The organism is Streptomyces sp. NPDC104106, from assembly GCF_055584345.1.
The window spans coordinates 1-48,801 of the sequence record NZ_JBVJMF010000005.1; the positions used below are offsets into that span (position 1 = coordinate 1).

Sequence of the window (48,801 nt, forward strand, 5' to 3'; positions counted from 1 at the left end):
ACCCGCCCGGCGATGATGCACACCCTGGCCCAGATCGGCTTCCAGCAGTCGTACACCTACTTCACCTGGCGCAACACCAAGCAGGAACTCACGGAGTACATGCGTGAGTTGACGGGTGAGGCGGCCGCGTACATGCGGCCCAACTTCTTCGCCAACACCCCGGACATCCTGCACGCCTACCTCCAGCACGGCGGCCGTCCCGCCTTCGAGGTGCGGGCCGTGCTGGCCGCGACCCTCTCCCCCTCCTGGGGCATCTACAGCGGCTACGAGCTGTGCGAGAACACCCCGCTGAAGGAGGGCGGTGAGGAGTACCTCGACTCCGAGAAGTACCAGCTCAGGCGACGGGACTGGGCGGCCGCCGAGCGGGAGGGGCGCAGCATCGCACCGCTCCTCACGACGCTCAACCACATCCGGCGGCGCAGCCCCGCCCTGCGCCAACTGCGTGATCTGCACTTCCACCACGCCGACAAGGACGCGGTGATCGCCTACTCGAAGCGGAGCGGGTCGGACACGGTTCTCGTGGTCGCCAACCTCGACCCCCACCACACCCAGGAGGCAACGGTCTCGTTGGACATGCCGCGACTCGGCCTGGACTGGCACGAGTCCGTGCCGGTCCGCGACGAGCTGACCGGCGAGACCTATCACTGGGGCAGGGCCAACTACGTGCGTCTCGAACCGGGTGTCAGGCCCGCGCACGTCCTCAGCGTCCTGCGACCGTCCAACCCGCAGATCGGAGGGTCACCCACCACATGATCGTCAATGAGCCCGTTCCGGATACCTTCGAGGACACGCCCGCCAAGGACCGGGACCCGGAGTGGTTCAAACGCGCCGTCTTCTACGAGGTCCTGGTCCGCTCCTTCCAGGACAGCAACGGCGACGGCATCGGCGACCTGAAGGGTCTGACCGCCAAGCTCGACTATCTGCAGTGGCTCGGCGTGGACTGCCTGTGGCTGCCACCGTTCTTCAAGTCACCGCTCAGGGACGGCGGTTACGACGTCTCCGACTACACGGCCGTCCTCCCGGAGTTCGGCGACCTCGCCGACTTCGTGGAGTTCGTGGACGCCGCCCACCAGCGCGGCATGCGCGTCATCATCGACTTCGTCATGAACCACACCAGCGACCAGCACCCGTGGTTCCAGGAGTCGAGGCGCGACCCGGACGGCCCGTACGGCGACTACTACGTCTGGGCCGACGACGACAAGCAGTTCCCCGGCGCCCGGATCATCTTCGTCGACACCGAGGCCTCCAACTGGACGTACGACCCCGTACGCAAGCAGTACTACTGGCACCGCTTCTTCTCGCACCAGCCGGATCTGAACTACGAGAACCCGGCGGTGCAGGAGGAGATGATCTCCGCGCTGAAGTTCTGGCTGGATCTCGGCATCGACGGGTTCCGGCTGGACGCCGTGCCGTACCTGTACCAGCAGGAGGGCACCAACTGCGAGAACCTGCCGGCGACCCACGAGTTCCTGAAGCGGGTGCGCAAGGAGATCGACACCCAGTACCCGGACACGGTGCTGCTGGCGGAGGCCAACCAGTGGCCGGAGGACGTGGTCGACTACTTCGGCGACTACTCCACCGGCGGCGACGAGTGCCACATGGCCTTCCACTTCCCCGTGATGCCGCGCATCTTCATGGCCGTACGACGCGAGTCCCGCTACCCGGTCTCCGAGATCCTCGCCAAGACACCCGAGATCCCCTCCGGCTGCCAGTGGGGCATCTTCCTGCGCAACCACGACGAGCTGACCCTGGAGATGGTCACCGACGAGGAGCGCGACTACATGTGGGCCGAGTACGCCAAGGACCCGCGGATGCGCGCCAACATCGGCATCCGCCGCCGCCTCGCGCCCCTGCTCGACAACGACCGCAACCAGATCGAGCTGTTCACCGCGCTCCTGCTGTCCCTGCCCGGCTCGCCGATCCTCTACTACGGCGACGAGATCGGCATGGGCGACAACATCTGGCTCGGCGACCGCGACGCCGTGCGCACCCCGATGCAGTGGACCCCCGACCGCAACGCCGGCTTCTCGTCCAGCGACCCCGGACGGCTCTTCCTGCCGACGATCATGGATCCGGTCTACGGCTACCAGGTCACCAACGTGGAAGCCGCCATGTCCTCGCCGTCGTCGCTGCTGCACTGGACCCGGCGGATGATCGAGATCCGCAAGCAGAACCCCGCCTTCGGACTCGGCTCGTACAACGAACTGCAGTCGTCCAACCCGGCGGTGCTCGCCTTCCTGCGCGAGTACGAGGACGACCTCGTGCTGTGCGTGCACAACTTCTCGCGCTTCGCCCAGCCGACCGAGCTGGACCTGAGCCGGTTCAGCGGGCGGCACCCCGTGGAGCTGTTCGGCGGGGTCCGCTTCCCGGCGATCGGTTCGCTGCCGTACCTGCTCACCCTCGCGGGGCACGGCTTCTACTGGTTCCGGCTGCGCCGGGAGAACGCCTAGCGCGACCGCGCGGTTCCGGCCGGACGGGGCGGTGGCGCGTTTCCGCCGCCCCGCCCGGGGCACGCAACAGGAACACCCCCGACGCCCCCCGGGGAAAGGACGTGACGCCCATGGCGGAAACGGTCACCCCCAGCTCTCTCCTCGCCTGCCTCGACCCCCTGTTGCGCGCATGGCTGCCCAGGCAGCGCTGGTTCGCGGGCAAGGGTCTCCCCGTCACCGGGTTCACCCCGGTGGCCGTCACCGAACTGCTCCCGCCCGACGGCCGCCTCGGCCTCTACCACCTGCTGCTGCGGGTCAACCAGCCGGACCCGCACGGCCCCGGCGACTGCTACCAGTTCCTCATAGGCGTGCGCGAGGCGCTGCCGCCCCGGCTGGCGCCCGCGCTGATCGGACACGTGGACGAGGGCCCGCTCGCCGGACGCACGGTGTACGAGGCCCTGTACGACCCCCGGCCCGCCGAGGTGCTCCTGGAGGCCCTGCGCACCCAGGCCCGCATCGGCGGGCTGCGCTTCGAGCGGGACCAGCGCCAGGAGATCCGCACGGGTCTCGTGGCCCGGCTGATGACGTCAGAGCAGTCCAACTCCTCGGTCGTCTACGGCGATACGTTCATCCTGAAGCTGCTGCGCCGGGTCGTCCCCGGGGTCAACCCCGACCTGGAGATACCGCTCGCGCTGGCCCGCGAGGGCTGCCCCCGGGTGCCGCCGCCGACCGCGTGGGCGCGCGCCGAGATCGGCGCGGAGCCGTACGTGCTCGCCGTGCTCCAGCCCTTCCTGCGCGGCGCGGCCGACGGCTGGGAGCTGGCGCTGCGCGAGCTGGCCAAGGGCGAGGACTTCGCCGCCGAGGCACGGGCGCTGGGCCGGGCCACCGCCGAGGTGCACACCGCGCTCGCCCGCGCCCTGCCGACGGTCACCCTCGGACACGCGCAGGTCAGGGCGCTCGCCGACGGCATGCGGGAGCGGCTGCGGGCGGCCGTACAGGCCGTACCGGCGCTGCGGCCGTACGGGAGCCGGCTGCGGCAGGCGTACGACGACCTGGACCGGCTCGGCGCCGAGGGGCACACCTGGACCGCCCAGCGGGTCCACGGCGATCTGCACCTGGGTCAGTGTCTGCGCGCGGCGGACGGGGACTGGTCGCTGATCGACTTCGAGGGGGAACCGGCCCGGCCGCTCGCCGAACGCCGCCTGCCGCAGCCGCCGGTGCGGGACATCGCCGGGATGCTGCGCTCCTTCGACTACGCGGCCCACTCGGTCCGGCCGCCCGCGCCGGACTGGGCGCGGGTGTGCCGGGCCGCCTACTGCACGGGGTACGCGCAGGTGGCGGGCCGCGACCCGCGCACCGAACCGGTGCTGCTGCGCGCCTGCGAGACCGACAAGGCGGTGTACGAGGCCTGCTACGAGGCCCGGCACCGGCCCGACTGGCTGCCCGTACCGCTCTCGGCGATCCACCGGCTCGCCGCGTGAAGACCAGGAGGCCCGTCCGTGACGCACCTGTCCCCCATGCCCGCCGGTCCCGGCCCCGCCGACCGTGACCGGCTCCTGCACGGCACCCACCACGATCCGCACTCCGTCCTGGGCGCCCGTCCCGTGCCCGGCGGGGTCGTCGTCCGGGCGTTCAGGCCGTACGCCCGGTCCGTCGCGGTCGTCGGCGACGGCCTGCGGGCGGAGCTGCACGACGACGGGGACGGCTTCTTCTCCGGTCTGCTCCCGCTGCCCGAACTCCCCCGCTACCGGCTGCTCGTGGAGTACGAGGGGACGGTCCTGGAGACCGAGGACGCCTACCGGTTCCCGCCCGCCCTGGGCGAGCTGGACCTGCATCTGATCACCGAGGGCCGGCACGAGGAGCTGTGGCGGGCGCTCGGCGCGCACGTCACCGTCCACGAGGGGGTGCCCGGGACCCGGTTCGCGGTGTGGGCGCCGGACGCGCGCGGGGTGCGGCTCGCGGGCGGCTTCAACTTCTGGGACGGCACCGGGCATCCGATGCGCTCGCTGGGCTCGTCCGGGGTGTGGGAGCTGTTCGTGCCGGGCATCGGCGAGGGCGAGCTGTACAAGTTCGAGATCACCCGCCCGGACGGCTCGCACACCCTGCGCGCCGATCCGCTGGCCCGCCGTACCGAGGCCCCGCCCGCGACCTCGTCGATCGTGACCGCCTCGCACCACACGTGGGGCGACGCCACGTGGCTGGCCCACCGGGGGGACACGCCCGCGCACCGGGCGCCGCTGTCGGTGTACGAGGTCCATCTGCCGTCCTGGCGGCCGGGACTGACCTACCGCGAGCTGGCGGAGGAACTGCCCGCGTACGTGCGGGAGATGGGCTTCACGCACGTGGAGCTGATGCCGGTCGCCGAGCACCCCTTCGGCGGCTCCTGGGGCTACCAGGTGACCGGCTTCTACGCGCCCACGGCCCGGCTCGGCACACCGGACGACTTCCGGTACCTGGTGGACCGGCTGCACCAGGCCGGGATCGGGGTGCTGATGGACTGGGTGCCGGCGCACTTCCCGCGCGACGACTGGGCGCTGGCCGCGTTCGACGGGCGGCCGCTGTACGAGCACCAGGATCCGCGGCGGGCCGCGCATCCCGACTGGGGGACGCTGGAGTTCGACTTCGGGCGCCGGGAGGTGCGCAACTTCCTGGTGGCGAACGCCGTGTACTGGTGCGAAGAGTTCCACATCGACGGGCTGCGCGTGGACGCGGTCGCCTCGATGCTGTACCTGGACTACTCGCGCGAGCCGGGCCAGTGGACGCCGAACGAGCACGGCGGGCGGGAGAACCTGGACGCGGTCGCCTTCCTCCAGGAGATGAACGCCACCGTCTACCGGCGCTGTCCGGGGGTCGTCACCATCGCCGAGGAGTCGACGGCCTGGGACGGCGTGACCCGGCCGACGGACAGCGGCGGGCTCGGCTTCGGGCTGAAGTGGAACATGGGCTGGATGCACGACTCGCTGGCGTACATGGCGCACGAACCGGTGCACCGCAGGTACCACCACCACGAGATGACGTTCTCGATGGTGTACGCGTACAGCGAGAACTACGTCCTGCCGATCTCCCACGACGAGGTGGTGCACGGCAAGCGGTCCCTGGTGTCGAAGATGCCGGGCGACTGGTGGCAGCAGCGGGCGAACCACCGGGCCTACCTCGGCTTCATGTGGGCCCATCCGGGCAAGCAACTGCTGTTCATGGGGCAGGAGTTCGCGCAGGGCGCGGAGTGGTCCGAGGCCCACGGCCCGGACTGGTGGCTGCTCGACCCGGCGTACGGCGCCGAGGCCGACCACCGGGGCGTGCGGGACCTGGTCCGGGACCTGAACACGCTCTACCGCGCGACGCCGGCGCTGTGGGAGCGGGACACCGACCCGGCGGGCTTCGAGTGGATCACCGGGGACGCGGCCGACGACAACGTCCTCGCGTTCCTGCGCCGGGCCGCCGACGGCACTGCGCTGCTCGCCGTCTGCCACTTCTCGCCGGTGGTCCGCCCCGACTACCGCCTCGGGGTCCCGGACGACGTACCGGCCTGGGCGCAGGTGCTGAACACCGACGCGGCGGCTTACGGCGGCAGCGGTGCCACGAGCCCGGACACGGTCAAGCCGGAGCCGCGGGGGGCCCATGGCCGCCCCGCGAGCATCCGGCTGACCCTGCCCCCGCTGGCTACGGTGTGGCTGCGGCCGGCGTGAGCGCCGCGGGCAGGTCGTCCGTGTACAGCACGCCCAGCCGCTGGGTGGCCCGGGTCAGGGCCACGTAGAGGTCGCTCGTGCCGTACCGGGCCGGTTCCACCACCAGGACCGAGTCGAACTCCAGGCCCTTGGACTGGCGGGGGTCGAGAAGGACGACACCCTGGGTGAGGTCCGGCTCGGTGCCGGCGGTGACACCGTCCAGGCGGGCGGCCAGCGCGCGGTGCAGCTCGCGCGGGGCGATCACCGCCAGGCGGCCCTCGGCCGGGGTGAGTTCGGCGACGGCCTTGGCGACCTCGCCGGGCAGGTCACCGTCGGCCCGGCGCGCCCAGGGGCGTACGCCCGTGGAGCGGACCGAGCTGGGCGGTTCGAAGTCCGGGTGCTCGGCGCGGACGACGGCCGCGGCCAGCTCCATGATCTCGGCCGGGGTGCGGTAGTTGACCCCGAGCCGGGTGTGCTCCCAGCGGTCCTCGACGTACGGCGCGAGGATGTCCGACCACGAGCCGCAACCGGCCGCCTCCGCCGTCTGGGCCGGGTCGCCGACCAGGGTCATCGAGCGGGTCGGGCTGCGCCGCATCAGCAGCCGCCAGGCCATCGGCGACAGCTCCTGCGCCTCGTCCACGATGATGTGCCCGAACGCCCAGGTGCGGTCGGCGGCGGCCCGCTCGGCGGCGCTGCGGTGGTCGGCCTCCTCCTGCCGCTCGGCGAAGCGCTCGGCGTCGATGATGTCGTGGGCCGAGAGGACTTCGGACGACTCCGGGTCGCTGTCCTCCTTGTCCTCGAACTCGTAGGTCCGGGAGGCGTACGACACGTCCAGCACGCCCTGCGCGTAGGCGATCTGGGTCTCGCGCTCGCGTTCGGCGCGCGCCCGCGCCAACCGGTCGTCCTCGCCGAGGAGTTCGGCCGCCTCGTCCAGCAGCGGCACGTCGGCGACGGTCCAGGCACGGGTCACGGGCCGGCGGATCGCGTCCGCGTCCGCCTCGGGCAGGTACCCCTCCGGCTCGGCGAGGAAGTCGGCGACGAGGCGCTGGGGGGTGATCCGGGGCCACAACCGGTCGACGGCGGACCAGACCTCGGGGTTCTCGGCGAGTTCGTCGCGGATCTGGGTGATGTCGGAGGCGTCGAGCAGGCTGCTGCCGTCGTAGGGGTCGGTGCCGACACGCTCGGCGTACAGCTCGGTGAGGGTGTTGAGGACGTACCCCTCGAAGTGCTCGCGGGCCACGTTGTGCGGCAGCTTCGCGGCGCGGGTGCGCTCGCGGGCGACCGCGACGAGACCGTCGTCGAGCATCAGCACCTCGCGGTCGTGCTCGATGGCGATCACCGGGTCGGGCAGGGCCTGCCGGTCGCGGACGACGGCGGCGAGCACGTCGGCCATGCCGGCGCGGCCCTTCACGGCGGCGGCCTCGGGAGTGTCGGCGGCGGTCGCCCTGACGCCGGGGAACAGCTCGCCGACCGTGGCGAGCAGCACGCCGGTCTCGCCGAGGGAGGGCAGCACCTCGCCGATGTAGCCGAGGAAGGCGGGGTTGGGGCCGACGATCAGCACGGCGCGGCGGGCCAGCAGTTCGCGGTGCTCGTAGAGGAGGTAGGCGGCGCGGTGCAGCGCCACCGCCGTCTTCCCCGTCCCCGGTCCGCCCTCGACCACCAGGACGCCTCGGTGGGGCGCCCGGATGATCTCGTCCTGCTCGGCCTGGATGGTCTGCACGATGTCGCTCATCCGGCCGGTGCGCGCCGAGTTCAGGGCGGCCAGCAGCACGGCGTCGCCGCTCGGGTCCTCGTACCCGGTGCGGGTCGGGTCGCCGAGGTCGAGGATCTCGTCGTGCAGGGACGTCACCCTCCGGCCCTCGGTGGCGATGTGCCGGCGGCGGCGCAGGCCCATCGGGGTGTGCCCGGTGGCCAGGTAGAAGGGGCGGGCGACGTCGGCGCGCCAGTCGATGAGCACCGGGGTGCGCTCGGCGTCGTCCTCGCGCAGGCCGATCCGTCCGATGTGGTGGGCGGCGCCGTCGGTCAGGTCGATCCGGCCGAAGCAGAGGGAGCCGTCCACGGCGTTCAGCGCGGCGAGCAGCCCCGAGCGCTCGGCGACCAGGATGTCCCGCTCCAGCCGGGCCTGCATGGGCTTGTCGCCCTGGGCGAGCGCGTCCGCGACCGAGGACTCGGTCTCGCCGCGCAGCACGTCCACGCGGGCGTACAGTCCGTCGATGAATTCCTGCTCGTGCCGCAATTCATCGTCCGGAAATTCACTGTTCGACACATCCGTGTTTGACAATTCCACTCCCGCCCGGATACACTGTGCTCGTTGAACTTCTTCACGGCTTCCCCGAAAGGAAGTCGTGAATCACCGAATATACGCACGGAAATCCCCCGAGCGCAATTGCTCAGGGGATTTTTTGTGGGCGGATGCGGCTCCGCTCGGGCTTTACAGCACGTCGGCCAGTTCCTCCAGCAGCCGCCGCTTGGGGCGCGCGCCCACCATCGCCTTCACCGGCTCACCGTCCCGGAACAGCATGAACGTCGGCATCGACAGCACCTTGTAGGCGTTCGTGGTCTCCGGATTGTGGTCCACGTCCAGCTGGACGACCTTCAGCCGGTCGCTCTCCTCGGCGGCGATGGCACTGAGCACCGGGGCCATCTGCCGGCACGGCGGGCACCAGTCGGCCGTGAACTCCACCAGGACCGGCAGCTCCGATCCCAGCACCTCCGTCGCGAAATCCGCGTCGCGGACCTCTGCCACGCCCTCCGCCTTCATCGCGGTCACCCTCCCAGTTCGCACACGGGTTCCGGACCCCCCGGAACCAGCGCCTCGGCGGCCAGCGCGTCACGCGCCTCCTCGGCCCGCGCCAGCTGCCCCGCGACCGTCTCCCGCACCGACCGCAGCTGCCCGATCAGCGCGTCCAGCTCCGCCAGCTTGCGCCGGTAGACCTGGAGCGAGGCCGGGCAGGAGTCGCCCTCCGGGTGCCCGGCGCGCAGGCACTCCACGAAGGGCCTCGTCTCCTCCAGGTCGAACCCGAAGTCCTGCAGCGTCCGGATCTGCGCCAGCAGCCGCAGATCGCCCTCGTCGTACGTGCGGTGTCCCTTGTCGTCGCGCCGGGCGGGCAGCAGCCCGCGCGACTCGTAGTAGCGCAGGGTGCGTGTCGTGGTCCCGGCCCGTGCGGCCAGCTCGCCGATTCGCATGCCTGCGACGGTAAGCCCTGACGTCGGCGTCAAGGCAAGACCGGGAGGTACGCAGGCACTGCGCGGATCGCCGCTCGTGCGTCCGCAGGAGCCGTGGGCCTTGCCCGTCGACGCCCTCGTACACATCGGTGGTCGCGCTTCCAGCTGTGGGTACCGAGGATCCGCCGCCTCTCCCACGCCCCGGCCGGCCGGTTCCGGCAGGCGCCCTAGACCATCACCCCGGCCGACTCCTCCACCTCCAGCAGGGAGGCGCTCTGGCGTTCCTCCTCGAAGGCCTTGCGGCCGCCGCGCAGGCCGAACAGGCGCTTGGCGACGGCGATGTACAGGACGGCCAGGATGTTGAGGACGAGGGTGGCGATCTTCAGGTAGCTGACCTTGTCGGTGAGTTCGTAGATCTCCAGGGGGAGGAACGCGGCCGTGGCGACCACCGTGAGGTATTCCGCCCAGCGCTTGGCGTACCACAGGCCCACCGCCTCGATCAGCTCGATCAGGGCGTAGGCCAGCGCCAGGCCGGCGACGACGAGCAGCGTGGAGTGCTTGTAGCCGAACGCCTTCTGGATCGAGCCGACCACGGGTGAGTGGTCGAGGTCGTAGTGGAAGTGCTGGAAGACCGGCCGGAAGACGTCCAGGTATTCGTTGAAGAGGCGGCGCACCGCGTCCTGGCTGTTGCTGAACTTCCACACGGCGATCGCGACCAGCACGATGAACACCCCGCGCACCAGCCGCTCGATCGCGAGGAAGCGCAGGATGAACAGGTCGCGCAGCACCTTGCCCCGCGGCACCAGCGGGGCGTCGGCCGCCGGGCCCGCGCCGTGCGGCTCGCCCAGCACGAAGTCACCGCAGCGCAGGCAGCGCCAGACGTCCCCGAGCGCGGTCTGCGCGTGCAGCCGCAGGCGCAGCCGGGGGTCGTCGGGCGCGTACGTCACGTGCCCCTTGCGCGCGCAGGTCCGCCGGTCCCAGTCGATCGTCATGTCCCCCGTGCCTCCACTTACGCGTTTTCCGACTTCTCGCATGTACGGACGCCACGCACGAACGTGCCGTTCCGGTTGGTCCGGAGCGGCACGTTAGCGGACGGGGGTAAGGAGTGGTCAGCGGGCCGCGCTGTCCGCCAGTTCCTCCTCCTCGGCCTTCGCCTGAGGCGCGGGGGCTTCACGGCGCGGCAGCAGGACGGCCACGACGACCGTGCCGATACCGAGGATGACCGCTCCGACCAGGCTGGTGTGCGCGACGGCGTCGGAGAACGAGGAGCCGACCGCGTGGGCCATCTGCCGGGCGCCGGCGGCGAGTTCGGCGGCCTGCTGCTTGAGCTGGGCGGCCTGCTGCGGGTTGGTGGCCCTGGCCGCCTGCGCGGCCAGCGCGTGCGCCTTGTCGCCGATTCCCTGGGCGACCGCGTATCCGGCGCCGACAGAGTCCTTCGCCGTGTCCAGCGCGCTCGCCGGGAGCTTGCTGCCCGCCGTGGCGTCGCCGAGGTGGTTGCCGTACGACGTGGCGAGCAGCGAGCCGAGGATGGCGATGCCGAGCGAGCCGCCCAGCTCCAGCGAGGTGTCGTTGACCGCGCCGCCGACGCCCAGTTCGGACTCCGGGAAGGCGCCCATGATGGCGTCGGTGCACGGCGAGAGCGCGAGGCCGATGGCGAGGCCCAGGATGATCAGGGGGGCGAGGAAGTCGGTGTACGTCGAGGCCGCGTCGACCCGGGTCAGCAGGGCGAGGGCGGTCGTGCCGCCGACCATGCCCGCGCTGACCGTCCACTTCATGCCGACGCGCGGGGTGAGCCAGCCGGTGAGGGCCGAGCCGACGAAGACCGCGCCGGCCAGCGGCAGCATCCGCACACCGGTCTGCAGGGCGTCGTAGCCGAGGACGAACTGCAAGTGCTGGGTGAGGTAGTAGAAGGCGCCGAAGACGGCGAGGAAGAACAGGGCGACGGCGAGGTTCGAGCCCGCGAAGCGGCGGTGCGCGAAGCGGCGGACGTCCAGGATCGGGCGCGGGTGGCGCAGCTCCCACAGGACGAAGGCCACCAGGCCGGCGCCCGCGACGACCGCGGCCGCGACGGCCTTGGCGTGCCAGCCGAAGTGCGGGCCCTCGATGATCATGTAGACGAGGGAGCCGGTCCAGACGACGGAGAGCAGGCCGCCCACGTAGTCGATGCGGTCGTGGTGGCCGGCCTTGGACGGCGGGACGAGCACGAAGGCGGCGACGATCGCGACGGCCGCGACGGGCACGTTGATCAGGAAGGTGGAGGACCAGCCGTGGTCGCGCAGCAGGGCGCCCGCGACGACGGGTCCGGCGGCGATGGCGAGGCCGGCCGTCGCCGTCCACAGCACGATGGCCTTGGCGCGCTCGGCGCGCGGGAAGGTCGCGGCGAGCAGGGAGAGGGTGGCGGGCATGATCAGCGCCGCGCCGACGCCCATCACGGCGCGGGCCGCGATGACGGTCGTGGAGCTGTCGGCGAGGTAGCCGAAGACCGCGCCGGCGCCGAAGACGACGAGGCCGAGGACGAGCGCGCCGCGCCGGCTGTACTTGTCGCCGATCGCGCCGAGGAGCAGCATCAGCGCGGCGTACGGGACGGTGTAGCCGTCGATCACCCATTGCAGGTCGGCGCTGGAGAGCCCGAGGTCCTTCGTCATGTCGGGCGCGGCGACGGTGAGGGCGGTGTTCGCCATCACGATGATCAGCAGGCTCAGGCAGAGCACGAGCAGTGCCCACCAGCGCCGGGCGTACGGGCGCTCCATCTTCTCGACCGGTTCGGTCATGACGAGTCGCATGGCAGGGGTCGCCTTCCTCGGTGACGCGACGAGACTTGCACAATGGCGTGCAATTGCACAACCATGTGCAATGTACGCCGCTGCACAGCGGTGTGCAAGTCGATGGAGGGCGTGCAGAATGACTGCCATGACCACGGGTAACAGCCGCGCCGACGCCAACCGGCGCCGCATCCTCGACGTCGCCCTCGCGGAACTGCTGCGCGATCCCGACGCCTCCATGGACCAGATCGCGCGCGCCGCGGGCGTCGTACGCCGGACGGTGTACGGCCACTTCCCCAGTCGTGAGGCGCTGATCAGCACACTCGTCGACGAGGCGGTGGGCGCGCTGGCGGAGGCGGACGCGACGGTGCGCGAGGGCGTGAGTGACCCGGCCGAGGCGGTGGCCCGCTCGGTGCTCGCGATCTGGGCGACCGCCGACCGCTACCGGCTGCTGATCGCCCTCGCCCAGCGCACGGTCACCGTCCAGGGCATCCGCGAACGCCTCGCGCCGCTGCGCGAGAACAAGATCCGCGTCCTGCAGCGGGGCCTGGACGAGGGCGTGTTCAGCTCACCGCTGCCCGCGCCGGCGCTCGCGTACGTGCAGGAGCAGATGATGTTCGCCGCGATGGAGGCGGTGAACGACGGCCTCCTCGCGGCACAGGAGGCGGGCCGCTCGGCCGCGGTCACGGTCCTGACCGCGGCGGGCGTGCCCGCCTCGACGGCCACCGCGCTGGTGGCCCGGGTGAGTGCGTAGACCTCCGCGGAGGCCTTCGCAGGAACCGTCGGAGAGAAGGAGGCCGGGCGGCTGAGGTACGGGGGAACCTCAGCCGCCCGGCGGCGGTCCCGGACGCCCGGCCCGGGTTCAGGCCGGGCCGGACATCCGGAGTATGGGTGGTGGGCGTCAGGCCTTGGCCAGCGCGCCTTCCTTCGCCTGCTGCGCGGGCACCTCGGTGACCGTCCCGTGGCCCTCGTCCATCAGCGTGGTCTCGTCGAACGGCAGCTCGCCGGCGAGCACCCGCCGCACCCGCTCCTTGTCGATCTCCTTGGTCCACGTGCCGACGAGCACGGTCGCCACCGCGTTGCCCGCGAAGTTGGTCAGCGCGCGGGCCTCGCTCATGAAGCGGTCGATGCCGACGATCAGGCCGACGCCGTCGACCAGCGCGGGCTTGTGCGACTGCAGGCCGCCGGCCAGGGTGGCGAGGCCGGCGCCGCTGACGCCCGCCGCGCCCTTGGACGCGAGCAGCAGGAACAGCAGCAGCGGGATCTGCTCGCCGATCGACATCGGCGTGCCCAGCGCGTCCGCGATGTACAGCGACGCCATGGTCATGTAGATCATCGTGCCGTCGAGGTTGAACGAGTAGCCGGTCGGCACGGTGATGCCGACGACCGGCTTGCTGACGCCCAGGTGCTCCATCTTCGCGATCAGCCGCGGCAGCGCGGACTCGGAGGAGGAGGTGGACAGGATCAGCAGGAACTCGCGGGCGAGGTACTTGCACAGCGAGAAGACGTTCACCCCCGCGACCATCCGCAGAACCGCGCCGAGCACCACGAAGACGAACAGGACGCACGTGACGTAGAAGCCCAGCATCAGCACGGCGAGGCTCTTGAGCGCATCGATGCCGGCGGAGCCGGTCACGGCCGCGATGGCGCCGAAGGCACCGACCGGAGCGAGCCACATCACCATCGACAGGATGCGGAAGACGAGCCGCTGGATGTGCTCGATGCCGCGCAGCACCGGCTGCCCGGCCGAGCCCATGGCCTGGAGCGCGAAGCCGGCGAGGAGGGCGATCAGCAGCGTCTGGAGGACCTCGCCCTGGGTGAAGGCGGCGACGAACGTGGTCGGGATGATCGACAGCACGAAGTCGACCGGCCCCAGCGCCTTGCTGTCCACCTGGGCGTGCCCGGTCTGCTTGAGCGCCTCGGTCAGGTGCAGCCCGTCACCGGGGTGGAGCACGTTGCCGACGACGAGCCCGATGGCGAGCGCGACCAGTGACATCACGAGGAAGTAGCCGAGGGCGATACCGCCGACGGCGCCGACCTTGGCGGCCTTGCGTACCGATCCGATGCCGAGGACGATCGTGCAGAAGATGATCGGCGAGATCATCATCTTGATCAGGTTCACGAAGCCGGTACCGAGCGGCTTCAGCTGGACGGCCGCATCGGGCCGGATGAGCCCCACGGCGATGCCGAGCACGACGGCCGCGATCACGGCGATGTACAGGTAGTGGGTGCGATCCCGCTTCACGCGGGGCACGGCTGGTGCCGTATCGGGGGTGCTGGCGGCCACGGCTGCCCTCCTTGACGTCTTCGTCGGCATCACCGGCGTGCGGCTCACGTCCGGGGGTTGTGGGGGATGCCGTGACTATCTCCCGGCCCTGTGAGGGCGGTCACCCTTCCGTTCATTTAGTTCACGCTTAACCGAGGGGGCACACTGCTGACATGCGCGTTCCGTCCCTCCCCCGACCTCGCAGCCTGGCGGGCCAGCTGTTCGCCGTGCAGGCCGTGCTGATCGCGCTGGTCGTGGCCGGGTACGCGCTGTTCACCTACGTCAGCGACCGGCAGCAGGCCCAGGACGCGGCGCGGCGCCAGGTCGTCGCGGTGGCCCGGTCGATCGCGGACGCCCCCTCGGTCCGCTCGGCGATCCACACCGCCGACCCCTCCACCGCGCTGGAGCCGTACGCCCTCCAGGTCACGCGGGACGCGGACGTCGACTTCGTGACGATCATGAACACGGACGGCATCCGCTGGACCCACCCCGACCCGACCCAGATCGGCAAGCGCTTCCTCGGCCGTATCGACCCCGCCCTGCGCGGTCACACCTTCACCGAGACCTACACCGGCACGCTCGGCCCCTCCGTGCGCGCGGTGACCCCGGTGGAGGAGGACGGCCGGGTGATCGGCCTGGTCAGCGCCGGGATCAAGGTGGAGGCGATCAGCGCCCGGGTGCAGGGGCAGGTCACGGCGCTGCTCGGAGTGGCCGGCGGCACCCTGCTGCTGGGCGCGGTCGGCACGTACGTCGTCAACGCCCGGCTGCGCCGCCACACCCACGGCATGAACGCCACCGAGCTGAGCCGCATGCACGACTACCACCAGGCGGCGCTGCACGCGGTGCGCGAGGGGCTGCTGATGCTGGACGGGCAGTACAGGGTGGCGCTGATCAACGACGGCGGACGGGAACTGCTGGGCGTCGGGCCCGAGGACGAGGTGATCGGCCGCTCGGTCGCGGACCTGGACCTGCCCGGCCCGCTGACCGGCGCGCTGCTGTCGTCGGAGCCGAGGGTGGACGAGGTCCACCTCACCGCGTCCCGGGTCCTGGTGGTGAACACCTCCCCGGTGTCCGGCGGCGAGCGCCGCGGCACGGTCGTGACGCTCCGCGACGTCACCGAACTCCAGGCGCTGACGGGCGAGCTGGACTCCGAGCGCGGCTTCACCCAGGCCCTGCGCTCCCAGGCGCACGAGGCCGCGGGCCGCCTGCACACCGTGGTCTCCCTGATCGAGCTGGGCCGGGCCGAGGAGGCGGTGGAGTTCGCTACGGCGGAGCTGGAGCTGGCGCAGGCCCTCACCGACCAGGTGGTGGCGGCGGTGAGCGAGCCGGTCCTTGCCGCCCTGCTGCTGGGCAAGACGGCCCAGGCCAACGAGCGGGGCGTGGAGCTGGTGGTCTCCCCGGACAGCCGCCTGGACGACGGTCTGCTCCCGGAGGGCCTGTCGTCCCGGGACCTGGTCACGATCCTCGGCAACCTCATCGACAACGCGGTGGACGCGGCGCAGGGCAGCGCCGGGGCACGGGTGACGGTCACGGCGTACGCCTCGGACAGCGAGGTGGTGCTGAAGGTGAGCGACACCGGCCCCGGTGTCGACCCCGCCCATACGGACCTGGTATTCCAGCGGGGGTTCTCCACCAAGCCGGCCGGGCCCGGCGGGCGGGGGCTCGGGCTGGCCCTGGTCCGGCAGGCGGTGGCCCGCCACGAGGGCACTCTGACCGTGGTGGCAGGCGAAGAGGGCGGAGCGGTGTTCGAGGTGCGGTTGCCGACGCGCCCGGCTTCCCCGGTGCCGGGAGGCGACGCGAGATGACGCAGACACCGGCGATCAGGGTCCTGGTCGTCGAGGACGACCCGGTGGCCGCCGACGCGCATGTGCTCTACGTCGGCCGGGTGCCGGGCTTCGTCGCGGTCGGCAAGGCGCACACGGGCGCGGAGGCACGCCGGATCATGGACCGCACGGCGGTGGACCTGCTCCTGCTCGACCTGCACCTCCCGGACGTGCACGGCCTGCAGTTCGCCCGCTCCCTGCGCGCGGCCGGCCACCACGCGGACGTCATCGCGGTGACGTCGGCGCGGGACCTCGCGGTGGTCCGGGAGGGCGTCTCCCTGGGCGTCGTCCAGTACGTCCTGAAGCCGTTCACGTTCGCCACGCTCCGCGACCGACTCGTCCGCTACGCCGAGTTCCACGCGGCGGCCGGCGAGGCCAGCGGCCAGGACGAGGTCGACCGCGCCCTCGCGACCCTGCGCGCGCCCTCGCCCGCGGCCCTCCCGAAGGGCCTGAGCGCGCCGACCCTGGAGCGCGTGACGGGAGCCCTGCGCGAGGCACCGGAGGGACTCACGGCGGCGGCGCTGGCCGAATCGGTGGGGATCTCCCGGATCACCGCCCGGCGGTACCTGGAACACCTGGTGGATGCGGGCCGCGCCGCCCGCAGCCCGCTGTACGGGCAGGTGGGACGGCCGGAGCTGGTGTACCGGTGGGTGGTGCGGGGGCGGTGAGGGCGCGGGTGCGGCCGGAGCGCCGCGGGCACCGATCCCGCGCACATCCATTGACCTGACTAGACCACCGCTCTTACCTTCACACGGCAACCACCCGAGGCCACCCCCACGTGCGCCCGCAGGAGGTCATGCCCGTGCGCCCCACCGCCGCCCTCTCCGCCCTCCTCACCGCCGCCCTCGCCGCAACGGCCCTCACGGCCTGCGGGAGCGGATCCGGAAGCAGTCCGAACACGGTCAAGGTGTCCTACAAGCAGTCGACCGACAACTCGGTGAAGGTGATGGACACCTACCTCGCCGGCATCAAGAAGGAGTTCGAGAAGAAGTACCCGGGGAAAAAGGTGGAGTTCGTGCCCGTCAAGGCCCCGGACTCGGAGTACTACACCAAGGTCCAGCAGATGATGCGCTCGCCGAGGACCGCGCCGGACCTGGTCTACGAGGACACCTTCCTCATCAACTCCGACATCACCAGCGGGTACCTGAAGCCTCTCGACCCCTATCTCGCGAAGTGGCCGGACTGGAGGCGGTTCGTCGCGACCGCCAAGGCGTCGGCGCGGGGCGAGGACGGCAAGACGTACGGCGTGCCCGACGGGACGGACACGCGCGGGCTGTGGTTCGACAAGCGGGTCTTCGCGAAGGCCGGGCTTCCCCCGAACTGGCAGCCGAAGGACTGGAACGACATCCTCGCCGCCGCCCGGACCATCAAGCGGAAGGCGCCGGGCGTGGTCCCGCTCAACGTCTACACCGGCAAGCCCGCCGGTGAGCGGGCCGCCATGCAGGGCATGGAGATGCTGCTGTACGGCACCGGGGACGGGACGTCCGATCCGCTGTACGACAGCGCCGGCAAGAAGTGGATCGCGGGAAGCCGGGGATTCACCGACTCGCTGAGGTTCCTCGAGACCGTCTACAGGGAGAAGCTCGGGCCCGACGTGTCCGACGCCCTCGATCCCAACTACGCCACCACCGTCGCGGGCGAGCTGCTCCCCCAGGGCAAGCTCGGCATCGACCTCGACGGCTCCTGGCTGCCGCAGACCTGGCTGCCGGGCAGCGGGCGGGAGTGGCCCGACTGGTCCCGGCGACTCGGGCTCGCGTACATGCCCACCCAGGCCGGCCAGGCGCCCGGCAAGGTGAGCATGTCGGGCGGCTGGACGTGGGCGATCCCGGCCAGGGCGGCCCACCCCGACCTCGCCTTCGACTTCATCAGGACGATGCAGACGGAGGCGAACGCCAAGAAGTGGTACATCGCCAACTCGGGGATCTCCGTGCGCAAGGACGTCGCCGCCGACCCCTCGTACGCCACCGCCCAGCCCGGCATCAGGTTCTTCACGGACCTGGTGGCCACGACCCACTACCGGCCCGCCTATCCGGCGTATCCGAAGGTGTCGACCGCCATCCAGGAGGCCATGGAGAGTGTGACCACCGGTGACTCGTCGGCCGAGAAGGCGGCGAGTACGTACGACTCGGCACTCAAGGACGTCACCGGCGGCCAAGTGGTCCAGAGGTGAAGCGGTACCGCCGGGCCGCCCGCGCACTCCCCCTCACCCCCGCCGTCGTCCTGATCCTGCTCTTCCTCGCCGGGCCCATCGCCTACTGCGTCTACATCGCCTTCACGGACCTGCAGTTGACGGGACAGGCGCACGCCTCGTTCGTCGGGTTCGACAATTTCCGGCGGGCCTTGCGGGACAGCGAGTTCGTCAACGCCGTATGGCTGACCCTCGTGTTCACCGTGCTGTCCTCGCTCGTCGGGCAGAACACCCTGGGGCTCGCCCTCGCGGCGCTGATGAAGCGGGCCTCGAAGCCGGTGCGGACGCTCACCGGAGGGGTGGTCGTGACCGCCTGGGTGCTGCCGGAAGTCGTCGCGGGGTTTTTGCTCTACGCCTTCTTCCGGCGGGAGGGGACGCTCAACGCCATCCTCGACTGGCTCCATCTCCCGCGCCAGAACTGGCTTTTCACGCTCCCCATCCTCGCCGTGTCCTTCGCCAACGTCTGGCGCGGCACGGCGTTCTCGATGCTCGTCTACTCCGCCGCGCTGGACGAGATACCCGCCGAGATCGCGGAGGCCGCCGAGGTCGACGGGGCCGGCGGGTGGCGGCGGATGTGGCACATCACGCTGCCGATGATCCGCCGGTCCATCGCCACCAACCTCATGCTCAACACCCTCCAGACGCTGTCGGTCTTCGGGCTGATCTGGGTGATGACCCGGGGCGGGCCGGGCAACAAGAGCCAGACCCTGCCCCTCTTCATGTACGAACAGGCCTTCCAGAACAGCATGATCGGGTACGGCACCGCCGTCGCGCTGCTCCTGCTGCTGGTCGGGTCGCTGTTCTCCGTCGTCTATCTGCGTCTGCTGCGAACGGAGGTGTGACCCGGCCATGCCCCGCAAGCGCACCTCGCGCCGGCTCGCCGCCGACACGGCCCTGCTGCTCGTTGCCGTGGCCTTCGCCCTGCCCCTCGCCTGGGTCGTGCTGTCCGCCGTGGACCCGCACGCCGGCCTGCGCGTCCGCGTCCCGGACGGGCTCACGACGGCCAACTTCCGGGCCGTGCTGACCCCGGACATCACCTACACCCCGCTGCTCAACAGCCTGGTCCTGTGCGGCGGGGCGACCGCGCTGACCGTCGGCTGCGCCGCCCTCGCCGCCTACCCGCTCTCCCGCTTCCGCTCCCGTCTGAACCGACCGTTTCTCCTCACGATCCTGTTCGCGACGAGCCTGCCGATCACCGCGATCATGGTGCCGGTGTACGCGCTGTTCGTGCGGGTGAACCTCATCGACACCATGCAGGGCACGATCTTCTTCTTCACCGCCTCCCAACTCCCCTTCGCCGTCTGGCTGATGAAGAACTTCATGGACGGTGTGCCGAGGGAGCTGGAGGAGGCGGCCTGGACGGACGGGGCGTCCTCGCCGCAGTCGCTGCTGCGGATCGTGCTGCCGTTGATGGGGTCGGGACTCGCCGTCGTCACCGTGTTCTCGTTCGTGATGATGTGGGGGAACTTCTTCGTCCCCTTCATGCTCCTGCTCAGCCCGGACCAGATGCCGGCGTCGGTCAGCATCAACGACTTCTTCGGCAACCGGGGCATGGTGGCGTACGGCCAGCTCGCCGCCTTCTCGGTGATCTACTCGACGCCGGTGATCCTGCTGTACGTGCTGGTGGCCCGCAGACTGGGCGGCGGGTTCGCGCTGGGCGGGGCGGTCAAGGGGTAGCCGGAAGGGGTGTTCCGTCCGTTACATACCGAACGGCCGGAACTGTACGTTCCCACAACCTGTGATCCTGTCCGAACAGACCGTAGCCAGCCGGGAGCGGCGCCTTTAGCTTGTGCGAGGTGCGCCAACCCTCAGCTCCTCCGTTCAACGCCCTCGCCGCCCGCAGGCTGCGTGCCGGGCTCGGCATGGGTCCCGAGCATGTCGCCTACGGCATGCGGGCCTCGTACGGGCTGCCGTACGTCACACCCGATCTCGTGATCGCCTGGGAGCGCGGCACCGCCTCCCCGAGCAGCCCCGAACTCACCGCTCTCGCGGGCGTGCTGTGGTGTTCTCCGGGAGAACTCATCGGCCGGCCCCGCACGCTGCGCGAGCATCGCATCGCGCGCGGGATCGCGCCGGAGGACGTGGCCCGGGCCGTCGGGACGGACCTGTCCGCGTATCTGCGGATGGAGGAGAGCGGGCGGTGGCGGGGCAACGAGCGCCAGTCGGCCGCGCTGGCCGAGGTGCTCGGCCTCGCCCTGCCCGACTTCGTGACCGCCACGGGCCGCGAGGAGCGGCTCGCCGAGCTGCTGCACAGCGCGGTGACCACGCGCTGGCAGGCCTACGTGCGGCCGGTGCTGAAGCTGGCCCCGCTGGACAAGGACGTCCTGGAGGCGGTCCTGCAGACACTGCACCAGGACTATCAGGGCCGCATGGCCGCCACCCTCAGCTGGGGCGGCGGCAGCAGCGGTGCCAGCGAGTCCGGCAGGGAGTTCCTCGACCGGATCGTCGAGAACTTCTGGACGGCCGTGGCCGAAAGGACGGCCTAGAAGACCGACTCCGCCTCGTCCATCCGGTCCTTCGGCACCGTCTTCAGCTCGGTGACCGCCTGGGCGAGCGGCACCATCTGGATGTCGGTGCCGCGCAGCGCGGTCATGTTGCCGAACTCGCCGCGGTGGGCGGCCTCGATCGCGTGCCAGCCGAAGCGGGTGGCGAGGACGCGGTCGTAGGCCGTCGGCACGCCGCCGCGCTGGACGTGGCCGAGGATGACCGGCTTGGCCTCCTTGCCGAGGCGCCGCTCCAGCTCGTAGGCGAGTGCCGTGCCGATGCCCTGGAAGCGCTCGTGGCCGTACTGGTCGATCTCGCCCTTGCCGTAGTCCATGGTGCCCTCGGCCGGGTGGGCACCCTCGGCGACGCAGATGACGGCGAACTTCTTGCCGCGGGCGAAGCGCTCCTCCACCATCTTGACCAGGTCGGCGGGGTCGAAGGGGCGCTCGGGAAGGCAGATGCCGTGGGCACCGGCGGCCATGCCGGACTCCAGGGCGATCCAGCCGGCGTGCCGGCCCATGACCTCGACGACCATCACGCGCTGGTGGGACTCGGCGGTCGTCTTCAGGCGGTCCATGGCCTCCGTGGCCACGCCGACGGCGGTGTCGAAGCCGAAGGTGCGGTCGGTGGAGGAGATGTCGTTGTCGATCGTCTTCGGCACGCCGACGACCGGCAGGCCCGCGTCGGAGAGCATGCGGGCCGCGGTCAGCGTGCCCTCGCCCCCGATCGGGATCAGCGCGTCGATGCCGAACTCCTCGACCATGTCGGTGGCCCGCTCACAGGCCTCGCGCAGCCGGTCGCGCTCCAGCCGGGAGGAGCCGAGGATGGTGCCGCCACGGGCCAGGATGCCGCTGACGGCGTCCAGGTCGAGGGTGCGGTAGTGGCGGTCGAGCAGGCCGCGGTAGCCGTCCTCGAAGCCGATGACCTCGTCGCCGTACGTCGTCACGGCGCGGTGCACGACCGAACGGATCACGGCGTTCAGGCCGGGGCAGTCGCCGCCTGCGGTGAGAACTCCGATGCGCATCGTGCTGTGTCTCCTGCTCGCTGTCGGTGCGGGTGAGCCAGTGCCGATTGTTCCACGTTCGCCGGGGCACTGAGCCGCTTGACGGGCGCTTTATCCGGCGCCAGGGGTATTGTCAAGAGGGTTCCGCTCACCTTGGTGGGCGATTTTTGTGCCGCCGAGGCGACAAACACGACATGAGGAACGGAGTGGACGCGTGACGCGCAGCGTGTACGTGACCGGGATCGACCGCGGTGACGGCCGCCAGGTCGTGGAGCTGGGAGTCATGGAGCTGCTGACCCGGCAGGTCGACCGGGTGGGGGTGTTCCGTCCGCTCGTCCACGACGGACCCGATCGGCTGTTCGAGTTGCTGCGGGCCCGCTACCGGCTGTCCCAGGACCCGGTGACCGTCTACGGCATGGACTACCAGGAGGCGTCCGCGCTCCAGGCCGAGCAGGGCACCGACGAGCTGGTCTCGGCGCTGGTGGACCGCTTCCACCGGGTGGCCCGGGACTACGACGTCGTCCTCGTCCTCGGCACCGACTTCGCCGACACCCAGCTGCCCGACGAGCTGTCCCTGAACGCCCGCCTGGCCAACGAGTTCGGGGCCTCCGTGATCCCCGTGGTGGGCGGCCGCAAGCAGACCGCCGAGTCCGTGCTCGCCGAGACCCGCAACGCCTACCGCGCCTACGACGGCCTCGGCTGCGACGTGCTCGCCATGGTCGCCAACCGGGTGGCCCGCGAGGACCGCGACGAGATCGCCGAGCGGCTGGCGAACCGGCTGGCGGTGCCCTGCTACGTCGTCCCCGACGAGCCCGCGCTGTCCGCGCCGACCGTCTCCCAGATCGCCCACGCCCTCGACGCCAGGGTCCTGCTCGGCGACGACTCGGGCCTCGCCCGCGACGCGCTCGACTTCGTCTTCGGCGGCGCGATGCTGCCGAACCTGCTCGGCGCCCTGACCCCGGGCTGCCTGGTCGTCACCCCGGGCGACCGCGCCGACCTGGTCGTCGGCTCGCTGGCCGCGCACAGCGCCGGCACGCCGCCGATCGCCGGCGTGCTGCTGACCCTGAACGAGGTGCCGCGCGACGAGATCCTCACCCTCGCCGCGCGCCTCGCCCCGGGCACCCCGGTGCTGTCCGTGAGCGGCAACAGCTTCCCCACCGCCGAGCAGCTGTTCTCGCTGGAGGGCAAGCTGAACGCGGCCACCCCGCGCAAGGCCGAGACCGCGCTCGGGCTGTTCGAGCGGTACGCCGACACCGCCGAGCTGGCCGCGCGCGTGAGCGCCCCCAGCACCGACCGGGTCACCCCGATGATGTTCGAACACAAGCTGCTGGAGCAGGCCCGCTCGGACAGGCGCCGGATCGTGCTGCCGGAGGGCACCGAGGAGCGGGTGCTGCACGCGGCCGGGGTGCTGCTGCGCCGGGGCGTGTGCGACCTGACCCTGCTCGGCCCCGAGGACCGGATCCGCAAGAAGGCCGCCGACCTCGGCATCGACCTCGGCGGCACCCGGCTGATCGACCCGGCCACGAGCGAGCTGCGCGACGGCTTCGCCGAGAAGTACGCCCAGCTGCGCGCCCACAAGGGCGTGACGGTCGAGCTGGCCTACGACGTCGTGTCGGACGTGAACTACTTCGGCACCCTGATGGTCCAGGAGGGCCTGGCCGACGGCATGGTCTCCGGCTCGGTGCACTCCACGGCCGCGACCATCCGGCCCGCCTTCGAGATCATCAAGACCAAGCCCGAGTCGTCGATCGTCTCGTCCGTGTTCTTCATGTGCCTGGCCGACAAGGTGCTGGTCTACGGCGACTGCGCGGTCAACCCGGACCCGAACGCGCAGGCGCTCGCGGACATCGCCATCCAGTCGGCGGCCACGGCCGCGCAGTTCGGCGTGGAGCCCCGGATCGCGATGCTGTCGTACTCCACCGGTACGTCCGGCTCGGGCGCCGACGTCGACAAGGTGCGCGAGGCGACCGAGCTGGCCCGCTCGCGCCGGCCCGACCTGAAGATCGAGGGGCCGATCCAGTACGACGCGGCCGTCGAGCCGTCCGTCGCAGCCACCAAGCTGCCGGACTCCGACGTCGCCGGCCAGGCGACGGTCCTGATCTTCCCGGACCTCAACACCGGCAACAACACCTACAAGGCCGTGCAGCGCTCGGCCGGCGCGATCGCCGTCGGCCCGGTCCTGCAGGGTCTGCGCAAGCCGGTCAACGACCTGTCCCGGGGCGCGCTCGTCCAGGACATCGTCAACACCGTCGCCATCACCGCGATCCAGGCCCAGACCCACTGAACACAGAGAGCGTCCGAATCACCGTGGCAGAGAATCTCGCGGCGAGCCGCGTCCTCGTCCTCAACTCCGGCTCCTCGTCGGTGAAGTACCAGCTGCTCGACATGAGCGACTCCAGCCGGCTGGCCGCCGGCCTGGTGGAGCGCATCGGCGAGCAGACCTCCCGGCTCAGGCACACCTGCCTCACCACCGGGGACACCCGCGAGCACAGCGGGCCCATCGCCGACCACGACGCCGCGCTGAAGGCGGTCGCCGCCGAGCTGGGCCAGGACGGCCTCGGCCTGGACTCGCCGGAACTGGCCGCCATCGGGCACCGGGTGGTGCACGGCGGGATGTTCTTCACCGAGCCGACCGTCGTCGACGACGAGGTGATCGCCGAGATCGAACGGCTGATCCCGGTCGCCCCGCTGCACAACCCGGCCAACCTCACCGGCATCCGCACCGCGCGGGCGCTGCGCCCCGACCTGCCCCAGGTCGCCGTCTTCGACACCGCGTTCCACACGACGATGCCGGAGTCCGCCGCACGCTACGCGATCGACCCGAAGATCGCGGACCGCCACCGCATCCGCCGCTACGGCTTCCACGGCACCTCGCACGCGTACGTCTCCCGCGAGACCGCGCGGCTGCTGGGCAAGGACCCCTCCGAGGTGAACGTGATCGTGCTGCACCTCGGCAACGGCGCCTCGGCCTCCGCGGTCGAGAAGGGCCGCTGCGTGGACACCTCCATGGGGCTGACGCCGTTGGAGGGGCTCGTGATGGGCACGCGCTCCGGCGATCTGGATCCGGCCGTCATCTTCCATTTGGCACGCGTTGGCGGAATGTCCATGGACGAGATCGACACTCTTCTCAACAAGAGGAGCGGTCTGTTCGGCCTGTGCGGGGACAACGACATGCGCGAGATCCGCCGCCGGATCGACGAGGGCGAGGAAGATGCCGCACTCGCCTTCGACATTTACATTCACCGGCTCAAGAAGTACATCGGCGCCTATTACGCCGTCCTGGGCACGGTGGACGCGGTCGCGTTCACGGCGGGTGTCGGCGAGAACGCGGCGCCGGTGCGCGAGGCCGCGATCGCGGGCCTGGAGGCACTGGGCCTGGCGGTCGACCCGGCACTGAACGCGGTGCGAGCGGACGAGGCCAGGCTGATCTCTCCGAAGGATGCGCGTGTCGCGGTCGCGGTGGTGCCGACGGATGAGGAACTGGAGATCGCGACCCAGACCTACGCACTGGTCGGAAAGAACAACTGAATAGCACCTGAGCGGTGTGGCACTCATTTGTATCTTCCGCCAGACGGAATATTCCGTAGCGAAACAAACCGATAGGATCGCCCCATGCGCCGTTCGAAAATCGTCTGTACTCTCGGCCCCGCGGTCGACTCCCACGAGATGCTCGTCGCCATGATCGAGGCGGGCATGAATGTGGCCCGGTTCAACTTCAGCCACGGCTCCCACGCCGAGCACCAGGCGCGGTACGACCGCGTCCGGGCGGCGGCCAAGGAGACCGGCCGGGCCATCGGTGTCCTCGCCGACCTGCAGGGCCCGAAGATCCGTCTGGAGACCTTCGCCGAGGGCCCGGTCGAGTTGGAGCGCGGTGACGAGTTCGTCATCACGACCGAGGACGTCCCGGGCGACAAGCACATCTGCGGTACGACGTACAAGGGGCTGCCGGGCGACGTCTCGCGCGGTGACCAGGTCCTGATCAACGACGGCAACGTCGAGCTGAAGGTCCTCGACGTCGAGGGCCCGCGGGTCAAGACGATCGTCATCGAGGGCGGTGTCGTCTCCGACCACAAGGGCATCAACCTGCCCGGCGCGGCCGTCAACGTGCCCGCGCTGAGCGAGAAGGACGTCGAGGACCTCCGCTTCGCCCTCCGCATGGGCTGCGACATGGTCGCGCTGTCCTTCGTCCGCGACGCCAAGGACGTCCAGGACGTGCACCGCGTCATGGACGAGGAGGGCCGCCGGGTCCCGGTCATCGCCAAGGTGGAGAAGCCGCAGGCGGTGCAGAACATGGAGGACGTCGTGATGGCGTTCGACGGTGTGATGGTCGCCCGCGGTGACCTCGCCGTCGAGTACCCGCTCGAAAAGGTCCCCATGGTGCAGAAGCGCCTGATCGAGCTGTGCCGGCGCAACGCCAAGCCGGTGATCGTGGCGACCCAGATGATGGAGTCGATGATCACCAACTCCCGCCCGACCCGCGCCGAGGCCTCCGACGTGGCCAACGCGATCCTGGACGGCGCGGACGCGGTCATGCTCTCCGCCGAGTCCAGCGTGGGCGCCTACCCGGTCGAGACGGTCAAGACGATGTCGAAGATCGTCCGCGCGGCCGAGGAGGAGCTGCTCTCCAAGGGCCTGCAGCCCCTCGTCCCCGGCAAGAAGCCGCGCACGCAGGGCGGTTCGGTGGCCCGCGCGGCCTGCGAGATCGCCGACTTCCTCGGCGGCCGGGGCCTGATCGCCTTCACCCAGTCCGGTGACACCGCGCGCCGGCTGTCCCGCTACCGCGCGGTCCAGCCGATCATCGCCTTCACCACGGACGAGGGCACCCGCAACCAGCTCACCCTCAGCTGGGGCGTGGAGCCGCACGTCGTGCCGTTCGTCAACTCCACCGACGAGATGGTCGACCTGGTGGACCAGGAGGTCGCCAAGCTGGGCCGCTTCGACGCGGGCGACACCGTGATCATCACGGCCGGCTCGCCCCCCGGCGTCCCCGGCACCACCAACATGCTGCGCGTCCACCACCTGGGCACCGACGGCAACTGACCGGCGCCGCGACGCGGTTCCACGCGTGGAGGGCGCCCCCCCTGCGGCAGGGGGGCGCCCTCCGCGCGCCCAGCGGCTGCTCAGCGGGCGGTGCTCCCACTGTCTGCCGCAACCACGCGTTGCCGCCCGGTTCCGGATGGGCGCCGGTGACCAGCCGTACGGCCTCGGCCTTCGCCCCCGTCACCGCGGGCCTGAAGCTCTCGCGCCGCGTGGTCCGGCAGCAGGGCGAGGTCGGCCACGGGCTCTCCCCGCAGCCGCACGCCGAAGTACACGCCGTGGACGACGAGCCGCAGGTCGGCTTTGAAGTACCGCAGGCAGAAGTCCGAGGCCGTCAGATCCGCATCCGGCGGCTGCCGGTGCGGTGACCAGGAGTCGTCGTCGGCGCGCGGCTCGAAGGAGAAGCCCGCGGCCTTCGGACAGTTGGTGGCGTTCTTGTGGGAGGCGCGCGGAACAGGACTGTGCCCCGCCGAGTCGGTGTTCGGCGGGGCACAGTCCCTTCGCGGCTCCCGAACTGGCTTGTGCGACCGGTCAGTCGGTCGTGTAGACGTGCATGCCGGGCACGTGCAGGTTGCCGCCGAACTGGGCCGCCTGGACGACCTTCACGTTGGTGAAGTAGATCAGCGGGATGTTCAGCGGGGGCGGGCTGTCGGGGGTGAAGGTCAGCGGGATCAGGCCGAAGAGGTTGCCCGAGATGCTCTCGGTGTACATCGTCGTCGTGCCACCCCGGATGGTGGACGTCGATCCCTTGGCCGCCTGCACGTGGTAGGTCTTGCCGGACAGCTTGTCCTTCACCGTCTGGTGCAGGTCGCCGATGTCCGTGCCGTCGGAGATGACGTACTTCAGCACCTTCTTGGTGGTGCCGGACGCCGTCCTCACCTCCACGATGCCCTGGTAGTCGGCACCCTTGAGCAGCAGCGAGCTGGCGCTCAGGTACCACGGGTCGTCCGCCACCGGCACGGGGTTGTCGACGCCGCGGGCGTCGGTCGTGGCCGCCGGGCAGTCCCCCGCCGGCGCGCTGGAGCCGGCGGACGGGCTCGGGGTCGCCGACGCGGTCGCGTCCTTGGCGGCCTTGGTCGTGTCGCCGACCGTCTTGGACACCGTGCCGGTGGTGTTCTTCACCGTGTCCCCGACCGTCTTGCCGGCGGCGGAGACGGTGTCGGTGAGCTTGGAACCGGACGAGGCGGACGCGGAGTCCGGCGTGGCCGAGGCCTTCGGGGACGCGCTCGCCGACGGGGTCGCGGACGGCGTCGGGCTCGCGGAGGAGCCACCGGAGTCCTTGGTGCCGCCGAGCAGGCCGCCGAGCGTGTCGCCGATGGAGCCCAGCAGACCGCCGCCGCTCTTCGACGCGGACGGCGACGGCGAGGCCGTGGCACCCGGGCCCGAGGAGCCCGAGTCGGAGGAGCCGGAGCCGGAGGACGCGCTCGGCTTCGGGGTGGCCTGGTCGCCGGAGCCCGAGCCCGAACCCGAACCCGACGAAGAGGACGTGTCCGAACCCTTGCCGTCCTGCGTGCCCTTGGTGCTCTTGGCGTCCGCGCTCGCCGAGGGCGAGGGCGACGGCGTGGCCGAGCCGGACGGGCTCGCCGAGGCGGACGGCGTCGGCGTGGCCGAACCGTCCTTGCCGCCCAGCTGCTTGACGCAGTCCTTGTACTCGTCGGCCGTCAGGCTCTTGGAGGTGGTCGACGGGGACGGGCTGCCGCCGCTGTCGGCGATCGCCAGCGTGGACGTGAAGCCCATGCCCATCAGCACCGCGGTCGGCATCGCCACGGAGGCGATCGCCTTGCCGGCCGGCATGTGGAACCTGGTGAACAACGGCTTTCTGGGGGCCGCGTGGTGGGGTCCGGTTCTCGCGCGGGCCTCGTCCGCATCGGCCTCGCGGGTCACCTCGTCAGCCGGCACTGTGCCTCCCGTTCGCCCCGTTGGCCGGGTTCGTTCCTGACAGGTCGTTCGGCTCCCCCATCGCGTCCCCGTACGGCTCCCGCAGCGCGGCGGCCTGCGGCGCGCCGCCCTCGCCCGGGGCCTCCTGTGCCGGCGGCTGCGGCTGCGGCGGGGCGCCCGGCGCCCAGGCCACGGCCATCGCCCCGCCGATCAGCGAGAACAGGAAGCCGACGATGAAGCCGCCGATGTTCGACATCGGGATGGACACCAGCGCCAGCAGGATCGACGCGACGCCCGCGAAGACCCGGACGTGCTGCTGGAACCAGAGGGTGATGCCGAGCACGATGAGCAGCACACCGATGATCAGGGAGCTGGAGCCGCCGGGGGTCCCCATCGTCATCGTGAGGTGGCCCAGCTGCAGGTGCGCGTACGGGAAGTACAGGATGAGAAAGCCGCCGACGACGACGAACAGTCCGGCCCAGAACGGACGGGTGCCCCGCCAGGCGCGGAACTGCTGCTTCCGGCGGGTGAACTGGCCGGGTGCGGCGGCAGGGGTCTCGGCGCTCATGGAAAACAGCTCCCTGGTGCGGCGTTGCTGTGGTGGTGGTGCGATGGTGCGGTGCACCGCGTGTGAAGAACGTGGGCGGAAGATGGGCGGGCGGGGGTGCCATCGGCCCCCCCGCCCGTCACCGAGTGCTCAGTAGCACTCCTTGGCATCCGTCGAGATCGACATGTGCAGACCGCTGAGCTTGAAGGTTCCGGCGGTGGTGGCCCACGCCGTCTGCTTCACGCCGGTCAGGGAGGCGTGGTCCGCCTCCTGGGCGAACCCGTAGGGGTTCGTCTTGTCGCCCTGCTTGATCCCCGGACCCTTGTGCGAGTCGGCGGCGGCGACACCGATGTTGATGTTGGTGAACGTCGCGTCGGCGCTGAGGTCGTCGAGGTCGATGTACAGCTTGCTGGCCTCGACCGGCTTGCTGCCACCCGCCTTGAGGATCAGGCTGACCTTGCCGAAGACCGGGACGTCCGGGGTGACCACGGACTGGCACAGGTTGGTGATGGTCGCGTCGTTGAACCCCGAGACCGCCACCGGGTGGACCGTCTGCTTACCCGCGAGGGTGTACCCCGAGTCGACGGCGCCGTACTGGACGAAGCCGTTGCCTTCGAGCGAGTCGGCCGTCACCTTGAACTGCTGACCCGACACGCTGAACGACGCGGCCAGAGCGCCCTGCGCGAGGGCGACACCTATCGCGGCCGTCGCGGCGACGCTGGGCACCATGACCACAGCGAACCGCTTCCATCTGGTCCCGCCACGCACCTGGGACTCCATATTTCCTCCTTCTCGGACGTACATCTCCTGGCCCGGAGCGCCGTGGTGGACGGCTCGGCCGGACAGGGATGGGAGAAGTGCTACGTCCTCGGAAGGGGAGCGCCCGCGCTCGGCGGCGCGAACCGCGCCCGAATCACCGGCGATCACCCCCGAGCGACAACCACTGGTCGCGCCTGACACGCATCACGCACAACCTTGCTGGACAGGCTTCACCGGCCGGCGAAGACCCCCCTGCCCAAGAGCCGGCGCCACTGCCGTCGGCTCTGCTCGGTGGGGACCCAGAGTCTCCCGTGACCCGACCGGCTGTCGGGGTACGGGAATGGACCGAGCGTCGCCGATCGTGGTGCATTCTCGGCCTGGGCACAAGGGGCTTCGTTACTGGGTAGTAACGGCGGGATAACCGGAGGACGACCGACCGGTCTCGGAGCGCGACGCACTGTCGCAACTCCGGGCAGAGCAAAGCCGTTGATCTCTGGACCAAACCAGACAGATCAACGGCTTTGATTTACTCCGAGTAACAGCCGGAGCGATTACCAAGATTTGGCAAAGCGCGACCGTCCTGACGTCTCGTCGCCAAATCTTTCACCCCGGCATCACAAGCCGTGGCGTTTAGCGACTGGTCAGAACAGGGCCCGCGCCAGCGCCCGGCGCGCCCCCACCACACGCGGGTCCTCGGGGCCCACGACCTCGAACAGCTCCAGCAGCCGCAGCCGCACCTTGTCGCGCTCGTCGCCCGCCGTGCGGCTCACGGTGTCGATCAGCCGCCCGAAGGCGTCCTCGACATGCCCGCCGACCAGGTCCAGGTCGGCCGCGGCGATCTGCGCGTCGGCGTCGGCCGGCTTGCCGGCGGCCTCCTGGCGCACCTTCTGCGGATCGAAGCCCTGCACCCGCTGGAGCAACTCGGCCTGCGCGAGGCCCAGTTTGGCCTCCGGGTGACCCGGGTCGTCGGCCAGCACGTTCTTGTAGGCCTGGATGGCCCCGCCCAGGTCGCCGGCGTCCAGGGCGTCGGCGGCGGCGTTCAGCGCCGCGTCGTACGGCCCCGCCTGCTCCGGTGCGGGAGCCTGGCCCGGCTCGGCGTCCGGGTCGACGGCCAGGCCGGTGATCCCGAACCGCTGCTCGGCGACCTGCACCAGCTGGTCCAGCGTCTCGCGGATCTGCGGCTCGCCGGCCGCGCCCTGGAACAGCGGCAGCGCCTGGCCCGCGACGACAGCGAACACCGCCGGGATGCCCTGGATCCCGAACTGCTGCATCAGCATCTGGTTGGCGTCGACGTCGATCTTGGCGAGGAGGATGCGCCCGTTGTACTCGACGGCCAGCCGCTCCAGGACCGGGCTCAGCTGCTTGCAGGGCTGACACCACTCGGCCCAGAAGTCGATGACGACCGGCACCTCGGCGGAGCGCTGCAGGACCTCGCTCTCGAAGTTCGCCTCATCGACGTCGATGACGAGATCGGCCGGGGCGACGGCCCCCGGGCCGCCCCGCCGGGCGGCCTCCGCGCGCGCCTGCTCGGCCTTGGCCTTGGCCTCCTGGGCGGCCTTCACCGCGGCGAGGTCGACGACTCCGCTCATGGACATGTTCCGTGGCTGCATGCGTCTATCCTCCCCCGTCACCGCGCCGGAATGAAAAAGTCGTGCGCCGGGGCGCCGGGTCCCCACCCCACGCCTCGGGGAACGCGCCCGCGTACGTCCGTCACGGGCTGCCTCCACGCGCTTTCGCTACGAGTCGTAGCGTAATGCCATGGGGACCCCGCGCGACACCACCCCCCGGTGATCTCCCTCACGGCATCACAGGACCCGCCCGTTATGGTCGGGGGATGCAGAGCCGCACCCCCGCCAGCCGTACCGGGCGCCCGCGCAGCGCCACCGCGGACGCCGCGATCCTGGCCGCGACCAGGGAGGCGCTGGTGGAGCTGGGCTGGTCCAAGCTCACCCTGGGAGACGTGGCGACCCGGGCGGGGGTTGCGAAGACGACCCTCTACCGCCGCTGGGCCGGCAAGAACGAACTCGTGGTCGACGCGGTGGCCGAACTCTTCGACGAACTGGAACTGCCCGACCGCGGCAGCCTGGCCGCCGACATCGAGGGCGTCGTCCTGCAGTTCGCGGCGATCCTCGCCCGCCCGGAGGCCAGGAGCGGCCTGATGGCGGCCGTCGCCGAGGCCACCCGCGACGACGCCCTGCGCGAACGCATCCGCGCCTCCATCGTGGAGCGCCAGATGCGCCTGGTCCTCCAGGGCCGCGCCCGCGCGCAGGAGCGGGGCGAACTCCCCCCGGAACCGGATCCGCGGGAGGCCGCCCGCACCGTGGACCTCATCTTCGACGTGGTGGCGGGCGCGGTGGTCCACCGCACCCTGGTCAGCGGCAAGGCGGCGGACGAGGAGTGGGTGCGCGGTTTCACGCGCCTGCTGCTGCTGGGGCTGACCTCGTCCGCCTGAGGGCGCTCAGAAGCCGGGAGGCTCCGTGTACACCCCCCACTCGTCCCGCAGCACCCCGCAGATCTCGCCCAGCGTCGCCTCGGCCCGTACGGCGTCCAGCATCGGCTCGATCATGTTCGCCCCGGAGCGGGCGGCCGCCAGCATGGCGTCCAGCGCGCAGCGCACCGCGGACTCGTCCCGCGCCGCCTTCCGGGCGGCGAGCACCCGCACCTGCTCCCGCTCCACCTCGTGGCTGACCCGGAGGATCTCCAGGTCCCCGGTGACGGACCCGGTGTGGACGTTGACGCCGACGACCCTCTTGTCGCCCTTCTCCAGCGCCTGCTGGTAGCGGAAGGCGGACTCGGCGATCTCGCCGGTGAACCAGCCGTCCTCGATCCCGCGCAGGATGCCGGAGGTGATCGGCCCGATCGGGTGCCGGCCGTCCGGGTGGGCCCGCAGGCCCCGCTCCCGGATCTGCTCGAAGATCTTCTCGGCGTCGGCCTCGATCCGGTCGGTGAGCTGCTCGACGTACCACGAACCGCCCAGCGGGTCGGCCACGTTGGCGACGCCGGTCTCCTCCATCAGCACCTGCTGGGTGCGCAGCGCGATCTCGGCCGCCTGCTCGCTCGGCAGGGCGAGGGTCTCGTCCAGGGCGTTGGTGTGCAGCGAGTTGGTCCCGCCGAGCACGGCGGCCAGCGCCTCCACGGCCGTGCGGACCACGTTGTTGTACGGCTGCTGCGCGGTCAGCGAGACCCCCGCGGTCTGCGTGTGGAAGCGCAGCCACTGCGCCTTGTCGCTCCGCGCGCCGTAGACGTCCCGCATCCAGCGGGCCCAGATCCTGCGCGCCGCGCGGAACTTGGCGATCTCCTCGAAGAAGTCCACGTGCGCGTCGAAGAAGAAGGACAGGCCGGGCGCGAACACGTCGACGTCCAGGCCGCGGCTGAGGCCCAGCTCCACGTACCCGAAGCCGTCCGCGAGCGTGTACGCCAGCTCCTGGGCGGCCGTCGCGCCCGCCTCGCGGATGTGGTAGCCGGAGACGGACAGCGGCTTGTAGGCGGGGATGCCGGCCGCGCAGTACTCCATCAGGTCGCCGATCAGGCGCAGATGCGGCTCGGGCTGGAAGAGCCACTCCTTCTGCGCGATGTACTCCTTGAAGATGTCGGTCTGGAGCGTGCCGTTGAGGACCGCCGGGTCGACGCCCTGGCGCTCGGCGGCGACCAGGTACATACAGAAGACGGGGACGGCGGGCCCGCTGATGGTCATGGAGGTCGTGACGTCCCCGAGGGGGATGTCCTTGAACAGGACCTCCATGTCGGCGGCCGAGTCGATGGCGACCCCGCAGTGCCCGACCTCGCCGAGCGAGCGCGGGTCGTCGGAGTCGCGGCCCATCAGCGTCGGCATGTCGAAGGCCACCGAGAGCCCGCCGCCGCCGGCGGCCAGGATCATCTTGTAGCGCTCGTTGGTCTGCTCGGCGTTGCCGAACCCGGCGAACTGGCGGATCGTCCAGGTACGCCCCCGGTAGCCGGTGGGGTGCAGGCCGCGGGTGAAGGGGTACTCCCCGGGCCAGCCGATCCGCTCGAATCCGTCGTACGTGTCACCCGGCCGTGGTCCGTACACCGGCTCCACGGGATCGCCGGAGAGCGTAGTGAAGTCTGCCTCGCGCGTGCGCGCGGCGTCGTAGCGGGCCTGCCAGCGCCGGCGGCCTTCCTCGATGGCGTGAGCGTCCATACCCACGAATTTACTTGGACGTCCTAGTAAATGTCGATGGCTGACCGCCGCACGGCACTCGTACGACGGTGGGGCCGGGGGCGCTACGCCTTGGCGACGGCCGGGGCCGGGTCGGCGACCTTGGCCTCCAGCTCGCGGCTGATCCTGCGCTCGACGAAGAAGGCGGCGGTGGGGATCGTGCCCGCGAGCAGCACCCACAGCTGCCGGCCGACCGGCATCTTGGCCTTGGAGCCCAGGTCGAAGGCGACGACGAGGTAGACGACGTACAGCCAGCCGTGGGTGATGGCGACGACGCGCGTGACGTCGGCGGCACCGCTGATGTCCAGCCCGTACTTCGCGATCATGCTCAGGCACAGCAGCACCAGCAGGACACCGGTGGTGTAGGCCATGACGCGGTAGCGGGTCAGCACGCTCTTCTTCATGGAGTCGAGCGTAACCACCCGTTCCGGGAGATCTTGGCCGGGGTCGGTCAGTCGTCCTCGAAGTCGCCCGCGGCGATCCGCAGCGGGCGCAGCATGGCGAAGATCTCCCGGCACTCCTCCGCGTCGTACACCCCGAGCCCGAAGTCCATGGCCATCAGGTCGCGGGTGGCCGCGTCGACCACCTCGCGGCCCTTGTCGGTGATCACGGCGAGGGTGCCGCGGCCGTCGTTGGGGTTGGGCCGGCGGGCCACCAGACCGGACTTCACCAGCCGGTCCACGGTGTTCGTCACGGACGTGGGGTGCACCATGAGCCGCTCGCCGATCTTGGACATCGGCAGCTCGCCGGCCTTGGAGAAGGTGAGCAGCACCAGGGCCTCGTAGCGCGCGAAGGTCAGTCCGTACGGCTTGACCACGGCGTCCACCTCGGCGAGCAGGATCTGCTGGGCCCGCATGATCGAGGTGATCGCGGCCATGGCGGGCACGTTTCCCCAGTGCTGCTTCCAGTGCTCGTCGGCACGGGCGATGGGGTCGAAGGGAAGACTGAGAGGCTTCGGCACGTCATCAGACCCTACCGGCCGGTCATATGCCGGGCAGCCCTGTCTCGGCTTTCGGTCGCCCGGACCGCCAGGGCGAGGCCGCAGCAGCACAGCACGCCGAGGACACCGGCCCCCGTCACGGCGGCCCGCACCCCCACCGCCTGCGCCGCCACCCCGGCCAGCGCCATGCCCGCGCCCTGGACGGTCATCAGGCCCGCGCTGAGCACGGTCATGGCCCGCCCGCGCCGTTCCTCGGGCACGGCCCGCACGAACCACTGGTCAAGGCCCAGGGTGTACGCCGACCCGGCCCCCGAGAGCAGCAGGAGCAGCAGGGACGCGACGAGCCCGGGGCGCAGCGCGAAGCCCAGGTAGGGCAGCAGGGTCAGGCACAGCAGCGGGAGCGCGAGGCGTTCGCGGGTCGCGGGCGCGAGGCGCGCCCCGGCGAACAGCTCCCCGGCCACCGTGCCGACGGGCAGCGCGCACATCAGCAGCCCGAGCCCCGCGGATCCGCTGCCGAGCGCGTCGGCGTACGGCGCGGCCAGCGCCTCGGGGACGACGGAGAACGCGGCGGGCAGCCAGAAGACGAGCAGCAGGACCCGGATCCGCCGGTCGGCGGCCGGCCTGCGCGGGCCCACCGGGGCGTCGGCGCGGGTGCGGGTGCGGACGGGCCGGTGCCGGGTGCCGCAGCGCAGGAGGGTGGCGGAGGCGAGGAAGGTGGTCACGGTGATCAGCAGGGCGTGCCGGGGCGTCAGGACGGTCAGGAGCAGCCCGCCGAGGCCGTAGCCGACGAGCAGCGCGCTCTGGGCGACGATCCGCAGCAGGGAGCGGCCGAGCACGAACAGGTCGCCGCCGCCGAGGACGTCGGCGAGGGTGGCCATGCGGGTGCCGGTGAAGACGGGGGAGACGACGGCGAGGCAGCAGCGCAGCGCGAGCAGGCCGCCGATCCCGGTGCCCGGGACCGTCATCACGGCCACGCAGCCCGCGCACACCAGGTCGCAGGCGACGAGCACCCGGCGGGCCGGGAGGCGGTCGGCGAGGGGCGCGAGCAGGGTGCCGCCGAGGGCGTACGGCAGGAAGCCGAGCGCGAAGGTGAGCGCGCTCAGCAGGGGTGAGCGGGTGAGGTCGTAGACGAGGACGGACAGGGCGATCTCGCTGACGATCACGCCGAGCATGGACAGCACGTGGGCGGCGAAGACGGCCCGGAACTCGGGCACGGCGAAGACACGGCCGTAGCCGGCGGGCGCCGGGGCCGTCTGCGGTGGTGCGGACATGCCGGGAGCGTGGCGGAGGGCGGACGGAAGGCCGTAGATTTTCGGCTCCAGCCGAATCTTCGCGCCTTTTCGGGAGGTGGCCCGTGCCCTCACGGCTGCACTTCGGCGACACGGACTTCCTGCGCTGCCGGTTCGCGATCTCGCCGATGTGGGAGACGCAGGAGGCCGTGCGCACCCTGAAGCGACCGGACCGGCACGGCTATCACGCACCCTGGCTGCGCCGGATCCGTGCGGCTGCGGCCGGGCTGGACCTGGCGCCGCTGTGGCTGCTGATGCCGCGCCGGGGCCACAGCCCGGACTGGCTGGGGCCGCCGCCGATCGGCCCGGCGGCGGCCTTCGAGGAGGAGATCGCGGCCGTGCGGGCCTCGGACCCGGCGGCGGCACGCGAGGACACCGCCCTGTCGCTGGCCTGCACACCGGGCGCGCTGCGGTCGCCGCGGGGCCGGGCCTGGCTGGCGGATCCGGCCCGGATGATCGCGGAGCTGGCGGACGCCGTCGAGGAGGCGTGGCGGGTGCTGGTCGAGCCGGACTGGCCCCGGCTGCGGGCGCTGCTGGAGGCGGACGTGGCCTTCCACTCCCGGCGCCTGGCCGAGGTGGGGCTCGGCAGGCTGCTGCCGGAGCTGGACCGCAGGCTGTCCTGGGACGGCCGCACGCTCACGCTGGCACTGCACGGCGAGTACGCCCGCGACCTCGCCGGTCAGGGCCTGGTGCTGATGCCGAGCGCGTTCTCCTGGCCGGACGTCGTCACCGGCTTCGAGCCGCCGTGGCAGCCCACGCTGGTCTATCCGGCGCGGGGGCTGGCGGGGCTGTGGACGGAGCCGGCCGGGCGGGCGCCCGCGGCGCTGGTACGGCTCCTGGGCGCCAACCGGGCCGCCGTGCTGACCGCCCTGGACGAACCCGCCGCCACCACGGCACTGGCCCACCGCCTGGGCCTCGCCCCGTCATCGGTGTCCTCGCACCTGACGACCCTGCGCGACGCCGGACTGCTGACGGCACGCCGGTACGGCCACCAGGTGCTGTACGAAAGGACACCGCTGGGCGTCGCGCTGACCTCGGGCGGCTGACCCCGCACCCCGACGAACGGCGGGCCGCCGGGGTGCGGCCGGGCGGCCACGCCGACCGCGCGGGCCGTACCGGCGCGGGCACGCCCGTACAGCCATCAGACGCCGTACGAGAAGACACCCTTGCGCGTCACGCCCGCCTCCGGCGGCTGACTCCCGCGCCCGACGACGGCGGCACGCGCGCAACGACGGGCCGCCGGGGTGCGGGCGAGCGGTGCCGTGAACAGGGCGAGGGACAGGGCGACGACCAGCAGCAGCGGACACAGGTAGGCCACGGTGTCCGCGAGCGGCCCGAACAGCCGCAGCAGCGACTCCAGCCCGAGCCCGGTCGAGCACACGGTGACGACGAGCGCGCGGACCAGCAGCTCCGCGATCCAGTTGGCGAGGGCCCGCTCGGGGGTGATGCCGCGCTCCAGCCAGAGCCGCAGCCGGTCGAGGGACCAGGCGGTGGCCCAGACCGTCAGCGGCCGCAGCACGAGCCGGTCGGCGACCGAGCCGACGGCTCCACGGCAGGGGTGGTCGCAGCCGATGACGACGCGTACGCCATGGGCGTCGGCCGCGCAGGCGGGGCCGGACACGGCGGGGAGCAGCAGCACGGGCCGGGTGGGGCGCAGGTCCCAGCGCCGCCGCGTGTCGCGGTCCTGGGTGTGCACCCACAGCGTGTCAAGGTCGGCGCGGATGTGTGTCTCTATGCCGAGACTCATGGTGTTCCCCCAGGTCCGAACGTGCTCCGCATGATCGATCAGAGCATCGGGAGGGGAACGTACAACGCTGTGGGCGGCCGCTCAAAAACGGGGCGGGCTAGCCGGCCAGGTGGCGTTCGACGGTCTCGACCTTGGAGGTCAGACCGTCGGTCACACCGGGGCGGATGTCGGCCTTGAGGACGAGCGACACGCGCGGGGCACGCTCCTCCACGGCGGCGACGGCACGCCTGACGACGTCCATGACCTCGTCCCACTCGCCCTCGATCGAGGTGAACATGGCGTCCGTGCGGTTGGGCAGCCCCGACTCGCGGACCACGCGGACGGCGTCGGCGACGTACTCCCCCACGTCCTCGCCGACGCCCAGGGGCGTCACGGAAAAGGCGACGATCATGCGCCCACGACCCCTTCCTTGCGGGCGCGGGCGGCGATGACCTCGTCCTCGGCGGCGCGCTTGAGCTTGCGCTCGGCGAAGAAGCCGCCGGTGGGCAGCACGGACAGCACGAAGTAGAAGGCGGCGGTCTTCAGCGGCCACTTGGTGCGGTTCCAGGCGTCCGCCCAGAAGATCACGTAGAGGATGAAGAGGACGCCGTGGATCCCGCCCATGACGGGGACCGCGTTGAAGTCCGTGGTCCGCTTCAGCACCGAGCAGACCAGCAGGATCAGGAAGGACACGGCTTCTGGGGCCGAGACCAGGCGGAGGCGGCGGAGGGCGGTGGCGGTCTTGATGTCCACAGGTCACCTTCGGTGGGGAGTCGTCGACGCTTTGTGAATACGTGCACAAACGTTGCCCCATTGTGGCAAACGGCGGCCCTAGGGGTCCGCTCAGGGTCGGTGTCCACCTGTGGGCCCTGGTCCCTCCACCCGCGCCGCCGCTACGTTCACTGCGTGGCGATGTTCCGACTTCAAGGCAGCAGGGTGCTCGCCGTCGACATGACCGGGGACGCCGTGAAGGCGAAGAACGGCTCGATGGTCGCGTACGACGGGCAGATGTCCTTCAAGAAGCTGACCGGTGGCGGCGAGGGTCTGCGGGGGATGGTGACCCGCAGGCTCACCGGCGAGCAGATGACGGTGATGGAGGTGAAGGGGCAGGGGACGTGCTGGTTCGCGGACCGCGCGTCGCAGATCAACCTCGTGAACCTCACGGGGGACAAGCTGTACGTGGAGTCGAGCAACCTGCTGGCGACCGACGCCGCGCTGCGCACCGGGACGACCTTCACGGGGCTGCGCGGCGCCTCGCAGGGCAACGGGCTGTTCACGACGACGGTCGAGGGGCACGGGCAGGCGGCGCTGCTGTCGGACGGGCCGGCGGTGGTGCTGCGGGTCAGCCCGCAGTACCCGCTGATCGTGGACCCGGGCGCGTACATCGCGCACCAGGGCAACGTCCGGCAGTCCTTCCAGTCCGGTGTGACGTTCCGCACCTTCCTCGGGGAGGGCGGCGGCGAGGCGTTCCAGATCCGGTTCGAGGGCGACGGGCTGGTCTACGTGCAGCCGAGCGAGCGGAACACGATCGCGGGGGATCTGTAGAGATGGCGTTCCGGGAGATCAACTCCAAGATGGTCGAGGCGACCGTGCTGCCGGGGCAGCGGCTGTTCAGCCAGCGCGGGGCGATGCTCGCCTACCGCGGGGACGTGTCCTTCACTCCGAACATCCAGGGCGGCCAGGGCGGGCTGATGTCCATGCTCGGGCGCCGGGTGACGGGCGAGGCGACCCCGCTGATGACGGTCGAGGGCAGCGGCACCGTGTTCTTCGGGCACGGCGGCCATCACGTCCACGTCATCCACCTCACCGGCGACACCCTGTACGTCGAGGCGGACCGGCTGCTCGCCTTCGAGGGCACGCTGCGCCAGGGGACGATGTTCATGGGCTCGCAGGGCGGGGTCATGGGCCTGGTCCGGGGGCAGGTGACCGGGCAGGGCCTGTTCACGACCACGCTGCAGGGACAGGGCTCGGTCGCCGTGATGGCGCACGGCGGCGTCTTCGAGGTCCCGATCACCCCGCAGCGCCCGGTCCACGTCGATCCGCAGGCCTACGTCGCCCACCACGGCGAGGTCCGCAACAGGCTGTCGGCGGCGCTGGGGTGGCGCGAGATGGTGGGCCGGGGCTCCGGCGAGGCGTTCCAGCTGGAGCTGAGCGGCAGTGGCACGGTGTTCGTCCAGGCGTCGGAAGAGAAGCTATGAGCGGCTACGGAACCGCGGGCACCGGCCCGGTCGTGTACGACCCGATGACGCTGCCCGCCGACGACAACGTGAACGCGTACACGTTCTGCGTGGAGCTGAAGAGCGGGCAGTGGTTCCTGCAGAAGGGGAAGATGATCGCCTACTACGGGGCGATCGAGTTCAACGGCATCGGGCACGGGCGACTCGACCGACTTGTCCGCACCTCGTTCCATTCGCCACTGCACGCGAGCGACTGGGTCGTGGCCGAGGGCTCGGGCAGGATGCTGCTCGCCGACCGGGCCTTCGACGTCAATTCGTACGACCTGGACGACGGGAACCTGACCATTCGCGCGGGCAACCTGCTCGCTTTTCAGCCAAGTCTCGCGTTGAAGCAATCGATCGTGCCGGGTTTTCTGACCCTTATCGGAACCGGAAAGTTTGTCGCCGCATCTAACGGTCCGGTGGTGTTCGTGGAACCTCCGATCCGGGTCGACCCGCAGGCGCTCGTCGGGTGGGCCGACTGCCCGTCCCCGTGCCATCACTACGACCACGGGTACCTGACGGGCGTACTGGGCGGTCTACGTGCGATGACGGGCTTCGGCGGCGTCTCCGGCGAGGAGCACCAGTTCGAGTTCGTGGGCGCCGGGACGGTGCTGCTGCAGTCCTCGGAGAGCCTCATGGACGAGGCGGCGACAGGGGTTGTCCCGTCCGAACCGGGGGTACCCGGGGGTGGCACTCCGGGGCCGGGCGGACACGGTCCGCAACCGTCCGGGGCACCGCGCCTTCCCGGACAGCTGGGTGACCTCCAGCGTCGCTTCGGGCTGTGAGCGGTAGTCTGCGGAGTGTGACGTCGAACGCGTGCGCACTGTCACACCATCCAAAGTAGTTCGGAATTCAACTTCTTAGGTAGACTTCATTCATGGAGACCGAGACGGCCACGCGCTGGCTGACCGATGCGGAGCAGTGCGCCTGGCGCACCCACCTGGAGGTCAACAGGCTGTTGACGTACCAGTTGGAGAAGGATCTGCAGCCGTTCGGCCTGACGATGAACGACTACGAGATTCTCGTGAACCTGTCCGAGTCGGACGACGTACGGATGCGGATGAGCGACCTCGCCTCGGCGACGCTCCAGTCCAAGAGCCGGCTCTCCCACCAGATCACACGCATGGAGAACGCGAACCTGGTCCGCCGGGAGAACTGCGAGTCCGACCGCCGCGGGCTGTACGCGGTGCTGACCGAGCACGGCATGGAGACGATGAAGAAGGTGGCGCCACATCATGTCGCCTCCGTGCGACGGCACTTCATCGATCTGCTGTCGCCGGAGGCACTGACGGAGCTGGACAAGGCCCTCAAGCCGATCGCCGAGCACCTCAGAGGGCAGCGGGGGCGTCCCTGAGCCTGCCGCCGAGGGTCGCCGCGGCGCTGACCAGCGCCGCGGCGCCCGCCAGGGCGAAGCACACTCCCAGCGGGAGACGGCCGATCAGCAGGCCCGCCACCAGCGCACCTCCCGAACTCCCCGCGTTCACCGCCGTGTTGACCCAGGCACCGGCCTGCGTACGGCCGCCCTCGGGCGCCGACTCGTCGGCCAGGAGGTACGCCGTCGTCAGGGCCGGGGCGATGAACGCCCCGGCGAGCGCCATGGCGGCGGTGAGGGTCCACAGGTCCGGTGCCAGGCCCGCCGCGACCACCGTCAGCCCCAGGCCCACGGCGAAGCCGCACAGCCGTACCCGTGCCGGGACGCGCCACCGCACCGCCCCGGCCACCAGCCCGCCCACCGCGCTGCCCGCCGACAGGGCGCCCAGCACCCACGGGACCAGGGCGGTGTCGTAGGAGCGCTGGGTGGCGAAGGCCATCACCAGCAGTTCCACGCCGCTCAGGGCGAGCCCGGTACCGGCGGCCACGGCGACCGGGGCCAGCAGCCCGAAGAGGGCGCCGGACCTCTGCCGGGGTACGGCGGGGCGGGGGCCCGGCAGCCCCGGGGACGTGACGAAGACACAGGTGCCGCCCACGTTCAGCAGCGCGCTCAGCAGGATGCCGCCGGCCGGCGGGGCCACCCCGGCCAGCCCGCCGACCAGCACCGGGCCGGAGACGTACAGCAGCTCCTCGGCGACCCCGTCCAGGCTGTAGGCGCGGGCCAGCATGTCCGGGTGCGGGGCCAGTTCGGCCCACACCGCGCGCATCGTCGGACCGAGCGGCGGCGCACAGGCGCCCGCGAGCGCGGCGGCCACGGCGACGAGCGCCGCCGGCGCGCCGGGGCGCCAGGTGAGCGCGGCCAGGGCGCACAGCGCGGCGCCGTACAGGACCGCCATCGGCGGCAGGGCCCGGCGGGGGCCGTGGCGGTCGATCAGGGCGGCCCGCACGGGCATCAGGAAGACCGTGGTGGCCCCGAAGAGGGACATCACGGCACCGCAGACGGCGTAGGAGCCGGTGGAGCGGGTGACGGACAGCAGCACGGCCAGGGAGACCGTGCCGTAGGACAGACGGGCCACCAGGGCGGAGGCGAAGGCGCGCCGGGCATGGGGCAGGCGCAGGACGGCAGCGTACGTGGGCCGCGCGGGGGCGTGCGTGGGCATGCGGAGGTTCCTCGGGGCGAGGCGGAAGAGGGACACCGAAGGACGCGGGGCCGGTCGGTCGACACGGCCTCGCGGTCCGGGTGCGCGCTCTACGCCAAGGAGAGGAACATGTCCCCCAAGTTAGCAGCGGGGACGGGGGGTTGGCGATCGGTCAGCCCTGTGTCAGACCCGTGACCAGTTCGTCCGCCGCGCGGTACGGATCCAGCTCGCCCGCGACGATGCGCTCCGCGAGGGCGCTGAGGCGGCGGTCGCCGTGCAGGTCGCCGATGCGTTCGCGCAGAGCCGTGACCGCGATGGTCTCCACCTCGCGGGCGGCGCGGGCCCGCCGGCGCTCGGCGAGGACGCCGCGCTCCTCCATCCACGCCCGGTGCTTCTCCAGGGCCTCCACGACCTCGTCCACGCCCTGCGCGCGAGCCGCGACCGTCTTCACGATGGGCGGACGCCAGTCGCCGGGGGCGCGGGCCTCGCCGAGGCCCAGCATGTGGTTCAGCTCACGGGCCGTGGCGTCCGCGCCGTCACGGTCGGCCTTGTTGACGACGTAGACGTCGCCGATCTCCAGGATGCCCGCCTTCGCCGCCTGGATGCCGTCGCCCATGCCCGGGGCCAGCAGCACCACGCTGGTGTCCGCCTGGGAGGCGATCTCGACCTCCGACTGGCCGACGCCGACCGTCTCGACCAGGATCACGTCGCATCCCGCCGCGTCGAGGACGCGGATGGCCTGGGGGGCCGCCCAGGCCAGACCGCCGAGGTGGCCGCGTGTGGCCATCGAGCGGATGTAGACCCCGGGGTCGGAGGCGTGGTCCGACATGCGGACACGGTCGCCGAGCAGGGCGCCGCCGGAGAACGGCGAGGACGGGTCGACGGCCAGGACGCCGACCCGCCTGCCCTGCTTGCGGTACGCCGCGACCAGGGCGGAGGTGGAGGTCGACTTGCCGACGCCCGGTGAGCCGGTCAGGCCCACCACATAGGCGTTGCCGGTCAGCGGGGCCAGGGCCGCCATGACCTCCCTGAGCTGCGGGGACGCCCCCTCCACCAGGGAGATCAGGCGGGCCACGGCACGCGGCCGGCCTTCCCTGGCCTGGGCCACCAGAGAGGAGACGTCCTGCATCACACAGCTCCGTTCACTTCAGCGACGTAACGTCAGCGGCGAAAAAGGGGGGGCTCAGGCCTTCGGTACCCGCACGATCAGCGCGTCACCCTGGCCGCCGCCACCGCACAGCGCGGCCGCGCCGACGCCGCCGCCGCGCCGCTTGAGTTCCAGGGCCAGGTGGAGCACGAGCCGGGCGCCGGACATGCCGATCGGGTGGCCCAGGGCGATGGCGCCGCCGTTGACGTTCACCTTTTCCGTGGACACGCCGAGGTCCTTCATTGACTGCACGGCGACGGCGGCGAAGGCCTCGTTGATCTCGATCAGATCGAGGTCGGCGACCTGAAGGCCGTCCTTCTTCAGGGCGTGCAGGATGGCGTTCGACGGCTGCGACTGCAGGCTGTTGTCCGGGCCGGCCACGTTGCCGTGCGCGCCGATCTCGGCGAGCCACTCCAGGCCCAGTTCCTCGGCCTTGGCCTTGCTCATCACGACCACGGCCGCCGCGCCGTCCGAGATCTGCGAGGAGGTGCCGGCCGTGATCGTGCCGTCCTTCGTGAAGGCCGGGCGCAGCTTGCCCAGGGACTCCACAGTGGTGTCGGCGCGGATGCCCTCGTCCTTGCTGAACAGGACCGGGTCGCCCTTGCGCTGCGGGATCTCGACCGGGGTGATCTCGGCCTCGAAGACGCCGTTCTTCTGCGCGGCGGCGGCCCGCTGGTGGGACAGGGCGGCGACCTCGTCCTGCGCGGCGCGCCCGATGCCGAGGCGGGTGTTGTGCCTCTCGGTGGACTCGCCCATCGGGACGTTGTCCCACGGGTCGGTCAGGCCGTCGTAGGCCATCGCGTCGAGCATCTCGACCGCGCCGTACTTGAAGCCGTCGCGGGACTTCGGCAGCAGGTGGGGGGCGTTGGTCATGGACTCCTGGCCGCCGGCCACCACGATGTCGAACTCGCCGGCGCGGATGAGCTGGTCGGCGAGCGCGATGGCGTCGAGACCGGACAGGCACACCTTGTTGACGGTGAGCGCCGGGACGTTCATCGGGATGCCGGCCTTGACCGCCGCCTGGCGCGCCGGGATCTGCCCGGCGCCGGCCTGGAGCACCTGGCCCATGATCACGTACTGGACCTGGTCGCCGCCGATGCCCGCACGGTCGAGGGCGGCCTTGATCGCGAAGCCGCCGAGGTCGGCCGCGGAGAAGGACTTGAGGGAGCCCAGCAGTCGTCCCATGGGCGTGCGCGCGCCCGCGACGATCACAGAGCTGGTCGTTCCAGAAGGCATGAGCTGCGATCCCCTTACCGGCCTGCGCGGCCGAGGAGTGAACGAGGGTTTACTTCGAATGTACTGAGTGGCACTCCGTGCCGTCATCGGCCTGTCAGTGTGATCGCGCGCACGTTGCGTAACCATGCGCCGGGCGCTGCACTGAATCCATGCTGACGCGAATCGACCACATCGGGATCGCCTGCCACGACCTCGACGCCACCGTCGAGTTCTACCGGGCGACATACGGCTTCGAGGTGTTCCACACCGAGGTCAACGAGGAGCAGGGCGTGCGCGAGGCCATGCTCAAGATCAACGAGACGTCGGACGGCGGCGCCTCCTACCTCCAGCTGCTGGAACCGACCCGCGAGGACTCGGCGGTCGGCAAGTGGCTGGCGAAGAACGGGGAGGGCGTCCACCACATCGCCTTCGGCACCGCGGACGTCGACGGCGACGCCGAGGAGATCCGCGGCAAGGGCGTGCGGGTGCTCTACCAGGAGCCGCGGATCGGCTCCATGGGGTCGCGGATCACCTTCCTGCACCCCAAGGATTGCCACGGCGTCCTGACAGAACTGGTCACTTCGGCCCCTGTTGAGAACCCTGAGCACTGACTGCCGTACATAAGGGCCGGTAGGGTTGGGGGCGGTCGTCCGCCGAACGCGGAGGACGGCCGCATGCCGGGGTCCGGGTTTTCGGGGGACGAGCGTCGGGGCAGCAGCCCGTGCTCCGCCGTTGATCTGACACCATTGCCCGGGGGCCCCGTTCGGCGGTTGGACGGAGCTCGTTGCAGAAGCTGACCAGGGGACGGATGGGACCGCGCAGTGCGGGGCTACGAGAGCCAGGAGCGAGAGCCGGCGGCTGACGTCGACCACCTCTCTCGGTTCGAGGCCGAGATGAAGCGGCTGAGGACCGAGCGCGAGAAGGCGATCCAGCACGCCGAGGACCTCGGCTACCAGGTCGAGGTGCTGCGCGCCAAGCTGCACGAGGCGCGCCGCACCCTCATGACCCGGCCCGCCTTCGACGGCGGTGACATCGGCTATCAGGCCGAGCAGTTGCTGCGCAACGCCCAGATGCAGGCCGACCAGCTGCGTCAGGACGCGGAGCGGGAGCTGAGCCAGGCCCGCGCGCAGACCCAGCGCATCCTCCAGGAGCACGCCGAGCAGGCCGCCCGGCTCCAGGCGGAGCTGCACCAGGAGGCGGTGACCCGGCGCCAGCAGCTCGACCAGGAGCTGGCCGAGCGCCGTGCCACGGTCGAGTCGCACGTCAACGAGAACGTGGCCTGGGCGGAGCAGCTGCGCGCCCGCACCGAGCAGCAGGCCCGCCGGCTGCTGGACGAGTCGCGTACGGAGGCCGAGCAGGCGCTGGCCGCCGCCCGCGCGGAGGCCGAGCGGCTGACCCGGGAGGCCCGCGAGCGGCTGCAGAGCGACGCCGAGACGGCCCGGGCGGAGGCCGAGCAGCTCCTGCGCCGCGCCCGTGCGGACGCCGAGCGGCTGCTGAACGCCGCCTCCACGCAGGCCCAGGAGGCCACCGACCACGCCGAGCAGCTGCGCACCGACGCGGCCGGCGAGTCGGACGCCGCCCGCCGGCAGGCCGCCGAGCTGAGCCGGGCCGCCGAGGAGCGGATGGCCGCGGCCGAGGAGGCGCTGCGCAAGGCGCAGACCGAGGCCGAGAAGCTGGTCAGCGAGGCCGAGCAGGCCGCGGCCAAGGCCCTGTCGAGCGCCGAGGCCGCGGGCGAGGCGCGTACGCGGACGGCGAAGGAGCAGGTCGCCCGGCTGGTCGAAGAGGCCACCAAGGAGGCCGAGAACACCCGCTCCGAGGCCGAGCAGCTGGTCGCGGACGCCCGCGCCGAGGCCGAGAAGATCGTCGCCGAGGCCGCCGAGAAGGCCCGCACGATCACCGCCGAGGAGACGGCGTCCCAGCTGTCCAAGGCGGCCAGGACCGCGGAGGACGTCCTCACCAAGGCGTCCGAGGAGGCCAAGCGGACCACCAGGGCCGCCGCCGAGGAGGCCGAGCGGATCCGCACCGAGGCCGAGGCCGAGGCGGACCGGCTGCGCGCCGAGGCGCACGACATCGCCGAGCAGCTCAAGGGCGCGGCGAAGGACGACACCAAGGAGTACCGCGCCAAGACGGTCGAGCTGCAGGAGGAGGCCCGCCGGCTGCGCGGCGAGGCCGAGCAGCTGCGCGCCGACGCGGTCGCGGAGGGTGAGTCGATCCGCGCCGAGGCCCGCCGGGAGGCGGTCGCGCAGATCGAGGAGGGCGCCAAGTCCGCCGAGGAGCTGCTGGCCAAGGCCAAGGCGGACGCCGACGAGCTGCGCAAGAGCGCGACCACCGACAGCGAGAAGGTCCGCACCGAGGCCATCGAGCGGGCCACCTCCCTGCGCCGGCAGGCCGAGGAGACCCTGGAGCGCACCCGCAAGGAGGCCGAGCGGCTGCGTGCCGAGGCCGACGAGCAGGCCGAGGCGGTGCGCGCGGACGCCGAGACCGCCGCGCGCGAGCTGCGCGAGGAGACCGAGCGCGCCGTCGAGGCCCGCCGCGCCGAGGCCGCCGAGGAGCTGACCCGGCTGCAGTCGGAGGCGCAGGAGCGCCTGGAGTCCGCCGAGCGGGCCCTCGGCGAGGCCCGCGAGGAGGCGTCCCGGATCCGCCGGGAGGCCACCGAGGAGTCCGAGCGGCTGCGCGCCGAGGCGGCCGAGCGGATCCGTACGCTCCAGCAGCAGGCCGAGGCCGAGGCCGAGCGGCTGCGGACCGAGGCCGCGTCCGACGCGTCCGCCTCCCGCGCCGAGGGCGAGGCCGTCGCCGTACGGCTGCGCTCCGAGGCGGCCGCCGAGGCGGAACGGCTGCGGACCGAGGCGCAGGAGACCGCCGACCGGGTGCGCGCGGAGGCGCAGGCCGCGGCCGAGCGGCTCGCCGCCGAGGCGTCCGAGACGCTGGCCGCCGCGCAGGAGGAGGCCGCCCGGCGCCGCCGCGAGGCCGAGGAGACCCTCGGTTCGGCCCGCGAGGAGGCCGACCAGGAGCGGCTGCGCGCCCGCGAGCAGAGCGAGGAGCTGCTGGCCTCCGCCCGCAGGCGGGTCGAGGAGGCGCAGGCCGAGGCGACCCGCCTGGTGACGGAGGCGGACCGGCGCGCCACCGAGATGGTCTCCGCCGCCGAGCAGCACGCCCAGCAGGTCCGGGACTCGGTCGCGGGGCTGCACGAGCAGGCGCAGGAGGAGATCGCCGGGCTGCGCTCGGCCGCCGAGCACGTGGCGGAGCGTACGCGGCGGGAGGCCGAGGAGGAGGCGGACCGGGTCCGCGCCGACGCCTACGCCGAGCGGGAGCGGGCGAGCGAGGACGCCTCGCGGATCCGGCGCGAGGTGGGCGAGGAGACCGAGGCCGCCAAGGCGCTGGCGGAGCGTACGGTCGCGGAGGCGATCGCGGAGGCCGAGCGGCTGCGCACGGACGCCGGCGAGTACGCGCAGCGGGTGCGCACGGAGGCCTCGGACGCGCTGGCCGAGGCCGACCAGGCCGCGTCCCGGACCCGGGCGGACGCCCGCTCGGACGCCAACCGCATCCGCTCCGAGGCCGCCACCCAGGCCGAC

At 71.5% G+C, this 48,801-nt stretch carries 44 protein-coding genes; 23 read left to right on the forward strand and 21 right to left on the reverse strand.

What is annotated here, in order from left to right; genetic code table 11:
- The 4 genes from ACZ60X_RS13590 to glgB form a co-directional block, all read left to right on the forward strand.
- Positions 1-753, forward strand: a 753-nt coding sequence (locus tag ACZ60X_RS13590; RefSeq protein WP_469597468.1) for an alpha-amylase family glycosyl hydrolase, incomplete at its 5' end; no start/stop codon positions are given.
- Complete coding sequence (treS, locus tag ACZ60X_RS13595) at positions 750-2,450, forward strand: maltose alpha-D-glucosyltransferase (RefSeq protein ID WP_469597471.1); 1,701 nt, start codon at positions 750-752, stop codon at positions 2,448-2,450. The genes ACZ60X_RS13590 and treS, both read left to right, overlap by 4 nt.
- A 110-nt stretch (positions 2,451-2,560) precedes the next feature.
- Entirely contained in the window at positions 2,561-3,910 is a 1,350-nt protein-coding gene (locus tag ACZ60X_RS13600; protein WP_469597474.1) for a maltokinase N-terminal cap-like domain-containing protein, read from the forward strand.
- A 36-nt stretch (positions 3,911-3,946) separates the two neighbouring features.
- Positions 3,947-6,115: a 1,4-alpha-glucan branching enzyme gene (gene glgB, locus ACZ60X_RS13605; protein ID WP_469598398.1), complete on the forward strand. Its 2,169-nt coding sequence runs from the start codon at positions 3,947-3,949 to the stop codon at positions 6,113-6,115.
- Here glgB and ACZ60X_RS13610 read toward each other — a convergent pair.
- The 5 genes from ACZ60X_RS13610 to ACZ60X_RS13630 form a co-directional block, all read right to left on the reverse strand.
- Positions 6,090-8,360 carry a HelD family protein gene (locus ACZ60X_RS13610; RefSeq protein ID WP_469597476.1) on the reverse strand — a complete coding sequence of 757 codons (2,271 nt, stop codon included), beginning with the start codon at positions 8,358-8,360 and terminating at the stop codon, positions 6,090-6,092. The two genes, glgB and ACZ60X_RS13610, sit on opposite strands and share 26 nt — an antisense overlap.
- A 165-nt stretch (positions 8,361-8,525) precedes the next feature.
- Complete coding sequence (gene trxA / locus ACZ60X_RS13615; RefSeq protein ID WP_469598400.1) at positions 8,526-8,855, reverse strand: thioredoxin; 330 nt, start codon at positions 8,853-8,855, stop codon at positions 8,526-8,528.
- Positions 8,856-8,860: 5 nt separating this feature from the next.
- A complete protein-coding gene (locus tag ACZ60X_RS13620; protein WP_469597478.1) occupies positions 8,861-9,280 on the reverse strand; it encodes a MerR family transcriptional regulator in 420 nt (139 codons plus the stop codon).
- 206 nt (positions 9,281-9,486) lie between these two features.
- Entirely contained in the window at positions 9,487-10,251 is a 765-nt protein-coding gene (locus tag ACZ60X_RS13625; RefSeq protein ID WP_469597480.1) for a DUF2127 domain-containing protein, read from the reverse strand.
- 117 nt (positions 10,252-10,368) lie between these two features.
- Positions 10,369-12,042, reverse strand: a complete 1,674-nt coding sequence (locus ACZ60X_RS13630; RefSeq protein WP_469597482.1) for an MFS transporter — start codon at positions 12,040-12,042, stop codon at positions 10,369-10,371.
- A 118-nt stretch (positions 12,043-12,160) separates the two neighbouring features.
- On the opposite strand from ACZ60X_RS13630, the gene ACZ60X_RS13635 reads away from it, so the two are divergent.
- The gene (locus ACZ60X_RS13635; protein ID WP_469597484.1) at positions 12,161-12,775 is read left to right on the forward strand and encodes a TetR/AcrR family transcriptional regulator; all 615 of its coding nucleotides are present in this window, start codon (positions 12,161-12,163) and stop codon (positions 12,773-12,775) included.
- Between the two features lie 147 nt (positions 12,776-12,922).
- Here the strand turns inward: ACZ60X_RS13635 and ACZ60X_RS13640 are convergent, their stop codons facing one another.
- The gene (locus ACZ60X_RS13640) at positions 12,923-14,338 is read right to left on the reverse strand and encodes a cation:dicarboxylate symporter family transporter (RefSeq protein WP_469598402.1); all 1,416 of its coding nucleotides are present in this window, start codon (positions 14,336-14,338) and stop codon (positions 12,923-12,925) included.
- Positions 14,339-14,460: 122 nt separating this feature from the next.
- Between ACZ60X_RS13640 and ACZ60X_RS13645 the strand changes: the two genes are divergently transcribed.
- The 6 genes from ACZ60X_RS13645 to ACZ60X_RS13670 all read left to right on the forward strand — a co-directional run bounded on the left by ACZ60X_RS13645 (position 14,461) and on the right by ACZ60X_RS13670 (position 20,784).
- Positions 14,461-16,092 (forward strand): sensor histidine kinase, encoded by a 1,632-nt coding sequence (locus ACZ60X_RS13645; protein ID WP_469597486.1) that lies wholly within the window; start codon positions 14,461-14,463, stop codon positions 16,090-16,092.
- A complete protein-coding gene (locus tag ACZ60X_RS13650; RefSeq protein ID WP_469597489.1) occupies positions 16,089-16,778 on the forward strand; it encodes a response regulator in 690 nt (229 codons plus the stop codon). Before ACZ60X_RS13645 ends, ACZ60X_RS13650 begins: the two co-directional genes overlap by 4 nt.
- 128 nt (positions 16,779-16,906) lie before the next feature.
- Positions 16,907-18,280, forward strand: coding sequence for an extracellular solute-binding protein (locus tag ACZ60X_RS13655; RefSeq protein WP_469597491.1), 1,374 nt, complete (start codon positions 16,907-16,909; stop codon positions 18,278-18,280).
- Entirely contained in the window at positions 18,277-19,140 is an 864-nt protein-coding gene (locus tag ACZ60X_RS13660) for a carbohydrate ABC transporter permease (RefSeq protein ID WP_469597494.1), read from the forward strand. The genes ACZ60X_RS13655 and ACZ60X_RS13660 overlap by 4 nt, the downstream gene beginning before the upstream one ends.
- A 7-nt stretch (positions 19,141-19,147) precedes the next feature.
- Positions 19,148-19,975: a carbohydrate ABC transporter permease gene (locus tag ACZ60X_RS13665; protein WP_469597497.1), complete on the forward strand. Its 828-nt coding sequence runs from the start codon at positions 19,148-19,150 to the stop codon at positions 19,973-19,975.
- Positions 19,976-20,094: 119 nt separating this feature from the next.
- A complete protein-coding gene (locus tag ACZ60X_RS13670; protein WP_469597499.1) occupies positions 20,095-20,784 on the forward strand; it encodes a helix-turn-helix domain-containing protein in 690 nt (229 codons plus the stop codon).
- Here the strand turns inward: ACZ60X_RS13670 and ACZ60X_RS13675 are convergent.
- Complete coding sequence (locus tag ACZ60X_RS13675) at positions 20,781-21,806, reverse strand: ATP-dependent 6-phosphofructokinase (RefSeq protein WP_469597501.1); 1,026 nt, start codon at positions 21,804-21,806, stop codon at positions 20,781-20,783. The two genes, ACZ60X_RS13670 and ACZ60X_RS13675, sit on opposite strands and share 4 nt — an antisense overlap.
- A gap of 193 nt (positions 21,807-21,999) precedes the next feature.
- On the opposite strand from ACZ60X_RS13675, the gene pta reads away from it, so the two are divergent.
- The 4 genes from pta (at position 22,000) to ACZ60X_RS13695 (ending at position 27,190) form a co-directional block, all read left to right on the forward strand.
- Positions 22,000-24,069 (forward strand): phosphate acetyltransferase, encoded by a 2,070-nt coding sequence (gene pta / locus ACZ60X_RS13680; protein WP_469597503.1) that lies wholly within the window; start codon positions 22,000-22,002, stop codon positions 24,067-24,069.
- 23 nt (positions 24,070-24,092) lie between these two features.
- Positions 24,093-25,313 carry an acetate kinase gene (locus ACZ60X_RS13685; protein WP_469597505.1) on the forward strand — a complete coding sequence of 407 codons (1,221 nt, stop codon included), beginning with the start codon at positions 24,093-24,095 and terminating at the stop codon, positions 25,311-25,313.
- Positions 25,314-25,397: 84 nt separating this feature from the next.
- The gene (gene pyk, locus ACZ60X_RS13690; RefSeq protein WP_469597507.1) at positions 25,398-26,825 is read left to right on the forward strand and encodes a pyruvate kinase; all 1,428 of its coding nucleotides are present in this window, start codon (positions 25,398-25,400) and stop codon (positions 26,823-26,825) included.
- A 146-nt stretch (positions 26,826-26,971) separates the two neighbouring features.
- Positions 26,972-27,190: a hypothetical protein gene (locus tag ACZ60X_RS13695; RefSeq protein WP_469597509.1), complete on the forward strand. Its 219-nt coding sequence runs from the start codon at positions 26,972-26,974 to the stop codon at positions 27,188-27,190.
- 163 nt (positions 27,191-27,353) lie between these two features.
- Here the strand turns inward: ACZ60X_RS13695 and ACZ60X_RS13700 are convergent, their stop codons facing one another.
- From ACZ60X_RS13700 to ACZ60X_RS13715, 4 genes are all read right to left on the reverse strand, one after another.
- On the reverse strand, positions 27,354-28,721 hold the full coding sequence (locus tag ACZ60X_RS13700) for a hypothetical protein (protein ID WP_469597511.1): 1,368 nt from the start codon (positions 28,719-28,721) through the stop codon (positions 27,354-27,356).
- The gene (locus ACZ60X_RS13705; protein WP_469597514.1) at positions 28,711-29,268 is read right to left on the reverse strand and encodes a DUF6114 domain-containing protein; all 558 of its coding nucleotides are present in this window, start codon (positions 29,266-29,268) and stop codon (positions 28,711-28,713) included. The genes ACZ60X_RS13700 and ACZ60X_RS13705 overlap by 11 nt, the downstream gene beginning before the upstream one ends.
- Before the next feature lie 129 nt (positions 29,269-29,397).
- Positions 29,398-30,027 (reverse strand): DUF6230 family protein, encoded by a 630-nt coding sequence (locus ACZ60X_RS13710; RefSeq protein ID WP_469597517.1) that lies wholly within the window; start codon positions 30,025-30,027, stop codon positions 29,398-29,400.
- Positions 30,028-30,647: 620 nt separating this feature from the next.
- A complete protein-coding gene (locus ACZ60X_RS13715; protein WP_469597520.1) occupies positions 30,648-31,616 on the reverse strand; it encodes a tetratricopeptide repeat protein in 969 nt (322 codons plus the stop codon).
- Positions 31,617-31,840: 224 nt separating this feature from the next.
- Between ACZ60X_RS13715 and ACZ60X_RS13720 the strand changes: the two genes are divergently transcribed.
- Positions 31,841-32,458, forward strand: a complete 618-nt coding sequence (locus ACZ60X_RS13720) for a TetR/AcrR family transcriptional regulator (RefSeq protein ID WP_469597523.1) — start codon at positions 31,841-31,843, stop codon at positions 32,456-32,458.
- A 6-nt stretch (positions 32,459-32,464) separates the two neighbouring features.
- Here the strand turns inward: ACZ60X_RS13720 and ACZ60X_RS13725 are convergent, their stop codons facing one another.
- From ACZ60X_RS13725 to ACZ60X_RS13740, 4 genes are all read right to left on the reverse strand, one after another.
- On the reverse strand, positions 32,465-34,165 hold the full coding sequence (locus ACZ60X_RS13725; protein WP_469597525.1) for an acyl-CoA mutase large subunit family protein: 1,701 nt from the start codon (positions 34,163-34,165) through the stop codon (positions 32,465-32,467).
- Between the two features lie 83 nt (positions 34,166-34,248).
- On the reverse strand, positions 34,249-34,587 hold the full coding sequence (locus ACZ60X_RS13730; RefSeq protein ID WP_469597528.1) for a DUF3817 domain-containing protein: 339 nt from the start codon (positions 34,585-34,587) through the stop codon (positions 34,249-34,251).
- 47 nt (positions 34,588-34,634) lie between these two features.
- The gene (locus ACZ60X_RS13735; RefSeq protein ID WP_469597530.1) at positions 34,635-35,144 is read right to left on the reverse strand and encodes a MarR family winged helix-turn-helix transcriptional regulator; all 510 of its coding nucleotides are present in this window, start codon (positions 35,142-35,144) and stop codon (positions 34,635-34,637) included.
- An 11-nt stretch (positions 35,145-35,155) separates the two neighbouring features.
- On the reverse strand, positions 35,156-36,394 hold the full coding sequence (locus tag ACZ60X_RS13740) for an MFS transporter (protein ID WP_469597533.1): 1,239 nt from the start codon (positions 36,392-36,394) through the stop codon (positions 35,156-35,158).
- Between the two features lie 83 nt (positions 36,395-36,477).
- On the opposite strand from ACZ60X_RS13740, the gene ACZ60X_RS13745 reads away from it, so the two are divergent.
- Positions 36,478-37,458 carry an ArsR/SmtB family transcription factor gene (locus ACZ60X_RS13745; RefSeq protein WP_469597536.1) on the forward strand — a complete coding sequence of 327 codons (981 nt, stop codon included), beginning with the start codon at positions 36,478-36,480 and terminating at the stop codon, positions 37,456-37,458.
- A gap of 95 nt (positions 37,459-37,553) precedes the next feature.
- Here the strand turns inward: ACZ60X_RS13745 and ACZ60X_RS13750 are convergent, their stop codons facing one another.
- From ACZ60X_RS13750 to ACZ60X_RS13760, 3 genes are all read right to left on the reverse strand, one after another.
- A complete protein-coding gene (locus tag ACZ60X_RS13750; RefSeq protein ID WP_469597538.1) occupies positions 37,554-38,159 on the reverse strand; it encodes a hypothetical protein in 606 nt (201 codons plus the stop codon).
- Positions 38,160-38,256: 97 nt separating this feature from the next.
- Complete coding sequence (locus ACZ60X_RS13755; protein ID WP_240124178.1) at positions 38,257-38,550, reverse strand: MTH1187 family thiamine-binding protein; 294 nt, start codon at positions 38,548-38,550, stop codon at positions 38,257-38,259.
- A complete protein-coding gene (locus ACZ60X_RS13760; protein WP_469597540.1) occupies positions 38,547-38,891 on the reverse strand; it encodes a DUF3817 domain-containing protein in 345 nt (114 codons plus the stop codon). Before ACZ60X_RS13760 ends, ACZ60X_RS13755 begins: the two co-directional genes overlap by 4 nt.
- A gap of 159 nt (positions 38,892-39,050) precedes the next feature.
- On the opposite strand from ACZ60X_RS13760, the gene ACZ60X_RS13765 reads away from it, so the two are divergent.
- The 4 genes from ACZ60X_RS13765 (at position 39,051) to ACZ60X_RS13780 (ending at position 41,711) form a co-directional block, all read left to right on the forward strand.
- A complete protein-coding gene (locus ACZ60X_RS13765) occupies positions 39,051-39,683 on the forward strand; it encodes an AIM24 family protein (RefSeq protein WP_469597543.1) in 633 nt (210 codons plus the stop codon).
- 2 nt (positions 39,684-39,685) lie between these two features.
- Positions 39,686-40,336, forward strand: coding sequence for an AIM24 family protein (locus tag ACZ60X_RS13770; RefSeq protein WP_469597546.1), 651 nt, complete (start codon positions 39,686-39,688; stop codon positions 40,334-40,336).
- Positions 40,333-41,142: an AIM24 family protein gene (locus ACZ60X_RS13775; RefSeq protein WP_469597549.1), complete on the forward strand. Its 810-nt coding sequence runs from the start codon at positions 40,333-40,335 to the stop codon at positions 41,140-41,142. The genes ACZ60X_RS13770 and ACZ60X_RS13775 overlap by 4 nt, the downstream gene beginning before the upstream one ends.
- A gap of 92 nt (positions 41,143-41,234) precedes the next feature.
- Positions 41,235-41,711, forward strand: coding sequence for a MarR family winged helix-turn-helix transcriptional regulator (locus tag ACZ60X_RS13780; RefSeq protein ID WP_071376406.1), 477 nt, complete (start codon positions 41,235-41,237; stop codon positions 41,709-41,711).
- On the opposite strand, the gene ACZ60X_RS13785 is transcribed toward ACZ60X_RS13780, so the two are convergent.
- The 3 genes from ACZ60X_RS13785 to ACZ60X_RS13795 form a co-directional block, all read right to left on the reverse strand.
- Positions 41,686-42,888 (reverse strand): MFS transporter, encoded by a 1,203-nt coding sequence (locus ACZ60X_RS13785; RefSeq protein ID WP_469597551.1) that lies wholly within the window; start codon positions 42,886-42,888, stop codon positions 41,686-41,688. The two genes, ACZ60X_RS13780 and ACZ60X_RS13785, sit on opposite strands and share 26 nt — an antisense overlap.
- A 151-nt stretch (positions 42,889-43,039) precedes the next feature.
- Entirely contained in the window at positions 43,040-43,996 is a 957-nt protein-coding gene (meaB, locus tag ACZ60X_RS13790; protein WP_469597554.1) for a methylmalonyl Co-A mutase-associated GTPase MeaB, read from the reverse strand.
- Positions 43,997-44,050: 54 nt separating this feature from the next.
- Entirely contained in the window at positions 44,051-45,250 is a 1,200-nt protein-coding gene (locus tag ACZ60X_RS13795; protein ID WP_469597557.1) for an acetyl-CoA C-acetyltransferase, read from the reverse strand.
- A 149-nt stretch (positions 45,251-45,399) separates the two neighbouring features.
- Between ACZ60X_RS13795 and mce the strand changes: the two genes are divergently transcribed.
- Entirely contained in the window at positions 45,400-45,840 is a 441-nt protein-coding gene (gene mce / locus ACZ60X_RS13800) for a methylmalonyl-CoA epimerase (RefSeq protein WP_469597559.1), read from the forward strand.
- 210 nt (positions 45,841-46,050) lie between these two features.
- Positions 46,051-48,801 (forward strand): polarized growth protein Scy (scy, locus tag ACZ60X_RS13805; protein WP_469597562.1); only part of this gene is annotated, 2,751 nt, incomplete at its 3' end.

What these genes read in the sequence shown, in the direction of transcription:
- treS (WP_469597471.1), top strand. Translation starts at nt 750, where the DNA reads ATGATCGTCAATGAGCCCGTTCCGGATACCTTCGAGGACACGCCCGCC.
- ACZ60X_RS13600 (WP_469597474.1), top strand. Translation starts at nt 2,561, where the DNA reads ATGGCGGAAACGGTCACCCCCAGCTCTCTCCTCGCCTGCCTCGACCCC.
- glgB (WP_469598398.1), top strand. Translation starts at nt 3,947, where the DNA reads ATGCCCGCCGGTCCCGGCCCCGCCGACCGTGACCGGCTCCTGCACGGC.
- trxA (WP_469598400.1), bottom strand. Translation starts at nt 8,855, where the DNA reads ATGAAGGCGGAGGGCGTGGCAGAGGTCCGCGACGCGGATTTCGCGACG.
- ACZ60X_RS13620 (WP_469597478.1), bottom strand. Translation starts at nt 9,280, where the DNA reads ATGCGAATCGGCGAGCTGGCCGCACGGGCCGGGACCACGACACGCACC.
- ACZ60X_RS13625 (WP_469597480.1), bottom strand. Translation starts at nt 10,251, where the DNA reads ATGACGATCGACTGGGACCGGCGGACCTGCGCGCGCAAGGGGCACGTG.
- ACZ60X_RS13630 (WP_469597482.1), bottom strand. Translation starts at nt 12,042, where the DNA reads ATGCGACTCGTCATGACCGAACCGGTCGAGAAGATGGAGCGCCCGTAC.
- ACZ60X_RS13635 (WP_469597484.1), top strand. Translation starts at nt 12,161, where the DNA reads ATGACTGCCATGACCACGGGTAACAGCCGCGCCGACGCCAACCGGCGC.
- ACZ60X_RS13640 (WP_469598402.1), bottom strand. Translation starts at nt 14,338, where the DNA reads ATGCCGACGAAGACGTCAAGGAGGGCAGCCGTGGCCGCCAGCACCCCC.
- ACZ60X_RS13645 (WP_469597486.1), top strand. Translation starts at nt 14,461, where the DNA reads ATGCGCGTTCCGTCCCTCCCCCGACCTCGCAGCCTGGCGGGCCAGCTG.
- ACZ60X_RS13650 (WP_469597489.1), top strand. Translation starts at nt 16,089, where the DNA reads ATGACGCAGACACCGGCGATCAGGGTCCTGGTCGTCGAGGACGACCCG.
- ACZ60X_RS13655 (WP_469597491.1), top strand. Translation starts at nt 16,907, where the DNA reads ATGCCCGTGCGCCCCACCGCCGCCCTCTCCGCCCTCCTCACCGCCGCC.
- ACZ60X_RS13665 (WP_469597497.1), top strand. Translation starts at nt 19,148, where the DNA reads ATGCCCCGCAAGCGCACCTCGCGCCGGCTCGCCGCCGACACGGCCCTG.
- ACZ60X_RS13675 (WP_469597501.1), bottom strand. Translation starts at nt 21,806, where the DNA reads ATGCGCATCGGAGTTCTCACCGCAGGCGGCGACTGCCCCGGCCTGAAC.
- pyk (WP_469597507.1), top strand. Translation starts at nt 25,398, where the DNA reads ATGCGCCGTTCGAAAATCGTCTGTACTCTCGGCCCCGCGGTCGACTCC.
- ACZ60X_RS13705 (WP_469597514.1), bottom strand. Translation starts at nt 29,268, where the DNA reads ATGAGCGCCGAGACCCCTGCCGCCGCACCCGGCCAGTTCACCCGCCGG.
- ACZ60X_RS13710 (WP_469597517.1), bottom strand. Translation starts at nt 30,027, where the DNA reads ATGGAGTCCCAGGTGCGTGGCGGGACCAGATGGAAGCGGTTCGCTGTG.
- ACZ60X_RS13715 (WP_469597520.1), bottom strand. Translation starts at nt 31,616, where the DNA reads ATGCAGCCACGGAACATGTCCATGAGCGGAGTCGTCGACCTCGCCGCG.
- ACZ60X_RS13720 (WP_469597523.1), top strand. Translation starts at nt 31,841, where the DNA reads ATGCAGAGCCGCACCCCCGCCAGCCGTACCGGGCGCCCGCGCAGCGCC.
- ACZ60X_RS13725 (WP_469597525.1), bottom strand. Translation starts at nt 34,165, where the DNA reads ATGGACGCTCACGCCATCGAGGAAGGCCGCCGGCGCTGGCAGGCCCGC.
- ACZ60X_RS13730 (WP_469597528.1), bottom strand. Translation starts at nt 34,587, where the DNA reads ATGAAGAAGAGCGTGCTGACCCGCTACCGCGTCATGGCCTACACCACC.
- ACZ60X_RS13740 (WP_469597533.1), bottom strand. Translation starts at nt 36,394, where the DNA reads ATGTCCGCACCACCGCAGACGGCCCCGGCGCCCGCCGGCTACGGCCGT.
- ACZ60X_RS13750 (WP_469597538.1), bottom strand. Translation starts at nt 38,159, where the DNA reads ATGAGTCTCGGCATAGAGACACACATCCGCGCCGACCTTGACACGCTG.
- ACZ60X_RS13755 (WP_240124178.1), bottom strand. Translation starts at nt 38,550, where the DNA reads ATGATCGTCGCCTTTTCCGTGACGCCCCTGGGCGTCGGCGAGGACGTG.
- ACZ60X_RS13765 (WP_469597543.1), top strand. Translation starts at nt 39,051, where the DNA reads ATGTTCCGACTTCAAGGCAGCAGGGTGCTCGCCGTCGACATGACCGGG.
- ACZ60X_RS13770 (WP_469597546.1), top strand. Translation starts at nt 39,686, where the DNA reads ATGGCGTTCCGGGAGATCAACTCCAAGATGGTCGAGGCGACCGTGCTG.
- ACZ60X_RS13775 (WP_469597549.1), top strand. Translation starts at nt 40,333, where the DNA reads ATGAGCGGCTACGGAACCGCGGGCACCGGCCCGGTCGTGTACGACCCG.
- ACZ60X_RS13780 (WP_071376406.1), top strand. Translation starts at nt 41,235, where the DNA reads ATGGAGACCGAGACGGCCACGCGCTGGCTGACCGATGCGGAGCAGTGC.
- ACZ60X_RS13785 (WP_469597551.1), bottom strand. Translation starts at nt 42,888, where the DNA reads ATGCCCACGCACGCCCCCGCGCGGCCCACGTACGCTGCCGTCCTGCGC.
- meaB (WP_469597554.1), bottom strand. Translation starts at nt 43,996, where the DNA reads ATGCAGGACGTCTCCTCTCTGGTGGCCCAGGCCAGGGAAGGCCGGCCG.
- ACZ60X_RS13795 (WP_469597557.1), bottom strand. Translation starts at nt 45,250, where the DNA reads ATGCCTTCTGGAACGACCAGCTCTGTGATCGTCGCGGGCGCGCGCACG.
- mce (WP_469597559.1), top strand. Translation starts at nt 45,400, where the DNA reads ATGCTGACGCGAATCGACCACATCGGGATCGCCTGCCACGACCTCGAC.